This window comes from Synechococcus sp. F70.1, assembly GCF_047502745.1.
GTDB lineage: Bacteria > Cyanobacteriota > Cyanobacteriia > Thermostichales > Thermostichaceae > Thermostichus.
In genome coordinates, this window is sequence record NZ_JANSJL010000006.1 from 27,886 (window position 1) to 68,742 (window position 40,857).

42 protein-coding genes, 1 tRNA gene and 1 other annotated feature are annotated in these 40,857 nt (G+C 59.0%); of the genes, 19 read left to right on the forward strand and 24 right to left on the reverse strand.

The features are described 5' to 3' along the window. Positions 1-226, reverse strand: a 226-nt coding sequence (locus NW860_RS00275) for a hypothetical protein (RefSeq protein ID WP_414511876.1), incomplete at its 3' end; no start/stop codon positions are given. Between the two features lie 520 nt (positions 227-746). Continuing rightward, complete coding sequence (locus NW860_RS00280; protein ID WP_414511877.1) at positions 747-2,549, reverse strand: M61 family metallopeptidase; 1,803 nt, start codon at positions 2,547-2,549, stop codon at positions 747-749. Between the two features lie 174 nt (positions 2,550-2,723). Between NW860_RS00280 and ntcA the strand changes: the two genes are divergently transcribed. Beyond that, positions 2,724-3,395, forward strand: a complete 672-nt coding sequence (gene ntcA, locus NW860_RS00285) for a global nitrogen regulator NtcA (RefSeq protein ID WP_414396526.1) — start codon at positions 2,724-2,726, stop codon at positions 3,393-3,395. A 32-nt stretch (positions 3,396-3,427) separates the two neighbouring features. Here ntcA and leuB read toward each other — a convergent pair whose 3' ends face one another. The 3 genes from leuB to petB all read right to left on the reverse strand — a co-directional run bounded on the left by leuB (position 3,428) and on the right by petB (position 5,916). Next, a complete protein-coding gene (leuB, locus tag NW860_RS00290) occupies positions 3,428-4,543 on the reverse strand; it encodes a 3-isopropylmalate dehydrogenase (RefSeq protein WP_414405859.1) in 1,116 nt (371 codons plus the stop codon). 145 nt (positions 4,544-4,688) lie between these two features. After that, complete coding sequence (gene petD, locus NW860_RS00295) at positions 4,689-5,201, reverse strand: cytochrome b6-f complex subunit IV (protein WP_414396521.1); 513 nt, start codon at positions 5,199-5,201, stop codon at positions 4,689-4,691. Positions 5,202-5,268: 67 nt separating this feature from the next. Beyond that, a complete protein-coding gene (gene petB, locus NW860_RS00300) occupies positions 5,269-5,916 on the reverse strand; it encodes a cytochrome b6 (RefSeq protein WP_414396519.1) in 648 nt (215 codons plus the stop codon). A 220-nt stretch (positions 5,917-6,136) separates the two neighbouring features. On the opposite strand from petB, the gene NW860_RS00305 reads away from it, so the two are divergent. The 5 genes from NW860_RS00305 to NW860_RS00325 all read left to right on the forward strand — a co-directional run bounded on the left by NW860_RS00305 (position 6,137) and on the right by NW860_RS00325 (position 12,057). Beyond that, a complete protein-coding gene (locus NW860_RS00305) occupies positions 6,137-7,411 on the forward strand; it encodes a S41 family peptidase (RefSeq protein ID WP_414411810.1) in 1,275 nt (424 codons plus the stop codon). A gap of 95 nt (positions 7,412-7,506) precedes the next feature. Next, positions 7,507-8,061 (forward strand): phycobiliprotein lyase, encoded by a 555-nt coding sequence (locus NW860_RS00310; protein ID WP_414511878.1) that lies wholly within the window; start codon positions 7,507-7,509, stop codon positions 8,059-8,061. 9 nt (positions 8,062-8,070) lie between these two features. Beyond that, positions 8,071-8,592 carry a hypothetical protein gene (locus NW860_RS00315; RefSeq protein ID WP_414511879.1) on the forward strand — a complete coding sequence of 174 codons (522 nt, stop codon included), beginning with the start codon at positions 8,071-8,073 and terminating at the stop codon, positions 8,590-8,592. 105 nt (positions 8,593-8,697) lie between these two features. After that, a complete protein-coding gene (locus NW860_RS00320; RefSeq protein ID WP_414511880.1) occupies positions 8,698-10,008 on the forward strand; it encodes a hypothetical protein in 1,311 nt (436 codons plus the stop codon). Positions 10,009-10,035: 27 nt separating this feature from the next. After that, positions 10,036-12,057 (forward strand): hydantoinase/oxoprolinase family protein, encoded by a 2,022-nt coding sequence (locus NW860_RS00325; RefSeq protein ID WP_414511881.1) that lies wholly within the window; start codon positions 10,036-10,038, stop codon positions 12,055-12,057. Positions 12,058-12,061: 4 nt separating this feature from the next. Here the strand turns inward: NW860_RS00325 and NW860_RS00330 are convergent. Continuing rightward, positions 12,062-12,134: transfer RNA gene (locus tag NW860_RS00330), tRNA-His, on the reverse strand. A gap of 66 nt (positions 12,135-12,200) precedes the next feature. On the opposite strand from NW860_RS00330, the gene NW860_RS00335 reads away from it, so the two are divergent. Further along, positions 12,201-12,980, forward strand: coding sequence for a photosystem II S4 domain protein (locus tag NW860_RS00335; RefSeq protein WP_414511882.1), 780 nt, complete (start codon positions 12,201-12,203; stop codon positions 12,978-12,980). Here NW860_RS00335 and NW860_RS00340 read toward each other — a convergent pair. The 13 genes from NW860_RS00340 to NW860_RS00400 all read right to left on the reverse strand — a co-directional run bounded on the left by NW860_RS00340 (position 12,977) and on the right by NW860_RS00400 (position 21,031). Continuing rightward, entirely contained in the window at positions 12,977-13,471 is a 495-nt protein-coding gene (locus tag NW860_RS00340; protein WP_414511883.1) for a YceD family protein, read from the reverse strand. The two genes, NW860_RS00335 and NW860_RS00340, sit on opposite strands and share 4 nt — an antisense overlap. 37 nt (positions 13,472-13,508) lie before the next feature. Further along, on the reverse strand, positions 13,509-14,144 hold the full coding sequence (locus tag NW860_RS00345) for a protein jag (protein ID WP_414411804.1): 636 nt from the start codon (positions 14,142-14,144) through the stop codon (positions 13,509-13,511). Positions 14,145-14,220: 76 nt separating this feature from the next. Continuing rightward, complete coding sequence (gene yidC / locus NW860_RS00350; RefSeq protein WP_414511884.1) at positions 14,221-15,387, reverse strand: membrane protein insertase YidC; 1,167 nt, start codon at positions 15,385-15,387, stop codon at positions 14,221-14,223. Positions 15,388-15,615: 228 nt separating this feature from the next. Continuing rightward, positions 15,616-16,029: a 50S ribosomal protein L7/L12 gene (gene rplL / locus NW860_RS00355; protein WP_414511885.1), complete on the reverse strand. Its 414-nt coding sequence runs from the start codon at positions 16,027-16,029 to the stop codon at positions 15,616-15,618. A 71-nt stretch (positions 16,030-16,100) separates the two neighbouring features. Continuing rightward, a complete protein-coding gene (rplJ, locus tag NW860_RS00360; RefSeq protein ID WP_414511886.1) occupies positions 16,101-16,664 on the reverse strand; it encodes a 50S ribosomal protein L10 in 564 nt (187 codons plus the stop codon). A 35-nt stretch (positions 16,665-16,699) separates the two neighbouring features. Further along, positions 16,700-16,844 (reverse strand) — a sequence feature (ribosomal protein L10 leader region). A 70-nt stretch (positions 16,845-16,914) separates the two neighbouring features. Further along, complete coding sequence (rplA, locus tag NW860_RS00365) at positions 16,915-17,625, reverse strand: 50S ribosomal protein L1 (protein WP_414396491.1); 711 nt, start codon at positions 17,623-17,625, stop codon at positions 16,915-16,917. Between the two features lie 70 nt (positions 17,626-17,695). Then, positions 17,696-18,121 (reverse strand): 50S ribosomal protein L11, encoded by a 426-nt coding sequence (gene rplK / locus NW860_RS00370; protein ID WP_414396490.1) that lies wholly within the window; start codon positions 18,119-18,121, stop codon positions 17,696-17,698. 9 nt (positions 18,122-18,130) lie between these two features. Then, positions 18,131-18,802 carry a transcription termination/antitermination protein NusG gene (gene nusG / locus NW860_RS00375; RefSeq protein WP_414405870.1) on the reverse strand — a complete coding sequence of 224 codons (672 nt, stop codon included), beginning with the start codon at positions 18,800-18,802 and terminating at the stop codon, positions 18,131-18,133. Positions 18,803-18,834: 32 nt separating this feature from the next. Further along, on the reverse strand, positions 18,835-19,107 hold the full coding sequence (secE, locus tag NW860_RS00380; RefSeq protein WP_414396486.1) for a preprotein translocase subunit SecE: 273 nt from the start codon (positions 19,105-19,107) through the stop codon (positions 18,835-18,837). Between the two features lie 104 nt (positions 19,108-19,211). Continuing rightward, positions 19,212-19,562, reverse strand: coding sequence for a hypothetical protein (locus NW860_RS00385; RefSeq protein WP_414511887.1), 351 nt, complete (start codon positions 19,560-19,562; stop codon positions 19,212-19,214). Then, positions 19,522-20,310: a tRNA (guanosine(37)-N1)-methyltransferase TrmD gene (gene trmD / locus NW860_RS00390; RefSeq protein ID WP_414511888.1), complete on the reverse strand. Its 789-nt coding sequence runs from the start codon at positions 20,308-20,310 to the stop codon at positions 19,522-19,524. The genes NW860_RS00385 and trmD overlap by 41 nt, the downstream gene beginning before the upstream one ends. Positions 20,311-20,321: 11 nt before the next feature. Beyond that, positions 20,322-20,726 (reverse strand): hypothetical protein, encoded by a 405-nt coding sequence (locus tag NW860_RS00395; RefSeq protein WP_414405873.1) that lies wholly within the window; start codon positions 20,724-20,726, stop codon positions 20,322-20,324. Positions 20,727-20,845: 119 nt separating this feature from the next. Continuing rightward, complete coding sequence (locus NW860_RS00400) at positions 20,846-21,031, reverse strand: hypothetical protein (protein WP_414396475.1); 186 nt, start codon at positions 21,029-21,031, stop codon at positions 20,846-20,848. Positions 21,032-21,122: 91 nt separating this feature from the next. Between NW860_RS00400 and NW860_RS00405 the strand changes: the two genes are divergently transcribed. From NW860_RS00405 to NW860_RS00415, 3 genes are all read left to right on the forward strand, one after another. After that, on the forward strand, positions 21,123-22,262 hold the full coding sequence (locus NW860_RS00405; RefSeq protein ID WP_414511898.1) for a 5-(carboxyamino)imidazole ribonucleotide synthase: 1,140 nt from the start codon (positions 21,123-21,125) through the stop codon (positions 22,260-22,262). A 149-nt stretch (positions 22,263-22,411) separates the two neighbouring features. Then, complete coding sequence (rimI, locus tag NW860_RS00410; protein WP_414423217.1) at positions 22,412-22,909, forward strand: ribosomal protein S18-alanine N-acetyltransferase; 498 nt, start codon at positions 22,412-22,414, stop codon at positions 22,907-22,909. 232 nt (positions 22,910-23,141) lie between these two features. Next, positions 23,142-24,728 carry a mechanosensitive ion channel gene (locus NW860_RS00415; protein ID WP_414511889.1) on the forward strand — a complete coding sequence of 529 codons (1,587 nt, stop codon included), beginning with the start codon at positions 23,142-23,144 and terminating at the stop codon, positions 24,726-24,728. A 79-nt stretch (positions 24,729-24,807) separates the two neighbouring features. Here the strand turns inward: NW860_RS00415 and cydB are convergent, their stop codons facing one another. Together cydB and NW860_RS00425 are read right to left on the reverse strand one after the other, a co-directional pair. Then, the gene (gene cydB, locus NW860_RS00420) at positions 24,808-25,857 is read right to left on the reverse strand and encodes a cytochrome d ubiquinol oxidase subunit II (RefSeq protein ID WP_414405875.1); all 1,050 of its coding nucleotides are present in this window, start codon (positions 25,855-25,857) and stop codon (positions 24,808-24,810) included. Between the two features lie 80 nt (positions 25,858-25,937). After that, positions 25,938-27,371: a cytochrome ubiquinol oxidase subunit I gene (locus NW860_RS00425; protein ID WP_414511890.1), complete on the reverse strand. Its 1,434-nt coding sequence runs from the start codon at positions 27,369-27,371 to the stop codon at positions 25,938-25,940. A 324-nt stretch (positions 27,372-27,695) separates the two neighbouring features. Between NW860_RS00425 and mfd the strand changes: the two genes are divergently transcribed. From mfd to NW860_RS00440, 3 genes are read left to right on the forward strand one after another with little or no spacing between them, the layout of a single operon-like run. Further along, positions 27,696-31,172, forward strand: coding sequence for a transcription-repair coupling factor (mfd, locus tag NW860_RS00430; RefSeq protein ID WP_414511891.1), 3,477 nt, complete (start codon positions 27,696-27,698; stop codon positions 31,170-31,172). A gap of 10 nt (positions 31,173-31,182) precedes the next feature. Then, entirely contained in the window at positions 31,183-32,118 is a 936-nt protein-coding gene (locus NW860_RS00435) for an ABC transporter ATP-binding protein (protein ID WP_414511892.1), read from the forward strand. Then, a complete protein-coding gene (locus tag NW860_RS00440; protein ID WP_414511893.1) occupies positions 32,115-32,897 on the forward strand; it encodes an ABC transporter permease in 783 nt (260 codons plus the stop codon). The genes NW860_RS00435 and NW860_RS00440 overlap by 4 nt, the downstream gene beginning before the upstream one ends. A 7-nt stretch (positions 32,898-32,904) precedes the next feature. On the opposite strand, the gene NW860_RS00445 is transcribed toward NW860_RS00440, so the two are convergent. Next, a complete protein-coding gene (locus NW860_RS00445) occupies positions 32,905-33,432 on the reverse strand; it encodes a TM2 domain-containing protein (protein WP_414396456.1) in 528 nt (175 codons plus the stop codon). Positions 33,433-33,643: 211 nt separating this feature from the next. Between NW860_RS00445 and NW860_RS00450 the strand changes: the two genes are divergently transcribed. Further along, positions 33,644-33,928 (forward strand): hypothetical protein, encoded by a 285-nt coding sequence (locus NW860_RS00450; protein ID WP_414396454.1) that lies wholly within the window; start codon positions 33,644-33,646, stop codon positions 33,926-33,928. 13 nt (positions 33,929-33,941) lie between these two features. Here NW860_RS00450 and NW860_RS00455 read toward each other — a convergent pair whose 3' ends face one another. Then, positions 33,942-34,442 carry a MarR family winged helix-turn-helix transcriptional regulator gene (locus tag NW860_RS00455; RefSeq protein WP_414511894.1) on the reverse strand — a complete coding sequence of 167 codons (501 nt, stop codon included), beginning with the start codon at positions 34,440-34,442 and terminating at the stop codon, positions 33,942-33,944. Positions 34,443-34,789: 347 nt separating this feature from the next. Between NW860_RS00455 and hisD the strand changes: the two genes are divergently transcribed. The 5 genes from hisD (at position 34,790) to NW860_RS00480 (ending at position 39,663) form a co-directional block, all read left to right on the forward strand. Beyond that, the gene (hisD, locus tag NW860_RS00460; protein ID WP_414396451.1) at positions 34,790-36,103 is read left to right on the forward strand and encodes a histidinol dehydrogenase; all 1,314 of its coding nucleotides are present in this window, start codon (positions 34,790-34,792) and stop codon (positions 36,101-36,103) included. A 28-nt stretch (positions 36,104-36,131) separates the two neighbouring features. Next, the gene (locus tag NW860_RS00465) at positions 36,132-36,917 is read left to right on the forward strand and encodes a hypothetical protein (protein ID WP_414511895.1); all 786 of its coding nucleotides are present in this window, start codon (positions 36,132-36,134) and stop codon (positions 36,915-36,917) included. A 17-nt stretch (positions 36,918-36,934) separates the two neighbouring features. Beyond that, a complete protein-coding gene (locus NW860_RS00470) occupies positions 36,935-37,240 on the forward strand; it encodes a hypothetical protein (protein WP_414396446.1) in 306 nt (101 codons plus the stop codon). Between the two features lie 4 nt (positions 37,241-37,244). Further along, positions 37,245-38,378 (forward strand): tetratricopeptide repeat protein, encoded by a 1,134-nt coding sequence (locus tag NW860_RS00475; protein WP_414511896.1) that lies wholly within the window; start codon positions 37,245-37,247, stop codon positions 38,376-38,378. A gap of 478 nt (positions 38,379-38,856) precedes the next feature. Beyond that, on the forward strand, positions 38,857-39,663 hold the full coding sequence (locus tag NW860_RS00480; RefSeq protein WP_414511899.1) for an RNA polymerase sigma factor SigF: 807 nt from the start codon (positions 38,857-38,859) through the stop codon (positions 39,661-39,663). A 210-nt stretch (positions 39,664-39,873) separates the two neighbouring features. Here NW860_RS00480 and NW860_RS00485 read toward each other — a convergent pair whose 3' ends face one another. Then, positions 39,874-40,644 carry a hypothetical protein gene (locus NW860_RS00485; RefSeq protein WP_414511897.1) on the reverse strand — a complete coding sequence of 257 codons (771 nt, stop codon included), beginning with the start codon at positions 40,642-40,644 and terminating at the stop codon, positions 39,874-39,876. Positions 40,645-40,857: the final 213 nt, after the last annotated feature.

Sequence of the window (40,857 nt, forward strand, 5' to 3'; positions counted from 1 at the left end):
TATGTAGAGTGGAAGCAAGTTGGCAGCTATAACTTATCACTTCCGGGGAGTTGCCTTTTAAGCAAAGAGTTAAGGCCTTTTCTTCTCCAATGCCAGATTTAATTTCTTTGTAAAGCTTCTCGATCAGCGAGTACCTCTGACCCATAAGGTTTGATATCCAGTTCAGCTTGTTATCGAGTTCTCCTTCTGCATCGGCTTTTTTACTAGATGGGATCAGGTTCTTCATCCTTATGTTCCTAGACCACAGAAATACCCCTATTTTCACCTGTTCACGGCTAATCGTCCCTGGCGGCAAACTCTTGAGTCGAGCGCCAGCAGTTCGCTCGTTAGTTTCCTTCGTCTTTTGAAGGCTAGAACTTGAGCTTAGATTCTGGGAAATTTTTTCTGTACTTTCTAATAGCCTGCTCAGGATATTCTGCTGGTTACTTATGTTCTTAACTAGCTGACTTCTGTACTCAGCTAAATGCTAAATGCTGAAGGAAGTTTTGGTAACTTTCGGACAGACTTTCTGAGATATGAAGTTTGAAGCCCTCAAGATCAGCTTGTAACTTTCTTAGAATCTCATCCAGTAACTGACTATTAGCTCTTTGAGTGAGCCTACAGGTATAAACGCCCAGGCAGAAACCAATAGCCAATCCAATTAGAAGACCTAAAAGCAGAGTCATCTTCCCTTGATCCTATTTTCTTTAACCTAACTCAGGAGTTGTGAACAGCTAGGAAGATTTTAAAGCATTGCTACCTCCTGCTTACTCTTGAGCCAGAAGGGATCCCAACCAGCTTTGTTGGAGCGCTTTCTGGGCGGGAGTGAGCTCAGGCAAGGCCTCCAGGGTGTACACATCCGGGCGGGGCGGATCCAAGGGGATCCAAAAGTGCTTTAACTGATTGCCTTGGAAGACGCTAAGACAGATGGTTTGGTGGGGCTGATAGGCTGCCAGGCGCTCTGGCAAGGTGGCGGCGCTTACCCGGAAGCCATCCAAGGCCACCAACTCATCGCCAGCCCAGATGCCTGCTTTTTGAGCCGGGGAGCCCATCTCGACGGCGCTGATGCGGTTGCCCTCGCCGTTGAAGTTCAAGCCCAGGTAGGGAGGAGGGTTGGGGCGGCTAAAGTGGGCCTTGAGGGTGAGGCCAAACGGATGGAGGTAGGTGTCGTAGTCCAGTTCTTCCGTGCCTTCCAAGTAGGCGGCAAAAAAGCGCCCAAGGTCGACACCGGCTGCTCGCTCAAAGGCCTCCCGCAAGTCCTGGTAAGTATAGCCTTTCTCAAACCGGCCAAAGCGCTGCCACAAATCCTGCATGGCCGTGTCCAGGGATCCCCGCCCCCCTGAAAGGTGGCGAATGTGCAGATCTAGCAGCCAGCAGACTAAAGCGCCCTTGAGGTAATAGGAAACCTGGCTGTTGAGGCTATTTTCGTGGGGGCGGTAGAGCTTGATCCAAGCATCGAAACTGGCCTCCTGCAGCGATTGTACGACTCGACCTGGCGTGCGCTGTAGCCGGCTAATTTGCTCAGATAGGATCTGCAAAAACTCTTTGGCACTGAGGATCCCTGCTCGCAGCAAGATAACATTTTCGTAGTAGCTGGTTGCCCCTTCGCAGAACCAGAGGCAGTCCACATAGTTTTCTTGGTTGTAGTCAATTTTCTCCAAAGCTAGAGGGCGCAGCCGCTTGACGTTCCAAGCATGGAAAAGCTCATGGGCCAGCAGCGCCAAAAAGCGGCGGTAGGGCTGAGGCTGATGCAGCTCTAGTCCAGAATAGTTGAGGGTGGCACTGTACTTGTGTTCTAGGCCACCAAATCCCCCGGCCGACAAATGCACAATAAACCAGTAGCGGTCGTAGGGCAGCCCGCCAAAAAACGCTGCCGTGGTTCGGACAATTTTCTCGGCATCGGCCACTGCTTGATCCAAATTCAGGGTGCCCGCTCCCCAGACTACGAAGTAGTGCGGGATCCCTTCCACTGCAAACGAGCGCAACTGGTGCAAGCCCACTTCCACTGGGCTGTCTGCCAGCTCGTCGTAGTCTTCAGCAAAGAAAGACTGGCCAGCGCTAGGATCCCCTGGGGAAGGAGAGGCCAGGGGCCGCAGGCTGGTGGCAATGCGCCAGTCGGGGTGGGGAGGGATCACGGTCAGCGTATAGGGCTCCCGCTCGCGGCCAGGCACGTAGAGAAAGAGCGCCGCCCCATTGAAATAGGCGTGGGTGAGATCCAGATGGTTGGTGCGCACCGTCAGCTCATAGGCATAGACCCGATAGCGGACTGTAACCGCCGAACACCCAGGTGGGTCTACCTCCCAGGTGTTTTTATCAACCTTTCGCCAGGCCAAAGGGCTCCCTTGCTCGCTCAGGGCCTGAAACTCCTGTACATGGCGGGCATGCTCCCGCACTAGGTAGGATCCCGGCGTCCACACTGGCAGCCGCAGCCGCAGGGGCACCTCCGGTTCCACTTCGCGAATCTGCAGCTCCACCTCCAAGAGGTGACTGGCTGGCTCTGGCATCCGCACCGTAAAGTGCTGACGGCTAGGGCGAGAAGGAGTAGCAACCTCAGCCGGCGGGATCCCCATACAACCTTCCCTTGTCGCAACAAAGGAACGTAGCTCTGGCTACAAAGATATCCAGGCAGAGTCTCTTAAGTTTAGGGTAGTCTCTGAGTTGTGGGCAGCTCGATTCAGGTGCCCTAAGTTAACCTCAGGGGTTGATCCTAGAGATAAACTGACCTTGAAAGGTTGACAAATCTCGTGGTGGCCGTCGCAGAAAAATCTCTCATTGCAGCTTTTAAGCAGTTAGGAGGATCTCGCCATCCTCCGGTTATCGAGACTTATGAACGCGGCAAGACCATTTTTCTCCCCGGCGATCCGGCGGAGCGGGTTTACTTTTTGGTCAAAGGGGCGGTTAAGCTCTCGCGGGTGTACGAAAGGGGGGAAGAAATTACCGTTGCCCTCCTGCGGGAGAACAGTATTTTTGGTGTGCTCTCCTTCATTACCGGGCAGCGCTCCGACCGCTTCTATCACGCCGTAGCTTTTACTCGCGTCGAGCTGCTTTCTCTGCCCATCGAACAGGTGGAAAAGTCTGTACGGGAGAACGCTGAGCTGGCCATGTTGCTGCTTAAGAGCCTGGCTTCCCGCATCCTGCAGACAGAGATGATGATTGAAACTCTGGCCCACCGCGACATGGCCTCCCGCCTAGTTAGCTTTTTGTTGATCCTCTGCCGCGACTTCGGGGTGCCTGGCCCCAATGGCGTAACCATCGACCTCAAGCTGTCTCACCAGGCTATTGCCGAAGCCATCGGATCAACCCGCGTCACCATTACCCGTCTCTTGGGAGAGTTGCGCAAGAAAAACTACATTTCTATCCACAAGAAGAAGATCACTGTCCACGACCCCATCCAGCTTAGCCATCGCTTTACCTAGGGGGCCAGCTCTCAACGGCTGAGAGACACCTGCTAGGAGGCGGGCAGCTGAGCCAGGGCAGCCAGGATCTTTTCCCCCATTTCCCGGCAGCCGACCAGGGTCATCCCCTCCGAGTAGATGTCGGCGGTGCGGTAGCCCTGGGCCAAAACCGCCTCGACGGCCTGTTCGATGCGGTCAGCAGCTTGGGGCTGATCCAAGGAGTAGCGCAGTAGCATTGCCCCAGAAAGCACCTGGGCAATGGGGTTGGCCTTGTCTTGGCCGGCAATATCCGGAGCTGAGCCATGGACTGGCTCATAGAGGCCTGGGCCGGTAGCTCCCAGAGAGGCAGAAGGCAACATGCCAATGGAGCCAGTTAGCATGGCCGCCTCGTCGGAGAGGATATCCCCAAAGAGGTTTTCTGTCAGGATGACGTCAAACTGCTTTGGCCAGCGCACCAACTGCATGGCCGCGTTGTCGACATAGAGGTGGGAAAGCTCTACGTCAGGGTATTCGGCGGCAATGGCGGTAACCCGCTCCCGCCACAGTTGCGACACCTCCAGCACATTGGCCTTATCCACCGAGCAAAGCTTGCGCCGTCGCTTGCGGGCCAGTTCAAAAGCTACGCGGGCAATACGATCCACCTCGGCCTCGCTGTAGGCCATGGTGTTGACGCCGCGGCGGGACCCCTGGGCATCGACGAAGATCCCACGGGGCTGACCGAAGTAGATGCCGCCGGTGAGCTCGCGTACCACCACCAGGTCGATCCCAGCAACTACCTCCGGCTTTAGGGAAGAGGCCTGCACCAGTTGGGGGAAGATCTTCACGGGGCGCAAGTTGGCAAATAGCCCCAAGCCGGCCCGCAAGCCCAGCAAAGCCTGCTCCGGTCGCTTCTGGCGCGGCAGGGTATCGTACTTAAAGTCGCCAACTGCTGCCAAGTAAACGGCATCGCTTTCCTGGGCCATTTTCAAAGTCTCCGGGGGCAAGGGATCCCCCGTGGCCTCGTAGGCTGCTCCGCCAATTAGGCCCTCCTGCCACTGGAGGGAAAACCCCATCTGAGCGGCAACGGCGTCCAAAACTGCCCGACCCACCTGCATAATCTCAGGGCCGATCCCATCGCCGGCTAGGGCAGTAATCCGATAGGTTTGAGCAGCAGAAGAAGAAACGCTCATGGGCGATCCCCGCAAGAGGAGTGCGTAGCGATATTACCATCCCCTTGCCCAAGGTCTGCCGAAAAGTCCCCCGGGAAAGTTCCCCTAAAAAAAGTGCAGCTTGGCCATCAGCCTGCTGCACCTAGAGTTATCAATATTCGGCTCTCTAGAACAGGCCCAGGGTAACCCACTTGTCCAGCGGCAGAGTGGCGCCAATGCCTAGATACAGGGTTACCAAAGTGCCAATCAAAAACACCGTCGTTGCCACTGGACGGCGCAGCGGGTTCTGGAACTTGTTGACGTTTTCAATGAAAGGCACAAACAAGAGGCCCACGGGAATAGCCAACATCAGGGCAATGCCCAGCAGCTTACTGGGAACAACGCGCAAAATGTGGAACACAGGGTAGAGGTACCACTCGGGAAGAATTTCCAGGGGCGTGGCAAAGGGGTCTGCCGGCTCGCCTACACCCGCGGGATCCATGACCGCCAGACCGACAATCACCCCAATAGTGCCCAGGATGACCACCGGGAACATAAAGAGCAAGTCGTTGGGCCAAGCGGGCTCCCCGTAGGTCATGTGGCCCATGTTCTTCTTCAGCTTGGCCAAAACTTTGGGGTTGTCCAGGTCAACTTTGCGTGTAATAACCTCAGTTGCCAGCGCTTGCTTCGAGAGAGGCATAGCAGTTCTCCTTATCTGGGGCAAAAGAGTTGAGTAAGGGAAAGTAGGGGATCCAACCAGCCCTGGCTCACAAGGGTCCAGAAATGCCCTGGCGGCGGATCATCAAAAAGTGCATGGTCATGAAGACCGCCGTCAGCCAAGGCAGGACAAAGGTGTGCAAGCTGTAGAAACGAGTGAGGGTAGCTTGGCCAACAGCCTCGCCACCGCGGATAAGCTGAACCAGGGCATCACCCACCACTGGGATAGCGCTGGGCACTCCCGAGACGATCTTGACTGCCCAGTAGCCCACCTGATCCCAGGGCAGAGAGTAGCCCGTAACCCCGAAAGAAACCGTCAGCACCGCCAAGATCACGCCAGTTACCCAGGTCAGCTCGCGGGGCTTTTTAAACCCACCGGTCAGGTAAACCCGGAAGGTGTGCAGAATCATCATCAACACCATCATGGAGGCGCTCCAGCGGTGGATGGAGCGCAGCAGCCAGCCGAAGTTGACCTGGGTCATGATGTAGTTGACCGACTCAAAGGCCTCGGCCACCGTCGGACGGTAGTAAAACGTCATGGCAAAGCCGGTGGCAAACTGAATGAGAAAGCACACCAGCGTGATGCCGCCAAGGCAATAGAAGATGTTAACGTGCGGCGGGATGAATTTTCCGGTTGCGTCGTCGACGAAGGGCGTAATCTCTAGCCGCTCGTCTAGCCAATCGTAAACTTTGCCCATGGTACCTTTCTTTCCAATTTCTCGGTATCTCCCCGGCGGGAGAAAGTCACTCCACGGTGGAGGACAGCCCCACCTCAACCAGCACTGTAACACAATTTGTTAACGACTTCCTTAAGTTAGGCTCAGCTCGGGGGCAGGAATCCGCATTCTCGCTGGCAAAACAGGTTTCGATATTGCGTCTTGTTCATATTCCTTAACTTTTCTTAGCGTCTTGCCGTCTATGGTTGCGCCAAAGCCAAAGAAGAAAGAGTGGGGGATCCGCTGGGTTCTCCGCATTCTGCTGCTGGGGTGCCTGCTCTGGGCAAGTTTAGGCACTGATGCCTACCAAGCTCAGGCCAGCCGCTGGGGAGAAGAGCAGCAACTGCTGGCCCAGGCTTGGGCCTATGTGGATCGGGCCTACGTGGATCCGGGGTTTAACGGACAAAACTGGTGGCAGGTGCGGCAGCGTTTTCTGGCGCGGCCCTTGAAGAATCGTCAGGAAACCTATCGGGCCATTGAAGAGATGTTGGCCACCCTGGGGGATCCCTACACCCGCTTTTTGGATCGGGAGCACTACCTCAGTCTGCAGACCTCTACTGCCGGCGAGCTGAGCGGTGTTGGCCTGCAGATTGCCATCGACGAGCAGGGGGCGGTGCGGGTTATTGCTCCCATGGAGGGCACCCCTGCCGAGCGGGCCGGGATCCAGCCCCAGGATGAGATCTTGGCAGTGGATCAGGTGCCAGTGGCGGGGCTGAGCTTGGACGAGGTGGCAGAGCGCATGCGCGGCCCTAGCGGTACAACCGTTAGCCTGCGGCTAAGGCGGCAGGGGCGCATCTGGGAGGTGGAGCTGGTGCGGCAGTCAATCCTCATTAACCCGGTGCGCACGGCTTTCTTTGAGCTGCCCCAGGGATTGGTGGCCTACATCCGCCTCAGCCAGTTCAACGGCAATGCAGCCACTCAAGTGCGCCAGGCTATCCAGGCGGCAGAAGCCCGAGGGGTGCGGGGCTACCTCCTGGATCTGCGCAACAACCCCGGAGGACTACTGCAGGCGGCCATTGAGATTGCCCGCTTTTGGATCCCCAAAGGCAACATCGTGCTGGTGAAGGATCGCCACGGCATTCTAGAGGGCATTCCTGCCACTGGCGAAATTCTCACCCAGGCGCCGCTAGTGGTTTTGGTCAATCAAGGCAGTGCCAGCGCTAGCGAAGTCTTGGCGGGGGCATTGCAGGACAGCGGGCGGGCGCAACTGGTGGGAACGCGCACCTTCGGCAAGGGGCTGATCCAATCCCTGATGGAGCTGGCAGATGGCTCAGGGCTGGCCGTGACGACTGCCAAATACCTCACCCCCAACGGCCGCGACATTCACCGCCAAGGGATCCAGCCCGATGTGGTGGTGGGCGAGGGCCCCGTTCCCCTAACGGCAGAAACCCTGGGCGGCCCTGAGGATCGCCAGTTGCAGCGGGCTCTGGAACTGCTGGGGGCAACTTTGTCCGTGGCCCAGGGGATCCCCACCTGAGGCATCTGCTGCAGGGATTGGGGTGCCTGTTTGTCTTCGATTCGGTTTAGGATCGGGCTTGGTGTCAACTCAGCCCTGCTCTCGAGCCCTTTGGCATGAACGCCCTCCACCAGTTTCACCACTTCTTTAACTGCTGTATTGGCGCCTGGCACACCGAGCGTACCTATCACTACCTGGATCGAGGGGAGGTGGAGCGCTCGCGCACCGAGTTCACCATTCGCACCCTCACTCCTGAGCTCAAGGAGAAGGTCCTGGCCGACAACAACTACCCCAACCACGGCGTCGACGGCTTCCTGGGCTTTCACCTTGCCTTTGAGACTGTCTCCGAAAAGGGGGAGGAGGTCGGGCAAGAGCTAAACATGTTGTTTGTGCCCCGGCGAGAGGGCCCCCGCGGGCTGGAAGGCGACTACCTGCGCGATCGCGCCTATGAGGAAGAGCGGCCCATGGTGGCCGACTTCCGCTTTGATCCGGGATCCCTGCAACTGGTGATGACCACCACCTACACCCACGTTGTTTCCGTAGATACCATCACCCTGCTCAACCCCCGCCTGCGCCTGCGGCAGATCCTCAACTACCGGCGCCCACCTCAAGGCCAGCCGCTGCAGGAGGTACTCCTGGTGGGGTTTGGGGTGGAACAAAAGCTGACCTAGGGAGGCTGCGTGGACTCCGAGTCGATCCCGGCCCCAGACTTGCCCTTGCCCCAATACCTGGCCCGAATTCAAGCCAGCTTTGAGCGGGGACAATACCGGCAAGCTTTGGAGGAGGCCAAACAGGCCCAAGGTCGCTATCCCCAGGCAGGCCAGCTGCGGCTCTGGCAAGCCCTAGCCCAGGAGGCGCTTGGAGAAACCGAGGAGGCCGTCCGCCTAGTGCAGAGCTTGCTATATAGTCCAGATCCCGAGCTTGCCCAACAGGCGCGCTATGTGTTGAGCATCTGGCAGGCTCCCCGTCTACGCCGCCCAGTGGAGTGGTCGATCCAAATCCCCGATCTCAGCCACCTGGAAGAGGCCAAGCCCGAAAGCCGACTTCTAGTCTATGAACGCCCTCGCCCGCGGGGATCTCGGCCCACGTCCCCCCCTCCCCTCCCTTCCCAGGCCGCTCCCTTGGTGAATACCCAACGGCTGAATTGGGTGTTGATTGGAATCCTCTCGGCCTTGCTGGCAACCCTGGCCTGGCTGCCCTAGCTTAGCGGCTGCCAAGAGGGAATCTTCTCGCCGATGCCCAGCACAGGAGAGATACTGGAAACAGGGAGCTGGCGGGTTAACAGCAGGCAGAAGCGGAGGTTGACGGTGGCGGCACAGACTTTGGTTATGGAGGCAGTAGAGCGGCTGGGCCTGCGGGTTACGCTGGGAGACATCGCCTCCACCACAGGCCTGGCCTTAGAGGAGGCCAAGCAAGAGTTGCTGCAGTTGGCCCAAAAGGCAGGGGGGCATCTTCAGGTTTCGCGGCAGGGAGAGATCGCCTACGTTTTCCCGCCCGACTTTCGCAGCATTCTCCAGCGCAAGGAGCAACAGGACCGGCTGGCAGCCCTGCGGCGCCGGCTTTGGGGAGGGTTTCTCTACGGCCTGCGCATTTCCTTTGGCATCCTGCTGGTAGTGTCAATTGTCCTCATTACTCTGGCCCTGATGGCTCTGCAGAGCAGTAGGAGCAGCCGTGAGGAGGATAGCCGCAGCCGCTCGGGAGGGGTGGGGCTCTTCTACGTTCCCGACCTGTGGGTAGGCAACCCCTTCTGGGGTCCCTACGAGAGCTATTCCGGTCAGGCGCAACCCCGACAGGAAAAGTCGGAGATGAACTTTCTCGAGGCGGTCTACAGCTTCCTGTTTGGCGACGGGGATCCCAATGCCAACCTGGAAGAAGAACGCTATGCCCTCATCGGCCAGCTCATCCGTGCCAATGGGGGAGTCATTGCCGCCGAGCAGGTGTTGCCCTACCTGGATGTGGAGCCGGGATCCCCCGCCCTGGAGTACGAAGACTACATGCTGCCCATTTTGCTCAAGTTTGACGGCCAGCCGGAGGTAAGCGAGGAGGGAGATATCGTCTATCGCTTTCCAGAGCTGCAGGTAACGGCCGCCGAAGGCCCACGGCAGCGGTTTCCCGAGGTGTTGCAAGAAAAACCTTGGGTGTTTAGCCGCGCCACCCCTGGGCAGCTGGCCCTAGCCGCCGGCTTGGGTGTGCTCAATTTCTTCTTGGCGGCCATTCTCTATGGGGCGCGGGAGGAGGTGGCCGCTGCCGCTGGGAGCAACGCCTTTTTGGCGTTTATCTACCCGCTGATTGGATTCCTCTTCCTCTACGGCACGCTGTTTTTGGCCGTGCCCACGGTGCGTTGGTTGACCTTGCAATTCCGCAACCAGGGAGTGGAGCGCCGCAATCGCATTCGGCGGTTTTGGCAAGAGCAACTGCAGCGTCCCTCGGAGGTGCTGCGGCGCAAGCTCGACTTTGCCCGCCACTTCCGCCGCCAGGAGGTGGTGCAGGAAGCGGACACCATCTACTCTACTGACCGGGATCTCATCGAGCAGCGGGACTACCGCTTGGACGAGCCGGCCTTCCGTCAGCTTGTGCAGAAGGAGGAACAGCCCCTGGAAGCCGAGTCAAAGAGCTAGGGAGGGGTTAGCCTGCGCCCACGAGTCATGTCCACTGTCGGCAGCCAACGAGGGATCCCGACCCGCCTGGGGATCGATGTGGGAGGCACTTTTACCGATCTGGTGCTGCTGCAGGAGGGCCAGATCCGGACGGCCAAGGTCCTCTCCACCCCTAGCCCGGAAGAGGGGGTCTTCGCTGCCCTGGACAAGCTGGGCCCAGTTGAGGTGGACGTGTTCTGCCATGGCATGACCGTGGCCACCAACGCCCTCCTGGAGCGCAAGGGATCCCCCACTCTCTTTTTGACCACGGCGGGCTTTCGGGATGTGCTGGCCATTGGCCGCCAAAACCGTCCTTCCCTTTACGACCTCACTCAGCCCAAGCCGGAGCCGGTGGTGCCCCGCCACCACTGCCTGGAGGTGAAGGAGCGCTGCAGCGCCAGTGGCGTGGTCGAGCCGCTAACTGAGGAGGAGATCCAGCGCGTAGTCCGGGAAGTGGGGGAGCGGGTACAGCGGGATGGGATCCGCGCCGTGGGGGTGGGGTTTCTGTTTTCTTTCCTCTATCCAGAACACGAGCAGCGCTTGGGGGCGGCTTTGCGACAGGCCTTTCCCAGCTTGCATGTTTCCCTCTCCTGCGAGGTGGCGCCAGAGTTTCGGGAATACGAGCGCTTCAGCACCACAGCCATTGATGCCTACCTCAGCCCAGCGCTGGCGGGCTACCTCCACCGCTTGGCCCAGGGGTGCCGGCAGCGAGGGATCCCCGAACCCCTGATCATGCAATCCTCCGGCGGCGTCACTTCCCTTGCCCAGGCAGCAGCCCACGCCTCGGTGGCGCTGCTTTCGGGGCCGGCGGGCGGCGTTTACGGAGCGGCCTACCTGGGCCAGCTGAGTGGCTGCTCCCATCTGCTTAGCCTGGACATGGGAGGGACCAGCACCGATGTGGCCCTCATTCAAGATGGCATCCCCCAGGTTACCCCGTCAGCGGTAGTGTGCGGCCTGCCGGTGCAGCAGCCCCAGATCGACATCCACACGGTCAGTGCTGGGGGCGGATCCCTGGCCTCCCTGCTACCCGGGGGCGGGCTGCAGGTGGGGCCGGAAAGTGCCGGCTCCAACCCTGGGCCGGCCTGCTACGGTCGGGGGGGAACGGCTCCCACGGTAACCGATGCCAACCTCTGGCTGGGCTACCTGCCGGATGGGGGCTGGCTGGGGGATGCCGTTTGCCTACGGCGAGACTTGGCTGGCCAGGCCCTCAGAACGCTCGCGGAGCCCTTGGGCTTGAGTTTGGAGGAGACGGCCGTTGGCATTCGCACCCTAGCCAATGTGGCCATGGCACGGGCTTTGCGGGTCATCAGCGTGGAGCGAGGCTTGGATCCCGCCCATTTTGCCCTGCTGGCCTTTGGCGGAGCTGGGCCCATGCATGCCTGTGCTCTAGCAGAAGAGCTGGGGATCCGCCGCATCTTGATCCCGGCCTTTGCCGGTGTCCTCTCGGCGCTGGGCATGGCTTTGGCCGATCTGCGGCGGGACTACCGGCGGGCCGTCCTGCAGCCGCTGCGGCAGCTAGAGGGGGAGGGGGGAGGATCCCTTCTGGCTCAGTGGGCTGAGCCCCTCATCCGCCAGGCACAAGCCGACCTGCAAGAGCCGGAGCTCTCCTTGAGTCTGGATCTGCGCTACCGCGGCCAGTCCTTCGAGCTGGAGATCCCAGCCCAGTTATCGGATCCGGTTTCCCTCCTCGAGCAGCGGTTTCACCAAGCCCACCGCCAGCGCTACGGCTGGCAGGATCCTGACCAAGAGGTGGAGGTGATCCAGTTGCGCCTACGGGCGGTGCAGGCCTTGCCTCGTGTCCCTCTGCAGGCCCCCCCACCCTTGCCGGGGGATCCCCTCCAGGGGAAACGAGAGGCCTGGTTTGGGGGCCGGATGCGCCCGGTGCCCGTCTACAATCGGCGGCACATGGGGGTGGGGTTTCAACTGTGTGGGCCGGCGATTGTGGAGATGCCGGAGGCTACCGTGGTGATTGAAGCCGGTTGGACCGGCAGCATCGACGCCGTAGGCACGCTGGTCTTAAGCTGCGAGTAGAGAGGGCGGACGATGGGATTCGAACCCACGAGTGGAGGAACCACAATCCTCTGCCTTAACCACTTGGCTACGCCCGCCAGGACCCTAATCCAGCTTAGCATGTAGCAAGCGGAACAGAACCGCAAGGGTTGAAGCGCCCCACCATGTTGCCCAGAGCCGAACTACTGAAAGGAGCGGAGTATCGAGAAACCTTGGCGCGCATCCTAGACCTAGGAGAGCAGGCCCTGAAAACCTGGCAGGTGGTCTACAGCGATTTTCTCTCGCCGCCGGAGATTGCCGCCGTCCAAAGCCGATTGAACAAGCTAGCCGAACTGCAGGTGGTGGCCTGGGGAGGCTATGCCCAGGCAGAGCGCCAGCGCCTGGCCCTGGCTCGCCCCGAGGTTGGTGTGGAGGCAGCAGGGATCCCGCTAGCGGCTATTGAAATTCAGGGGAACTTTCTCTTCGACCCAGCTACTCACGGCGACTTTTTAGAAGCCCTTTTGGCAACAGGAGTTGCCGGCGAAAAGGTAGGAGACATTCTCGCAGTTGGAGAAGCAGGTGCGCAGGCTATCGTGGTACCTGAACTGGTGGACTATCTCAGCCTCAACCTGAAGCAAGTGCGCAGTGTGCCAGTCAAGGTTAGCTCCATTCCTCTCAGCCAATTAAAGGTGCAGCCGCCGCGGGTAAAGTCCATTACCAGTGTGGAAGCCTCTTTGCGCTTGGACGCAGTGGCTTCCGCAGGATTCGGCATCTCCCGCAGCAAAATGGTGGAAGAGATCCAGCGGGGAGAAGTACGAGTCAACTGGAAGCCAGTTACCCAAGCCAGCTACCTCCTTAGCCCTCAGGATTGGATTGCTATCCGCGGCCGGGGTCGGCTGCAAATTGAAGAGGTGGTTGAGACGAAAAAAGGCCGCTTCCGGATCCAGATGAAGCGGTATTTCTAGGAGATCTCTTTGAGAAGAGCTGCCAGGGGCGCCCAGCGGGGATCCCCTGCCGGCGCAGCCGACTCCACCACAATACCTGGGCAATCGGGGCGACAGGGCAACTGGGTGGGCATCTCCAAATGCAGGTACTGGCGCATCAAGTCCTCCACATCCAGCTCACCGTTGGGGGGCAAGCTTTCCAGCAGATCCTCTTCCTCCTTCAGTTCCAGCTCCAGGGGTGGAGGGCCAGAGTTGGGCTCGCGAATGAGAATGATCTCCTCAACATCTAGCTCCAGCCGGTGGTTAAACTGCTGCAAGCAGCGGTGACACGTGAGAGTCACGATGGTGCGGGCCTGGGCCCTTACCTCAACAAAGTGTCCTCGGTGGCTGACCCGCAGGGATCCCTCCACCGGTGTCAGGCTCTCAAAGCCAGCGAAAAACTGCCGAAACCGTAGCTCCTGGGTTGGGCCAGGCAGCTGCCGCAGCTCGGATAGACGAATTGGCTTCAGCATAGCCCTATTTTCCTCGAGAGATCCCTTAGCTGCGCCCTCACTTACCCCGGCGCGGAGCCCGGCGGATGACCAAGCGGCGATCCGGCTCTTTACCTCGGCTGAAGGTTTCTAGGTCAGCATAGGCAGGGTCTTTGAGGAGCGTGTGGATTTGCCGCCGGTCGGCAGCCGAAAGGTGCTCGGGAAACTCGTACTCCCGACCACTTGCTCTTACTTTCTCCACCGCCGTAGCCACCAAAGCCTTCAACTCCTGCAAGCGGCGCTCTCGATAGCCGTCTAAGTCCAAGATATAGGGTTGTTGCTGGTCTTCTGGCTGGTTGAGGTTGAGAAGGGTGTTGGCCAGATATTGCAAAGCATCCAGCACTACTGGGGTACGCTCTTCGTCAACTTTAGTCTCCTTGGGGACGGGCCCTGGGGGCACTTTAGAAAGCAGGACTTGCTTTTGCGCAGGCGTGAGAGAACTGGCCTCAATTTCAATCACCTCGCCCACTACCCGCACTGCTGCCGGTATCCCCATGGCCGATAGCACCTGCTGCAACCACTCTCTAGCCCGTTCTCGCTGCTCGGCGGGAGAAAGCTTAGCTTGGAAAGGAGCAGCGGTCTCTTCAAACTGCGGGTGGGATTTCTTAGCGGCGGCTCCCCTTGGGGAACCTGTAGAAGACTCAGGGTGGCTCATCCCAACAGCTTCCAACTGCTGAAAGACTATCAACCAGTTAACTGCAAGCCCACCCACCCAGCGGCCAGAGGACTGCTTAGGGCTCAAAGGGCAAAGATTCCCGAGCTCCCCCAGCGGCTTTGGGTTTTACTGCTCGGTCTACCTCCTTACTGACCTGGGCAGCACGGCGACGTTCCTCTTCCACCAACTGCTGCAGGCTCTCTGGCAAAGGCTCTCGCGAGAGCAAGAAGGTCTGCAGCGTCTGGAAAATGCTGGAGACGAGGATATAGAGCAAAACCCCAGCCGGCAAGGGGAAAAATAGAAACATCGCCGAAAACAGCACCGGGGTAATGCGGGCCATCGAGCTCTGGCTGGGATCCTCCTGGCCGGTATTGGTCAGGGCCTGGTTGAGGTAGATGGAAAGGCCAAAGAGGGCGACCATGGCGATGATATCCCAGTGGACGGTTCCATCGGGGTCAAAAGCGCCAACGCGGCCCAGCTTATCAATAAACAGAAAGCCAGTATCTGAGGCCAAGCCTGGAATCGAGACCTGCAGCGCTACCTCCCCCGGCTGCAGGGCCAGCAAGGTGCCATCGGGCTGGAGCTGGACCCGATCCTCTCCCTTGACGATCTTCCAAGTTGGCTGCAACAGCTTGGGGTCTCCCCCCGCTTCTGTTACCAGTTGCTCGAAGGGTTTGCCCCCTGGCCCTTGCAGCATCCACTGCACCTGCTCCCCTACGGCAACCTTGGTACCCTTAGGCACCACCAGCACCACCGGCTTGTGGACTGAGTCGGCGACGAAGATGTTCTTGCTGGGGCTGACGTAGGGAGTGGGTACCACCTCAGCCGCCACCTCTGCTGGCAAGATCTGCAGGTTGACGTCGTAGGTTACCGCCGCAAACGGGGATCCCCGCAGCGTGGCAAAGAGCGCAAACAGCACTGGCATTTGAATAAGCAGCGGCAGGCACCCCCCAAGCGGGTTAACCCCTAGTTCGCTGTAGAGTTTGGCCTGGGCCTCGCGCAGCTTTTGCGGGTCGTCGCGGTACCTCTCCTGGATCTCTCGCATCCGCCGCTGCATCACCGGGCTAATGACTTTCATGCGCCGCATGTTGCGGATAGACCCGGCATTGAGGGGGTAGAGGGCAAAGCGGATCACCAATGTCAGAAAGATGATGGCCAGACCATAGCTGGGCACGATCCCGTAGAAAAAATCCAGGATCGGCAGCATGACATTGTTGGAGAGAAATCCGACTCCGAAGTCCATGGGGGGTGGTGGCAAACGTCCGTAACCCATTGTAATGGTTTCCGACCTCCTGACGAGGGCTCTTTCCCCATCCGGCGATGAGCGCTGGTCGAAGTTGCAGCCCCCGCGAGCCCCCCGGCAACCCGTTTTGAGGGGTAGAAACCAGCAAAAAAGAGGGGCAAACCGCCCCTCCCCTCTTTTGCAGCTTCGGCAGAGAGCAGGGAAAAAACGCCTCTTCCCCACCTCCGACTACTTGATCTTAACCGTGGCGCCGGCCTCTTCCAGCTTTTTCTTGATCTCGTTGGCCTCCTCCTTGGAGACTCCCTCCTTAACTGCTTTGGGAGCAGCTTCCACGAGATCCTTGGCATCCTTTAGGCCTAAGCCGGTTAGCTCGCGCACCACCTTAAGAACGGCAATCTTCTTGTCGGCAGGAACAGCCTCGAGAATGACATCAAAAGCCGTTTGCTCCTCTACCGGCTCAGCCGGCGCTGCTGGTGCCGGTGCCGCTGCTGCCGCCACGGGAGCAGCCATGACCATGCCGCCTACCGGTGCAGCTGCACTGACGCCAAAGGTCTCTTCAATGGCTTTCACCAGCTCGGCAGCTTCCAACAAAGTCAAGGTCTTCAGCTCTTCCAGGATGCCTTGAACACGCTCTGAAGCCATGGTTGTGTCTCCTTAGGTAACAAGAAGTAGCAGGGTGCAATTGAGCCGTTGGCCCATCGAAGCGGCTACCTTCAGGCCGCCTCCTTGTCGGCAATGGCTCGCACAGCCCGCGCCAGTGAGGCCGGGATCTCGTGGATACCGCGGGCCACCTGGCTAGGCACAGCATTGAGCCCAACCGCCAGTCGGGTGGCTACTAGCTTAAGGCTGCCTGCCACTTGGGCCAGGAGCACCTCCTTAGGCGGCAGGTCAGCAATGGCCTTGGCCTGATCCAAGGTCAGAGACAGCCCCTCAGCGGCAGCACCGCGAAACTCAGTCTTCTTGGTTTGCCGGGCAAAGTCTTGATACGCCTTCAGGGCCGCCGCGATATTGCCCCGGATCAGGATAAAAGCCGTTGGCCCGGACAAGAAAGGCAGGATCCCTGCCCAAGCCTTAAGGTCAGCAACGGCCCGCCGCATCAGGGTATTTTTAACCACCATACAAACGGCGTCTGCTTTGCGCAGCTCCGCCCGCAGCTGGTTCATCTCAGCAACGGTTAGACCTTTGTAGTCGATGACCAGCACCATTTGGCTAGCTTGCAACAGGGATCGAACCTCATCGACTACCTTTGCTTTCTTTGCTAAGGATTGCTTGCCCACGCGCTCACCTCCTCGATTGTCTGTAATGTGGTTGCCACTGCAAAAGGAATGCGCCCCAGCCTCCGCCGAGACGCATTTGGGCAAGCATAAGCTTCGGGAATTTTTTCCACTCTACCCAAGCCTCGGCAGGAGATTAAGCCACTTGGCGCCTGCTGTCTTCGGCTCTCTATTTCAACTGTGGAAAGGTTTCCCGTTTGGCTCCCTCCCTGGCCAAAATTTGCCCTAGTCAACTTACCTTATTACGCCAGACCTAGGCAACCAACTTTAACTCCCGCAGGGCATTAACGTCAACTTCAATAGAGGGGCCCATCGTAGCACAAATATGCATAGTTCGCCAGTACTTGCCCTTTGCCCCAGGGGGACGGTTGCGGTCAATCGACTCCTGCACCGCCTTTAGGTTTTCCAGCAGCGCCTCAACCGGAAACTGACACTTGCCGAAGATTAAATGGACAATGCCAGTTTTGTCCGCCCGGTACTCCAGCTTGCCAGCCTTGAACTCCTTAATGGCCTGGGCCAGATCCATGGTAACTGTTCCCCCCTTAGGAGAAGGCATCAGGCCGCGCGGCCCCAACAGGCGCCCCAGCTTGGCCACCTGGGGCATCACATCGGGAGTGGCAATCAGCAGGTCGAAATCGATCACGCCCTTGCTAATTTCCTCGATGAGATCCTCAAACCCCACTCGGTCAGCCCCAGCATTCTGGGCTTCCACCACCTTTTCGCCGCGGGCAATTACCGCTACTCGAATTTCTTGCCCGGTGCCGCGCGGCAAAACCACCGTAGAGCGCAGCTGCTGGTCAGCATATTTGGGATCGATCCCCAGGCGAATGTGAACCTCAGCCGCCTCGTCAAATTTAGCAGTGGCTGTCTCCTTCATGAGGGCAATGGCTTCAGCGGGGGGATAGGGGATGGGCTTGATCTTCTCCCGCAAAGCCTGCATGCGTTTGGACAGTTTTCGAGCCATAACTTCTCCTCGGGGTTCTGGCGAGAACTTCTCTCCCCCAAAACGACAAACAAGCTGGGCTAGCGGAGCCCTAGTCAACTATCGTTACTCCCATGCTCCGGGCAGTGCCGGCAATGATTCTCATCGCCGCCTCCACATCGTTGGTATTCAAATCTGGCAGCTTCTGCTCGGCAATCTGGCGGAGTTGGGCGCGGGTCAGGGATCCCACCTTGACTTTGTGGGGCTCGCTGGAGCCTGACTCAATGCCAAGGGCTTTCTTGATCAGCACCGAGGCTGGCGGCGTCTTAAGGACAAAGGTGAAGCTGCGATCGTCGTAGATGGAGATCTCGACCGGCACCACCATGCCCGCCTGATCCGCCGTTCTGGCATTGTACTCCTTGCAAAAGGCCATGATGTTGACCCCGTGCTGACCCAAGGCGGGGCCAATGGGGGGGGCGGGGGTGGCTTTGCCCGCCTGGATGGCCAGCTTGACTACTGCCACCAGTTTCTTAGCCATGCGACGCAGTTACACCTCTTTTCGCACTTGACCAAGCTCTAATTCTACTGGAGTATCCCGCCCAAAAATTGAGATCAAAGCCTTGAGCTTGCCCCGTTCTGGGCTGACATCCACCACCTCGCCGTAGAACCCCTGGAAGGGGCCAGACAGCACCTCAATGCGATCCCCAGGGGCCAGGTTAATCTTGAGGGGCACCGCCTCCACCTCAGCGGTGCTGAAGATGCGCTGAACTTCGCTGGGACTGAGGGGCCGCGGTGTCACATGCCCCCGACCGCGACCATAGGGCCGTCTCTGTTCCGTGCCAACGAAGTTGATGACATTGGGAGTGGTTTTCACCACCCGCCAGGTGTCGTCGTTGAGATCCATGCGCACCAGCACATAGCCGGGGAAAATCTTTTCCTCTTGCTCCTGGCGCTTGCCGGATCGATCCAGCTTGAAGCCCACCCGCTTTGGGATCACCACTTCGACGATTTGATCGGCCACATCCAGGGCTGCTGCCCGCTGCAGGAGAGTGCTTTTAACCTTGTTTTCGCAGCCAGCAGCTACCTGAACGGCGTACCAGCGCAAGTTGCGCTGGCTTTGACCTTCCCCTTCTTCCGCAGTCGTTTCTGTTTCCGCAGCTTCTAGGGGCTCAACGTAGTCTCTGCGGCGTCTCCGCCGCTGCTCTAACCCTGGGCTCATACTTCACCTCCTCTCCCCTCCCCTGCCTAAAGCTACGAGAACAGTTGAGTGGCTACCCAGCCAAACAGCTGGTCAACCAGGTAAATAAATGAGGCGAAGGCCAGCACTATTAGCAAAACGCCAATGGATTCGCTAACCAATTGTCGACGGCTTGGCCAGGCAATTTTGGCCAGTTCGGCCCGCGTCTCTTGGAGGAAGCCCGAGATCCCCTTGGACTCGGTGGAACTGTCCTTGGAGTGACCCCGCCTAGCGGGATCCAGGTGCTGCTCCCTATCGGTTTTGCTGGAGGGGGTACTCTTAACCACGGCAGTATCTCCTAGGGGATCCCGAAAACCTGGCGCTATTGCTTAGCGCCCACAAGAATAGCCTTGCGATCCTAACACAGGTTAGGTTGAGGAGGGGAGCTAAGTTAGCGAGCAAGAGAGGTTTTGGATCTCCCTGCTCCCGGCGAAAACAGCAAGGGGCGACGGCGGGATTGGTTAAACTGCTCCACTGCGGCATCGATGGCTGCCCGGCTGTCCCAGCGGGAGATAGCTCTCTGCCGGGAAAGGAGTTCAGCAGCCCGGAAGAGATCGCTCATATCAAGGCTGGAGCCGTTGAACAGCGGGGTTCTGCCGTCGCGATAAATGGCCTCGTTGCCACTTCCAGTTTGGGCTAGAGCAAGCCCAGAACTGGTCAGGATCCCTACCAGCAGCAGCCCCAGAATCCTAGCCCCATGGTCAGCAAGGCTGAGAAGGGAGTTGAGACAGTTCACTCTCATCTTGTTTCTCCACCTCGGTGTTCTGCTCGGCCAGGCCTTCAGCCAACAACTGTTGTTCTTCGGGGGTGAGGGGACGTTTGGCCAGCAGATCCGGCCGTCGTTGCCAGGTGCGTACTAACTGCTGCTGCAGACGCCATCGGGCAATGGCCTCGTGGTTACCTGAAAGGAGCACCTGGGGCACCTTGTACCCCAGAAACTCGGCTGGGCGGGTGTACTGAGGATAGTCGAGCAGACCCTCCTCAAAGCTCTCCTTCTTCAAAGAGTCTACCTTACCAACCGTGCCAGGCAAGAGACGGATCACGCCGTAGATCAAGGCCAGTGCCGGGATCTCCCCCCCTGTTAACACAAAATCCCCTAGCGACACCTCGCGAGTGGCTAGATACTGGCAGATCCGCTCGTCAAAACCTTCGTACTGGCCGCAGAGCAGGATGAGCTGGGCCTTTTGGGCCAGCTCCCGCAGCAGGGCTTGGTTTAGGGGTTGTCCCTGGGGCGTGAGCAAGATGATCTCGCGGGGATCCAGGCAAGGCAGGGAGGCGACAGCAGCAAAAAAGGGCTCTGGCTTGAGCACCATGCCTACCCCGCCCCCATAGGGCTCATCGTCGACCCGGCGGTGCTTATCGGCGGCAAAGTCGCGCGGGTTGGTGAGATGAACCTCGGCAATCCCTTGCCGCAGGGCTTTGCCCACTAAGCCAATGCGCAAGGGCGATTCAAAAAACTCTGGGAAAAGGGTAACAACGTCAAACCGCACGGGCGTTGGGATCAAGCAGAAAGGCCAGCATCCGAGCAGGGTTCCGTGCGCAACCGCTCTAGCTCCAGGCGCAAGGACTCAATCTGGTGGATCAGCTCCATCAGTTCGCCCATTTCTTCTTTGGAGATGGTGGCGGTTGGGGAGCCGCTCTGGGGGGCCGGTGTTTGGCTCTCTACGGCTGGGCCAGGAGCCTTGGTGGCTTCATGGCGGAGGCTTTTAAGGTAGCGAACAGCCTCTTGCTCAATCTGCTCTCCTTTTTGCTCCAGCTCTGCAGCCAGCGCCGCCCAGTCGCCAGAAAGACGGCCGAAACTTTCGGCGCGCTTCTGGGGATCCTCCAGGAGCTCCACCAGGGCAGTGGCTGTGCCGTAAAAGAAGTGACGTGCCCGCGTAAACCAGTCTGAGGAGCGAGAACTCATGGCGGCAGCATGCTAGATAGAGCCAGGGGATCTCCAGTCTATCCCAGCCCTTTGGAGCTGCGCTGACAACTGCTTGCTTCCAAGCTGCCACTTACTTTTGGGCAAGACTAGAAAAGGAATCAATCCACGGCGCGAATCTCGCCGCTGTTGAGGCGCTCCACAATCATGTCCAGCAGTTCGTGTTCTTCCGGTGAGACCTGGGAATCGGCGGTAACTGCCTGGAGGATTTCTTGTTGCTCGGCGCGGGTGAGGATCTTGTCCTGCAAAGCCCGGTCGATGAGTTCTTTTAGCTTGGATGACTCCACAGTGCTTCTCCTTGCCCTAGAGGTAGGGGCCAAGGGCGGTAGACTAGACGGTGCTTCTCCTCTCAGTATAGAAGTGAAGTCCCAAACCCAGATGCAGCCCGTAGGGGTAATCGGCGGGGGGCAGTTGGCGCAGATGTTGGCTTTGGCGGCCCGCTCCCTGGGGATTCCGCTGATTGTGCAGGCGGCTGCCCCCACCGATCCGGCAGTGGCGGTGGCCGATGGGGTAGTTTGGGGCGCTGTAACCGACACCCAGGCTACAGCCCAGCTATTGCAGCGCTGCCCGGTGGTAACTTTTGAAAACGAGTTCATCCTGCTGCCGGAGCTAAAAAGGCTGGATCCGGAAGAATCCCGCTTTTGCCCTCGCCTTAGCACCCTGGAGCCATTGCTAGACAAGTTGCGCCAGCGGCAGTTTCTAGCAGAGCTGGGGTTGCCGGTGCCGTCTTTTTGGCCGGCAGAGACGGCAGATCTATCTAGCCTGAGCTTTCCCTTGGTGCTCAAGCGGCGGCGGCAGGGCTACGACGGCCAGGGCACCCGCATCTTGCCCGACCGCGCGGCTTGGCAACAGACCCTTGCCGAGTACAGCGGGATCCCGCTGCTTGTGGAAGAGTGGATCCCCTTTGAGCGGGAGCTGGCGGTGATGGTGGCGCGGGGGCTGACGGGGGAGATCCGGGTCTACCCCGTCGTGGAGACTGTTCAGGTTAACCAAATCTGTCGCCACGTCCTCGTGCCTGCCCGCATCCCCCCAACGGTCGAGGCCGAGATCCGGGACTTGGCAGTTAAGGTGATGGAAAAGCTAGAAGCGGTAGGGGTGTTCGGCATCGAGTTGTTCTGGGTGCCGCCGCCTCATCCCAAGGCTGGGATCTGGATCAACGAGATCTCGCCGCGGGTTCACAACTCCGGCCACTACACCCTGGAAGCCTGCTACACCTCGCAATTTGAGCAACATCTGCGGGCCATCCTTGGCCTTCCCTTGGGGGATCCCTCCCTCAAGTGTGGGGGGGCGGTGATGGTCAACCTCTTGGGCTACGAGCACTCCACCAGCGACTATGCCGAGAAGCGGCAGCGCCTGGCGGAGATCCCCAATGCCACCGTGCATTGGTACCACAAGACCCCCGCCCGCCCCGGGCGCAAGCTGGGCCATGTTACCGTCTGTTTGCCAACTGCCCCTTCGCCGCAGCAGGCAGCGGCCCTTGTCCACACCCTCGAATCCCTCTGGTATCCGCAGTCATGAGCCAAGCGCCCACCTTTTCTCCAGCCCTCCAAGCCCTGAGGCGGCCATGCAGCGGTAGCCCAGTATCTTGACCCCCAGGAGCGCTCCGCGGTGTTGAGAGGGATCGACTGCAAGATCCAGCTCTTTGGGCAGTTGTGGCTGGCTGAGTTCTGCAAAGGGCGAGACTAAGCTCCATGGGCTACCGGCTGCAGGTGCTTGACATTGCCGCCCTGCCCCAGTTGCTAGAGCTGGATCGCCGCTGTTATGGCGGGCACTGGGGAGAACAGGGCTACCGGGCCGAGCTGGAACGACCCACCAGCCTGGTGATTGGGGCTGTGGCAGAACCTGAAGGCGCTTGCGGATCCCTGCTTTCCTCGCCAGGGACGCTGGTGGGCTTTGGCATCCTCTGGCGCATCGAAGAAGAGGCCCACATCATCTCGTTGGCGGTGGATCCTGCCCATCGGCGGCGTGGTTTGGGTCGAAGGATCCTGGAGGAGCTGTTGAGCCAAGCCAGGGCAGCAGGCTGTCGCTGGGCCACGTTGGAGGTGAGGGCTTCTAACCAGGCCGCCATCCGCCTCTATGAATCGGCAGGGTTTCAATTGCTGGGACGCCGCAAGGGCTATTACAACGGAGAGGATGGGCTGGTGTATTGGAAAAAACCAATTTAAGTGAGGAGAAGCAAAGGGTTCTAAAGCAAAAGTTTTCCTCTATACACCTGAACCTTGAACTTTTGCCCTGGAGCTTTGGTTAGCCATCGGCATCCTGAGAATGGATGTAAAGCTTTGTTGCAAGACTCAGCGTTTCTGCTTGACGCTTGAGGCTTTCTCCCAGGCCAGCTTGCCCAAAGAAGGGCTTCAGGCTAACCTACTCTTTTGAACATCTCATGCTGTGAGGGTAATCATGGAAACCCCTGCAAACGACCTTCGCAATGAAGCCGTCTCTTTTGTTGTCAATCTTCGGGCTAGAGTCATTGATTTCATGCCCAATCTACTGGCGGCGATTGTCATTCTAGTTCTGGGTTGGATCGTAGCTACGGTGGTGGCTTTCGGCGTTCGGGGGCTGCTCAAACGGACGCAGCTTGGTAACCGCTTGGCCACCTGGATTATGGGCCAGAGGCCCGGCGAGAGGCCGCCGCAAACTGAGCGCTGGGTAGCTGCTGCTGTTTACTGGATTATCCTCGCTTTTGTGTTGGTAGCGGTGCTGAATGCTCTCCAGCTTCAGGCTGTCTCCGATCCGCTCAACAAGTTTTTGGGAGAGATTTTCGCCTATCTGCCGCGGCTGGGCGGGGCGCTGGTGCTGCTAGGGGTGGGCTGGGCGGTAGCCACCGTTGCCCGGCTGGCAGTTATCCAAGGGCTGCGGCGCTTTAACTTGGATGAGCGGCTGGCTCAACCCCTCCAACCGGAGGCGGCTGCGGAAGGAACTGCTGCCAAGCCGGAGGGAGGCGCTGAGGTCGCTCCCTTTCTCTTGAATGAAGCTCTGGGCGACGCCCTCTACTGGTTGATCTTCTTGTTCTTTCTACCGCTCATCCTGGACACGCTGAACCTGCGGGGGCCGCTGCAGCCAGTGCAAAACCTGCTGGATCAAATCCTGTCGATGGTACCCCGCATTTTGGGAGCGCTCATCATCGGTGTGGGGGGCTGGTTTCTAGCTCGCATCGTGCGTGGGATCGTTTCCAATTTGTTGGAGGCAGCGGGAGCTAACCGCTTGGGGGCACGCTTTGGCATTCCCCAGCTGGCCCAAACGGTGGGCACAGTGGCCTACGTCTTGGTGTTGATCCCGGCAGTGATTGCCGCCCTCAAGGCCCTGGAAATCCGGGCCATCTCCGATCCAGCGGTGGCGATGCTGGAGCAGGTGTTGCGGGCCATTCCCCGGATTGCAGGATCTGCTCTCATCCTGGCCGTGTTCTACTGGCTGGGGCAGTTTTTGGCTGGCTTGGTGACCCAGTTGCTGCAGGCAATCGGTTTCGACCGCTTGGCTGCCGGCCTTGGTTTGCCCTCGGCCCCTGCTCCTGAAGCTCCCGCCGCCGAAGGGGATCCCTCAACCTTGGTGAAGCGGCGCACTCCCTCGGAGATTGCTGGCTTGGTGGTCTGGGTGGGCGTGGTCTTGCTCGGGGCAGTGCCAGCCGTGGAGCTGCTGCAGTTTGCTGCTTTGACCGACATCGTGGAGGGCCTGTTGGTCATTTCCGGGCGGGTGCTCATCGGCGCCTTAGTGTTTGGGATCGGTCTTTACCTATCCAATTTGGCCCATTCCATGGTTAAGAGTCTCGGCAACCCCTCCTCAGGAGTGCTGGCGCAGGCGGCGCGGGTAGCCATTTTGGTTCTGGTTGGCGCCATGGCCTTGCAGCAGATGGGCGTAGCCACCGATATTGTGGTGCTGGCCTTTGGCCTGGTGCTGGGCGCCATTGCCGTGGCTGTGGCTTTGGCTTTTGGCTTGGGAGGTCGCGATGTGGCTGCCGAGCAGATCCGGCAGTGGCTCAAGCGGGAGTGAGAGCCTCGCTGGGTGAGCCTCTAATAAAATTGCCCCGCCTGGCATATGGGCGGGGTTATTCCTTCGACTCTGGGCCAACCTAAACTGGCTCTGGAACTTTGGCCTCCTCTGCCGCTGTTTCTTGCACTACAATCTTGCCCCGGAACACAACATAGTTGTAGATGTTGTAGGACAAGATCACTGGGATCAAAAAGCCAATAAAGGTGAGCATAAACACCAGCGAACTGGGAGAGGCTGCCGCCTCGTAGATGGTGACGCTGGGAGGAATGATGTTGGGGAAAATCATGAACCCCAAGCCGATAAAAGAAAGGGCAAAAATGAGGAAGGTGTAAACCAAAGGGCTATTTTCTTCTCGGCGGCGCAAGCTGCGCAGCAACAGAGCCACCAACAAAAGCCCCAAAAGGGGGATTGCAGCAAAGACATAGAAAAGAGGCGGCGAGAAAAGCTGGGAGCGCGCCTGCTCCGACATAATGGGGGTGCTGATGGTAATAAACACTGCCCCCAGCAAAGTTGTCCACGTGGCGATGGTGGCCGTCCTGTAATAGGTTTTCTGGATTTCCCCCGTGGTTTTCACAATCAAGTAAGCAGAGCCGATCAAAACATACCCCTGGATCAGGGTAAGAGCCACCAACACCGTGCGCCAGGTCAGCCAGTCCCAGGGGCTGCCGGCAAAGTGGCCGGCTTCGTCCACCCGGATCCCTTCGAAGACGCTGCCCAGGGCAAACCCCTGGCCCAGCGCCGCCAAAAAGCTACCCACCCCAAAGGCGAGGTTCCAGACCAGCTTGTTGTTGGCGTTCTCCCGAAACTCGAAAGAGACAGCCCGCAAGATCAGGCCCACCACCATGATCACCAGCGGAATGTAGAGGGCATTGAGGATGGTGGCGTAGGCGAGGGGAAAGGCTCCAAATAGGGATCCCCCCATGAGTACCAGCCACGTCTCGTTGGCATCCCAAACATTGCCCAAGCTGGTCATGAGAATGCTGCGGCGCGTCTCGCTGGAAGCCGTCAGGGAAAGGATGCCAACCCCCAGGTCAAATCCATCGAGCAGAACATAGAGAAAGAGGAATAGACCGAGGATAAAAAACCAGACTTGAGGCAGAAACTGCTGTAAAGGCTCGAAAGATTCCATGGTCCTTCCCTCCGCTTTAGGTATTTCTAGCCAGGCCAGTTCGAGACAGTTCCAACTGCGATGTCGCCTGGGCAGCGGCGCTACCGAGCTTCCGCCGGACGGCGATCCGGCTCGTGGCGAGCAGGCTCGATCACGATCACCGGCTGGGTTGCTGGAACGGGGGCAGCCAGCTCCAGGTTAGGCCCTTTGCGGATGATGCGGCTGCCGAAGTAAAGAGCGGCCACGAAAAACACGGTGTACAAAGCAGTTAGGCCGACTAGAGAAAACAGCACCTCTCCGGGGGGCAGCGGTGAAGCCGCTTCTGCGGTGCGCAGTTGCCCGTACACAATCCAGGGCTGCCGGCCAACACAGCGGACAATCCAACCAGCCTCGACGGCAATGTAGCCCAAGGGGCCGGCAAAGACCCAAGCCCACATCAGCCACTTTTGCTGAGGAAGGGCCTCTGCCGACAGTTTGCCCCTCAACCACTGGATCAAGGTAGCCCCCACGAGCCCGGCCATAAAGAAGCCAATGGCCACCATCGTCCTAAAGGAGTAGTAGATGAGGCCAATCATGTGAGGGCGATTTTGGGGATCCCAAGCTTTCAGGCCCTGCACCGGTCGATCCAGCCTGGGCTTGAACTCGAGCAGGTAGCCCAGTGCGCCGGGGATCTTCACCTCCCACTCGTTGCGCTCCTCACGCTCATTGGGCAAGGCAAACAGGCTCCAATCCGCCCTCTCGCCGGCGGGGAGCGTCTCCCACTGGGCCTCCATAGCCGCCAGCTTGGCCGGTTGATAGCGATACACTTGCTCCGCGCTCAAGTGGCCAATAAACACCTGCAGAGGGGCCACCACCAGCGCCATCACCAGGACCACTTTGAGGGAGCGGGAAAAAAACTCACTGTGCCGCCGCTTGAGAATGTACCAGGCGCTGATGCCACCGATGACAAACAAAGAGGTTTCCAAAGTGGCAAAAAACATGTGCAGAAAGCTATTGACCATGAAGGGATTGAAAATGGCCTGCAGGTAGTCACGTACCACGAACTTCCCATCGACAAATACCCCCCCTGCCGGCGTCTGCAGCCAGGAGTTGGCCGTCAGGATCCAAAAGGTGGAGAGGTTGGCACCGAAGGCCACTAAGATTGTCGAGATCCAGTGAATTACTGGCGGCACCCGCTCCCAGCCAAACAGCATGATCCCTAGGAAGCTGGCCTCCAGCATAAAGGCCATCGTGCCCTCAAATCCTAGGATGGTTCCAAAGAAGTCGCCCACCGCCTCAGAAAAAGGGGCCCAGTTCATGCCAAACTGAAAGGCCATCGGCAACCCCGAGGCCACGCCAAGGCCAAAGTTTAACACATAGATCTTTGACCAGAAGCGAGCGTGGCGATAGTAATCTAGATTGCGAGTTTTCAGCCAAAGTCCCTCAATTACAACAAGATAGATGGACATTCCTGTTGTTAAAACCGGCCATAGCATATGAAACATGGCCGTGAGGGCAAACTGTAGCCGGGAAAGGGTGACGGTGTCTAGAAACATAATTGTCCCTAAGCTTGGAGGGTTGTAATGAGTACAGCTTTACAACTTTAGGAGATCTATTTTCCGCTGCTCCTAGGGTTACATCTTGGGCAAGACAACGCGCAGGCTGTCCGAGTCTAAAGGTTAACTTTAGAATCCTGGGAGTGCCAGCTTTTTCCTGTAACATGGGATACAAAAAATCTCAGCCCTGGAGCATCGGCCTGGCAGCCTCAAGGCTGGTAGCCAACTAACTTTCCCACTCCGGAAAGGGCTCGTTGAGGTTCCCAGCGGCTACAAATGCCAGAATTGGGATCCCGGCTTGAGTTTGCAGTTTGCGGTGGAAAGATGTCGTTTATCCCACTGGTGCACTTTCTTGCCCAATCGGGCTTGGTGCAAGAGTTGGCCGTCCGGCTGAGATCCCAGCGACGGGCTGCTTTGCAGGGAGGGGGGCGGATTGCCAAGGGGTTGATCGCCTCGGCTTTGGCCCAGCAGGAAGGGAGATCCCTATTGGTGGTTACCGCCACGCTGGAAGAGGCAGGCCGCTGGACGGCCCAACTGGAGGGCATGGGCTGGGAGAGCGTGCAGCTTTATCCCACCTCCGAGGCTTCCCCCTATGAGCTGTTTGACCTGGAGCCGGAGTTGGTGTGGGGACAATTTCAGGTGCTGGCCGACTGTCTCCAGGGCAGAAAGGGCATGGCCATTGTGGCTACGGAGCGGGCCTTACAACCCCACCTTCCCCCACCAGAGGTGTTTCAGTCTTTCTGCCTCAAGCTGGAGCCCGGCGCGGAGCTGTCGCCGCAGCAGTTGGGGCAGCAGTTGAGTCGTCTAGGTTATCAGCGGGTAAGCCTGGTGGAAAGCGAGGGACAGTGGAGCCAGAGGGGCGATATTCTCGACGTTTTTCCGGTGGCCTGCGAATGGCCGGTGCGCCTGGAGTGGTTTGGCAATGAACTGGAGCGGCTGCGGGAGTTTGACCCGGTGAGCCAGCGCTCTCAAGACGGGATCCCCCATGTCTGGCTAACTCCCACCGGCTACGGGCCTATCCTCTGGCCGGCTCTGCAGGAAAAAGCCGATCAGCTTTCCCAGGGTCTGCGGCAGCAGTTGGAGCAGTCGTCCCCTCCCCCAGAGGGCTTGCGCCGCTTTCTTGGCCTACTTTACGATCCGCCGGCCAGCCTGCTGAGCTATTTGGATCCCAATACCTTGATCCTGATCGACGAGCCAGAGCAGTGCCAGGCCCACAGCCGGCAGTGGCTAGACCACGCCCAGGAGCAGTGGCAGTTGGCCCAAGCTGCTGAGCCAGCTCTAGTGCCCTTCCACCGTCCCTTTGATCTTGCGGCTCCCGACTGGGATCCCTTCCCCCGCCTGTTGGCCCGGGCTTTTGCCCCTGCCGGCGAGGTTGAAGCGGCCCTTGACCTCAAAAGCCGGCCTGTCCCTGCCGCTCCCCACCAGTTTGGATCCCTGGCCAAAACCCTGCGCGAGTACCGCAAGCAGCAGTTGCGGGTGTGGATCCTCTCCGCCCAGCCCTCCCGCACGGTGGCCTTGCTGCAAGAACACGACTGCCCGGCCCAGTACGTGCCCAACCCCAAAGATTTTCCAGCCATTGAACGCCAGCTCCAGTCCTACACGCCGGTGGCCCTGAAGTACTCCGGCTTGGCTGAGCTGGAGGGGTTCCTGCTGCCCACGCTGGGGTGGGTAGTGCTCACCGACCGGGAGTTTTTCGGCCAGCACAGCCTCGCCACTCCCACCTATGTGCGCAAGCGCCGCCAGGCCAGCTCTCGCCAGGTGGATCCCAACCTGCTCAAGCCGGGGGATTTTGTCGTTCACAGGGCCCATGGCATTGGCCAGTTCCTGCGCTTGGAAAGCCTCACCATCGGCGGCGAAACCCGGGAGTACCTCGTTATTCAATACAGCGACGGCCTGCTGCGGGTGGCTGCCGACCAAGTCAACTCCCTCTCGCGCTACCGGGCTAGCAGCGATGGGCCACCTGCCCTGCACAAAATGTCCGGCAGCACCTGGGAAAAGACCAAACAAAAAGTCAAAAAGAGTCTGAAAAAAGTGGCCTTTGATCTCCTGCAGCTCTACGCCAAACGGGCTGAACAGGAGGGCTACGCCTTTCCCCCGGATTCCCCTTGGCAGCAGGAGTTTGAGGAGTCTTTTCCCTACCCCCTGACGCCGGACCAAATTCGCGCTGTCCAGGAGATCAAGCGGGATATGGAGTCCCCTCGCCCCATGGATAGACTGCTGTGTGGCGATGTGGGCTTTGGCAAAACGGAGGTGGCCATCCGCGCCATCTTTAAGGCCGTAACCGCCGGCAAGCAGGTAGCTCTTCTAGCGCCAACCACTATTCTCACCCAGCAGCACTACCACACTCTCAAAGAGCGCTTTGCCCCCTACCCCATTCAAGTGGGGTTGCTCAACCGCTTCCGCACTCCCGAGGAGAAAAAAGAGATCCTGGCCCGGCTTAAAAGCGGCGAGCTGGACGTAATTGTAGGCACCCACCAACTTTTGGGCAAAGACGTGCAATTTCGCGATTTGGGCCTCTTGGTGATTGACGAGGAGCATCGCTTTGGCGTCAACCAAAAAGAGAAGATTAAGCTCCTCAAAACCCAGGTGGATGTGCTCACCCTTACGGCTACCCCTATTCCCCGCACGCTGTATATGGCCCTGTCAGGGTTGAGGGAAATGAGCTTGATCCAAACTCCGCCTCCGTCGCGGCGCCCGATTAAAACTCACCTTTCTCCCTACAACCCTGAGGTCATTCGCACAGCCATCCGCCAGGAGTTAGATCGCGGCGGGCAAGTCTTTTACGTCGTCAACCGCATTGAAAGGATCGAAGAAACCACTGCCAAATTGCGGGAATGGGTGCCCGGCACTCGCATTGCCATTGCTCATGGGCAGATGCCGGAAGGGGAGCTGGAAGCGACCATGCTGGCTTTTAACAATGGCGAAATCGATATCCTGGTCTGCACCACCATTATTGAATCCGGCTTGGACATTCCTCGTGTCAACACCATTTTGATCGAAAATGCCCAGGAGTTTGGGTTGGCCCAGCTCTACCAATTGCGAGGGCGGGTGGGCCGGGCTGGGATCCAAGCCCATGCTTGGCTGTTCTACCGAGAGGATGGGATCCTCACCGAGGAGGCCCGCAAACGCCTACAGGCCATTCAAGAATTTACCCAACTGGGCTCTGGCTACCAGTTGGCTCTGCGGGATATGGAAATTCGCGGCATTGGCAATTTGCTGGGAACGGAGCAATCGGGACAAGTCAATGCGGTGGGCCTTGATCTCTATCTAGAAATGCTGCAGGAGGTCATCCAAGAAATTCGTGGCCAGAAGATCCCGCAGGTGGAGGACACCCAGATCGACCTCAACGTTACGGCTATGATTCCCCAGAGCTATATCCCTGACGAGGAGCAGAAAATGCAGGCTTATCGCCAAGTGGCGGCTGCCGGATCGCGCCTGGAGCTTTCCCAAATAGCGCAGGAATGGCAAGACCGCTTTGGCCCCCTGCCCAAGCCTGCCCAGGAACTGCTGCGGGTGATGGAGCTGAAGATTTTGGCCCGCACCCTGGGCTTTTCCCGCATCAGGCCCGCCAAAGAGCATGTTATTTTGGAAACCTCCATGGAGGAGCCGGCCTGGAACCGTCTTAAGGAAGCCCTGCCAGCTCATGTGCAGTCTCGCTTTGTTTACCAGCCGGGCAAGGTTACGGTGCGGGGGCTGGGAATGCTGGCGCCAGCGCAGCAACTGGAAAACCTTTTGCAGTGGCTAGACAAGATGAGCCTGGCCTTGACCCAGACGGAAGCCGGGCTCCCAACGCCTCCCTAGACCCTGTCTCATGAAGGTTCTCGAAGTGTATCACCTCCAGAAGACCTACCGGCAGGGAGGCAAGCAAGTGCAGGCGGTGGTGGATGTCTCCCTAACGCTAGCAGCAGGGGAGATCCTGGCTTTTCTGGGGCCCAACGGGGCAGGCAAGACCACCACCATCAAGATCATCGCTGGTCTGATCCGGCCTGATGCCGGCAGCGTGCGCATCCTAGGGCGGGATCCCCACACTGAGCCTGGAGCGCTGGCCCAGGTGGGGGCGGTGCTGGAAGGCAACCGCAACCTCTACTGGCGGCTGACCCCCTTGCAAAACTTGGAGTACTTTGGCGTGCTGCGGGGGCTGTCCCCTAAAACTGCTCGGCAACGGGGGCTAGAGCTGTTGGAGACCTTGGGCCTAGGGGAGAAAGGGGAGGTTGCTGTGCAAACCCTTTCCCGCGGCATGCAGCAGAAGGTGGCCATTGCCGTTGCCCTCCTGCACCAGCCGGCTCTGCTGTTGTTGGATGAGCCCACCTTGGGGTTGGACGTGGAGGCGGCGCAAGCGGTGAAATCCCTCATCCGCCAAATTGCTGCTTCGGGTCGGGCCATTCTCCTCACCACCCACCAACTGGACGTAGCTGAGGCGCTCTCGGATCAAGTGGCTGTAATCGAGCGAGGAACGATTCTCGTCCAGGCCCCCACGCAGGAGTTGATCCGGCAGTTTGCTGGCGCAGCCGGTACTTATCGGATTGAGTTGGAACAGGAGCTGGATCCCAGCCGGGCGGAACGCCTAGCCCAGCAAGGGGTGGAGATTCTCAGCTCTCATCAGTTGCGGTTTAGGGGCTTCTCGGAGGCTTTGTATCAAGTGCTAGAGATCCTCAAGCCCTTGCCCCTGCTCAGCGTCAAGCGAGAGGAAGCCGATCTCACCCACATTTTTCTCAAGCTGCTGAAAAGGGAAAAGAAGCAGGGATGAGGCCACTGCTGTACCTGTTTTGGGCGGAGCTAAAGCGCACCTGGACCCAGTACATCCGCTATCCGGCAGAAGCCCTGGGCGGGATCCTCATCACCACCTTTTTCTTCTATGCCCTTTTTGCCGGCGCTCAGTATGTGGCAGGGCCAGCCTCCCAGTTTGGCGAACGGCTGGATGCGGTGGTGATTGGCTATGTGCTCTGGACGCTGGTCATTTTTGTGGTGAACGACATTGCTCTCAACCTGCAGGTGGAAGCCCAAACGGGGACGCTAGAGCAGGTGTTGCTCTCGCCGTTTTCCGCAGCCACGCTTTTTTTGGCCCGGGCTTGTGCCAGCTTGGTGTTGCGCCTTGCCATCGTTGTCGTCATTTTGGGGATCATTTTGTTGCTCACGGGCAGCCGGCTGCGCTTTCCCCCCAGCTTGGTGCTGCCGCTTTTGAGCGTGGTGCTGGGGGCCTATGGCTTCTCGTTTTTACTGGGATCCGCCGCCTTAATCTGGAAGCGCATTCAACAACTGCTAATCCTGAGCCAGTTTGGCCTCCTCTTTCTCCTGGCTACCCCCACGGAGGAGTGGTCGGGATCCCTGAAGTGGCTGGGACAGATGCTGCCCATGACGGCAGGGGCCGGCCTGCTGCGAGACGTGATGGTGCGGGATGCAGGTCTGGATCCCCTGCGGCTGCTTGTAGCTCTGGCCAGCGGCATTTTCTACTTTAGCCTGGGGTTGCTAGCCTTTCGCCGGGCGATGCGGCTGGCCAAACAGCGCGGCCTCCTGGGATCCCAGTAGGGCGTGGTCAAAGGGAGCGGGGTTCGCCAGGGGAGCGCAACAGGTGAGGGAAGTGGTACTCCACTGCGCCGGTGGCTAGGTTGTTCTCGGGGGAGGCGATGCCCCGTCGGCTCAGCTCTCGCAGCGCCTTTTCAATCTCGTCAAAGTCGGCAGGCAGTTCGATGGCAATCTCCGAGAGGGTGAGGATCCCCTGGCGACGCTGGGCTAGCCGTAGGATTTCCCGCATCAAAGCCTGACCTTTGAGGGGCTGCGGGGGTGCTGAGACAGTTTTTGCCGGAGACGAGGAAGGCCGGGATCCCTGCAGGACGGCTAGCTTAAGGTTGTAGTTGTCCACCATGCCCGGGATCAAAAACAGGTCAATCAACTGGCCAATTCCCAACAGGCCAAAGGTGAAAAGCCAGAGAATGCCTGTGCCCATCTTGCCCAGGTAAAGGCGATGGACACCACAGATGCCGAAGATGCCCAATGCCCAGAGAAGATAGGCGGTGCCGACAGATTTGGACTCAGCGGGGGGTAGCAGGTAGCGAGAACTCATGAGGATTGACACAGGGTAGCTTTGAGCAGGTACTCCCAGTTTAAAGGGGCAGAAGAGAGCTAGCAAAGCCGACCCTTAGGAGCCGTCGGGAGCTCCTCTCTAGGCTGCTGCCTGAGGAAGGTAGCCTCAAGGGGGATCAATTCCCTCACTCCAAAAAACTCCGTCCCCTTAACACAAGCAGCAGGTACACCCCCACAAATAAAGAAGTGTAATGCTTGCAATGCTTGAGCCCATCTTAATTGGGTTAAGTGCTGCGCTCTGGGGTCTCCTCTGGGGCTACGCCACGCTGCTAGTTGTGCTGGTGAACTTCAAAGAGCAGGGATCCGTTTACGCCTACCCCATGCAGGCGGTGCTGGATCGCTTCGTGGAGTCCCTGGGGTTGAGTTGGCTCAAGGAGCTGCATGCTATGCAACTGCAGCCGCTGCGCCGGATTAGCTACACCCTCTTTGCCGCCGTTACTCTAGGTGTCGTCTTTGTGCTCTGGGTTTTAGGGTAGGCAGAAGGCCTTCTCAACAACTCTCGGTCTGCCCCTGAGGGAGATTGAAAATAGACTGCAGCTTTTTTAGGCAGGCCTGGATCTGGGCTATCTCTTCCGGATCCAACTTCTGAAAGCGCTCCCTTAGGTAAGCCACGTGGGCTGGGAAGACTTGCGCAAACAGTTTTTCCCCCGCTTCGGTGAGCACAATCCTGAAGCAGCGGCGGTTTTCCGGCGGCACCTCGCGGCGCACCAGCCCCTTTTGTTCCAGGCGATCCACGATCCCGGTCAGCGTCCCTTTGGTAACTAGCGTTTTCTCAGCCAGGACGTTCATCGTCAGGCCAGGGGTGTTGCCGAGGGTTACCAGGACCTCAAATTGGGGAGGAGTTAGCCCCGTCTGGCGGATGTGAGCGGCGGCGTAGTTCTCAAAAGCTTGGTAGGCCCGCGCCAGATCCTGCAGCAGCCCCAAGAAGGGCTCCTGGGCCACCGAAGGCTGGAGGGCTTGCTCTTCGGGAAGCTGAGTAGATGTGGGCATGGTTAGCAATCGCTGCAGGCGACTGACTTGTCCACAACTGTTTTAGCTTTGCCATAGCTCACTGTGATATAGTCCTAACACAAATTAATACTCCCTGGAACAGTTCCCAGCTTTGGAGGTTCTGGCTGCTAATGGGAGATGCCTCATTTCTCTGAATAGGGCTGGAGCAGGAGCGGGGTTCTTTGGAGCGGAAGATCCAGGCTAAGCTATGACCATAGCCCCTGTGGAGCGCCCTAGGCGCAGACGGGATCCCTCTCTGGGAGCCCGGGAGGCCAGGGCAGGAAAAGCCCCCTCTGCCGCCGGCTCTCTCGCTCTCTGCCTACGGTACGCCAGGCAAAGGAGTTGCCATGCTGAGAATTGTTACCCAGCTAGCCGAGGCCGAAGCCGAGCTCAGACGGATCTCGGAGCGCACCCAGGCAGACCAAAACCTGCATCGCGAGGCAACTGTGCGGGAGATCCTGCAGACAGTACGCCGCCAAGGGGATCGGGCCTTGCTGGCCTACACGGCAGAGTTTGACCAGGTGGAGCTGAGCGTTGCCGACCTAAGGGTCTCGGGGGCGGAGCTGGAGGCGGCCTACCAGGCGGTATCGCCGCAACTGCTCTCGGCCCTGCGCCTAGCCAAACAGCGCATCGAAGCCTTCCACCGGCAGCGGGTGCCCAGCAGTTGGGTAAGCTTTCCTGGCCCCGAGATTGTTTTGGGCAAGCAGTACCGCCCGGTGGATCGCGCTGGCCTCTACATTCCGGGGGGTCGCGCCGCCTATCCCAGTACGGTGTTGATGAACGCCATTCCTGCCAAGGTGGCAGGGGTGCCGGAAATTGTCATGGTGACCCCGCCGGGATCGGACGGCTCGGGCGGCAAGGGAATTAACCCAGCCATTCTGGTCGCTGCCCAAGAAGTGGGCATCCACACCATCTATCGCGTCGGCGGGGCCCAGGCTATCGCAGCGCTGGCCTACGGAACCGAGACCATCCCCAAGGTGGACGTGATCACCGGCCCCGGCAACATCTACGTAACCCTGGCCAAAAAGCTGGTGTATGGCACGGTAGGCATCGACTCCCTGGCCGGGCCCTCGGAGGTGTTGATCATTGCCGATGAGAGCGCCAACCCCCTCTACGTTGCCGCCGATCTCCTGGCCCAGGCCGAGCATGATCCCCTAGCGGCGGCTATCCTGCTCACTCCCGACCTCCGGCTGGCCCAACAGGTGCAGCAGGCGGTGGTCAGGCAGCTCGAGGAGCATCCCCATCGCCTCCTGGTGGAAAAGGCAGTGGCCAACTATGGGCTGATTGGGGTGGTGCCCGATCTGGCCACGGCGGTCAACTTGTCCAACCAGTTTGCGCCGGAGCACCTGGAGCTTCAGGTGGCGGATCCCTGGGCCCTGTTGGACGCAATTCGCCATGCGGGGGCCATCTTCTTGGGACATTTCACCCCAGAGGCGGTGGGGGATTACCTAGCTGGGCCCAGCCACACCTTGCCCACGGCAGGGGCAGCCCGCTACGCCTCGGCGCTGGGGGTAGAAACCTTCCTGAAACACTCCAGCCTAATCCAGTACGGCTCAGCAGCCCTGCAAGAGGTGGCCGGCGCCATTCAAGCCCTGGCGCAAGCTGAGGGGTTACCCGCCCACAGCCGGTCGATCCAGGTGCGGCTGTCAGCGAAGTCCTAGCCAGCAGCTAAGGCGGAGGGTTGGGCAAATGGGGGGCCGGCTCAGGGGAAACTGGCTGGGGCAACTGGGGAGGGCCCTGGCGGCGGTTTGGATCGGCTGGGCAGGGGGGAGCGCTGTCATAGCGACGGCTGCCCCAGAGAGCTCCTCCCCTTCGCCTTTACCCATCCCGTGGGAGTGGGTGTACGACTTGCAGGAAAAGGCACAGGAGCGGCAGTGTACGCTGGTGGGCCTGCTGCGCAGCCAGCCTCTCGTGGCTCCGGATTCCCACTGGCAGGTGTACACGCGGCTAAATTGGGTTGTCACCCCCTCCGGAGGCCAGCTGACCAGCCTGTTGTTTGCCGAAAACACCCGTAGCCGCTCTCTGCAGGTTCTCTACCAAACCTCGGTAGCTGGGGGTACTCCTGAGGATCCGCTGGATTTTGCTGTGCTCCTGCCCATGGCTTGGCAGGAGAAGACTTTGCTAGTGAAGGAGTCCTCGGGCTGGCTCCAGACAGACTTAAGCTGGGATCGGGCGGTGATCTGGCCTTTGCCGGCAGACTCAACCGAGATCCCGCCAGTGCAAATCTGGGATCCGCCACCGGCCTTGGCCTATGCGGAGCTGCTAGGCTGGGATCCCGAGGCAAGAGGGCGGGTGCTGTTTGCCGTCGCTGACAGCCTTGGAGAAATGCCCCGCTTGGTTAGTGTAGGTTCAGACAGCCAGGTGTTGCTGCGAGCACCTGCTGTTCCTCTTCCCCAAACCGCCTCTTCTCTGGAGGGGTGGCAGCCGGTGATGGCGGAACCCCTGTGTCATCAAAGCCGTTTTGGGGTGAAGTAGACCGTGGGAGCAACACTATGCCTAGACCCATCGTGCGGCGTGGTTGGCCGCGGGAGGCCTTTGTGGGAGATATCATCGTCTGTACCCTGGAGGGATCTCATCTGGATCAGGTAACCGAGATCCGGGTCAGCCCGGCGGGCAAGGGGATCCGGGTTAGCTTTGGGGATCCCTTGGGGCGCTCCCAAGAGCCGGTGCAAGCTAGTGCCGAGGCGCTGACGGTTACCTTTGAGATCGATCCCAGCACCTACCCCGGCGAAAAGCGCATTGAGCTGATCTCGCCAGCAGGACCTAGCGATCCCCTGCCCTTTCTGGTGATGATGTAGGGTCATGCCGCTTGCAACCGCCTCAACTGACCTGGGCGCGCTGGTACTGGGGGTGGGTCTGCTGCTCCTAGTGGGAGGCTGGGCCTGGGGGCTGCGGCGGCAGCAGCGAGCTGCTCCCCCAGAGGCTGTTTTGCCGGCAACGGCGGTTGACCTCTCTGCCCTTACGGCGGAGCAGGCAGCCCAACTGCAGCCCTTCGAGCAGGCAGTGGCAGACCGACCACGGGATCCCATTGCCTGGTACAACCGCGCCACCGCCCTCGACCAACTGGGGCAGGCGCAAGCCGCCCTGGCCAGCTACGACCGCGCCCTAGAGCTGAAGCCGGACTTTCCCGAAGCTTGGAACAACCGAGGTTCTCTTCTGGACGATCTTGGCCGTCATCAGGAAGCGCTGGCCAGCTACGAGCGGGCTTTGCACCTAAAGCCGGATTTTTTTGAGGCCCGCTTTAACCAGGCCAACACGCTGCGGCAACTGGGCCGTTACCAAGAGGCGCTGCGCGCCTACGAGCAGGCTCTCACCCTCCGCCCCGACAGCGCGGAAGCGTGGCATCTGCGCGGGCTGACCTTGGCCTCTCTAGAGCGATGGCAGGAAGCAGTGAACAGCTACGACAAGGCCCTGGCCCTCAACCCCAAGGATCCCCGGGTTTGGCAAAGTCGCGGGCTGGCTCTGGTGCATCTGGAGCGCTACGCCGAGGCTCTGGCCAGCTACGAGCAAGCCCTGCAACTGGGATTGGAGTCGGCCTCTCTCTGGGCCGGCCACGCCTTTGCCCATCACCGCCTGGGCAACTGCATGGAAGCTCTCAACAGCTACGACCGCGCTCTCGCCCAGGATCCCCAGCGCTCCCAGCTCTGGCTGCAGCGCGGCTTGGTGCTGATGGACTTGAACCTCTACAGGCTCGCCCTCCAGAGCTTTGACCGGGCCGTGGAGCTGGATCCTGACAATGCAGAGGCCCACTATGCTAAAGCCTGCTGCTGCGCCTGGGAAGGCCAAGTGCCCCAGGCCCTCCAAGCCCTAGAGCAAGCTCTGCGGCTGCAGCCGGAACGCTACCACCCGCTGCTTGTCTCTGAACCCTATTTCGATCCCATTCGCGGTGAACCGAGTTTTGCAGCCTTCCTGAGAGCGCACCCCTGTCGCGAATGAGGACTAGAGGAAAGCCCAACGCCCCTGACGCGAACAGCTCCACCGTCTGCTTCCTGAGTTCCAGAGTACCCCAGAGGACACACCGGCAATAGCAATCCGACCTTCCACCGAAGACGGAGGGTTTCCGGGAGAAGGGTGTTGACTGCCGCGGAAAAGCTGGTCAAACTGAGGGCACTTCAGTATCCTAGCACATCTCAAAATTGTGTTCCTGCTAACACCTGGTAGCATTCTTATGGCTACAACTTAACTCGACCTGCTTGTAGATCGCAGTTGAGCCCAACGGCAGAAAATCGGTATCGCCTTGCACCCCCTGCTTTTGAGCTGCTTGGCCGCCGATCCAGCCTTGAGGGGCTCTAGCTCAATTGGTCAAAGAAAAGCAGCTTCTATGGTAATGGCTCCGCAGCAGACTCCTCTCAAGGATCCTGACTTCCCAAGACCACCGACGAGCCCAGCCTCTCCCTCTTCGGCCAAATCCAGCATGGGCAGTTCTGGATCCCCGACTGGGCGCGCGCCTAGGGCATCTAGACCTGGAGATGTTAAAACCCAAACCTTCGAGCTGTTGCGGCTGTACCAGCAAACTCGGGATCCGGCCCTGCGCAATCGACTGGTGGAGCTAAACCTAGGATTGGTGCGCAAAGAGGCCCACTACTGGCGGGACCAATGCAATGAGGGATACGACGACCTAGTACAAGTCGGCTGCCTGGGCCTAATTCAGGCCATCGAGCGCTTCGACGTCAGCCGCGGCCTGGCCTTCAGCTCCTTTGCCATGCCCTACATTCGCGGAGAAATTCAGCACTACCTGCGAGACAAAAGCCCGGCAGTGCGGCTCCCTCGCCGCTGGACCACCCTGCAGCGACAGGCCAAGAAGGTAATTGCGCGCCTGAGACAAGAGTTGGGCCGTCCTCCCTCTGAGGCGGAGGTGAGGGAAGCCCTCAACCTAACAGCGCAGGAATGGCGAGAGCTGCAGCTGGCCCAACAAAACAGCCTTTTGCTCAGCCTAGATGCTCCCGTACAGGTTGAAGAAGACAGCGTTGCTCTAGGGGATACCATTCCCGATCAGCGCTACCGCAGTTTTCAACTGGCCGAAGAAGATCGCATCCGCCTGCAAAATGCCTTGGCCAAGCTGGAGGAGCGCACCCGACAGATTTTGGAATTTGTTTTCTTCTACGACCTCACCCAAAAAGAAACAGCAGAGCGGCTGGGGATCAGTGCCGTTACCGTTTCCCGACAGGTCAAAAAGGGCCTGGAGCGCTTGGCTAAGCTGCTGAGTCAGGACATTTTTTAGGGCGTTGCCGAGAAGGAAGATCCCTGGGCTTCGCGACAGTCTCCAGCGCTTTTCCAGGCAGATCTGAACCCTCTCCCAAAGTGGAGATCAAGGCGACAGAGAGCCTCACAACGGCTTTCCCGTAGTCCAAGGCTTTGGTTACTTCAATATCAGTGCAGTATCCTGGTCGAAATAGCTGTAACTTGTGTCTTCGCTTTAATCTTTTTTGTCTTAATCTTTTTTGTCTCGAGCTTTGTCTGAAGCTTGATCTTTGTCTTGGAAACAATTTGCTCCCCGGTTCTGCAGTTGGCTTAGTTGGGAGCGCACCTGCAAGGCAATTTGCAAAGCAGCATCCAAAAGCTGCGACTGTTCGCTGGCCTGTTCTCTTAGCTGGAGCGCAGTCAGAGCTGCCAGCTCGTCGCCGAAGAACTCCCTTTGCTGCTCAATAAAGTCTTTGTTCTGCCGCAAGATCCGTTCAGTTTTCAAGGCGCGGATTAGGTCGCTGCGAGTCAGCTTCAGAGTCTCGATGATCTGATCCCGCTGGGGCAGCTTGGCCTCAGGATTGCCCGCCTCTACCAATTCATCGTTGATGTGAATGGCTTGAATGAGCCGATTGTAGCGATCTACTTCTTCTAGCAAGTTCAGCAAGAGCGGCATGCGGCGGCTGCGGAAAATCCAATAGGCTTGGCCCAAAGCGGCAATGGCTGCCAGGATTCCCCATTCCACCAGCCAACTTTCCCAACTGCTGCGCAGGCCAGGGATCAAAATTCGCCCCACCAAGGTCAGCAGGGATCCCCCTGACCAAAAGGTCAAGAAACGGCAGAACAAATCCAGCACCAACAGCAGGCCCAGCAGATTCCAAAAGGCGGAGAACTGGCGCAGCCAGTCTTTCCAGCGACGGATAGGCCGAGGTCGGTACAGCCAGGCTATGGGTACCCCAGAAAGGTTTTCCACCAGAAAAGGGGAAATGACCAGCTCTTGTAAATCCCGCCGCATGGCCATGGACTCTGCCAAGGGCTAAGTTTTCCACCCAATTCTACTGCCGGCATCTTAAGATCCTGCTGAGATCCCTTCTCAGGGGTAAAAGCTGGCCAAAGAGGAGACAAGCAGGGTGAGTAGCCCACTACGCCAACTGAAGGCACCTCTGGTTGAAGCGGAAAACTTTGCGGTCAAGTCGCGATTTTTGTGGGTTTCTCTTCCGCGGCCCAAAGCGGG

Bases quoted from the DNA above. Each gene is read 5' to 3' on its own strand.
- rplK (WP_414396490.1), bottom strand. From the start codon at position 18,121: ATGGCTAAGAAACTGGTGGCAGTAGTCAAGCTGGCCATCCAGGCGGGC.
- NW860_RS00325 (WP_414511881.1), top strand. From the start codon at position 10,036: ATGTCCACTGTCGGCAGCCAACGAGGGATCCCGACCCGCCTGGGGATC.
- cydB (WP_414405875.1), bottom strand. From the start codon at position 25,857: ATGGAATCTTTCGAGCCTTTACAGCAGTTTCTGCCTCAAGTCTGGTTT.
- NW860_RS00465 (WP_414511895.1), top strand. From the start codon at position 36,132: ATGGGGGGCCGGCTCAGGGGAAACTGGCTGGGGCAACTGGGGAGGGCC.
- nusG (WP_414405870.1), bottom strand. From the start codon at position 18,802: ATGAGCCCAGGGTTAGAGCAGCGGCGGAGACGCCGCAGAGACTACGTT.
- rplA (WP_414396491.1), bottom strand. From the start codon at position 17,625: ATGGCTCGAAAACTGTCCAAACGCATGCAGGCTTTGCGGGAGAAGATC.
- NW860_RS00335 (WP_414511882.1), top strand. From the start codon at position 12,201: ATGTTGCCCAGAGCCGAACTACTGAAAGGAGCGGAGTATCGAGAAACC.
- NW860_RS00310 (WP_414511878.1), top strand. From the start codon at position 7,507: ATGAACGCCCTCCACCAGTTTCACCACTTCTTTAACTGCTGTATTGGC.
- NW860_RS00305 (WP_414411810.1), top strand. From the start codon at position 6,137: ATGGTTGCGCCAAAGCCAAAGAAGAAAGAGTGGGGGATCCGCTGGGTT.
- hisD (WP_414396451.1), top strand. From the start codon at position 34,790: ATGCTGAGAATTGTTACCCAGCTAGCCGAGGCCGAAGCCGAGCTCAGA.
- NW860_RS00480 (WP_414511899.1), top strand. From the start codon at position 38,857: ATGGGCAGTTCTGGATCCCCGACTGGGCGCGCGCCTAGGGCATCTAGA.
- NW860_RS00395 (WP_414405873.1), bottom strand. From the start codon at position 20,726: ATGAGTTCTCGCTCCTCAGACTGGTTTACGCGGGCACGTCACTTCTTT.
- yidC (WP_414511884.1), bottom strand. From the start codon at position 15,387: ATGGACTTCGGAGTCGGATTTCTCTCCAACAATGTCATGCTGCCGATC.
- NW860_RS00405 (WP_414511898.1), top strand. From the start codon at position 21,123: ATGCAGCCCGTAGGGGTAATCGGCGGGGGGCAGTTGGCGCAGATGTTG.
- NW860_RS00470 (WP_414396446.1), top strand. From the start codon at position 36,935: ATGCCTAGACCCATCGTGCGGCGTGGTTGGCCGCGGGAGGCCTTTGTG.
- leuB (WP_414405859.1), bottom strand. From the start codon at position 4,543: ATGAGCGTTTCTTCTTCTGCTGCTCAAACCTATCGGATTACTGCCCTA.
- rplL (WP_414511885.1), bottom strand. From the start codon at position 16,029: ATGGCTTCAGAGCGTGTTCAAGGCATCCTGGAAGAGCTGAAGACCTTG.
- NW860_RS00485 (WP_414511897.1), bottom strand. From the start codon at position 40,644: ATGGCCATGCGGCGGGATTTACAAGAGCTGGTCATTTCCCCTTTTCTG.
- NW860_RS00440 (WP_414511893.1), top strand. From the start codon at position 32,115: ATGAGGCCACTGCTGTACCTGTTTTGGGCGGAGCTAAAGCGCACCTGG.
- NW860_RS00475 (WP_414511896.1), top strand. From the start codon at position 37,245: ATGCCGCTTGCAACCGCCTCAACTGACCTGGGCGCGCTGGTACTGGGG.
- NW860_RS00425 (WP_414511890.1), bottom strand. From the start codon at position 27,371: ATGTTTCTAGACACCGTCACCCTTTCCCGGCTACAGTTTGCCCTCACG.
- NW860_RS00385 (WP_414511887.1), bottom strand. From the start codon at position 19,562: ATGAGAGTGAACTGTCTCAACTCCCTTCTCAGCCTTGCTGACCATGGG.
- NW860_RS00280 (WP_414511877.1), bottom strand. From the start codon at position 2,549: ATGGGGATCCCGCCGGCTGAGGTTGCTACTCCTTCTCGCCCTAGCCGT.
- mfd (WP_414511891.1), top strand. From the start codon at position 27,696: ATGTCGTTTATCCCACTGGTGCACTTTCTTGCCCAATCGGGCTTGGTG.
- NW860_RS00345 (WP_414411804.1), bottom strand. From the start codon at position 14,144: ATGAGCCACCCTGAGTCTTCTACAGGTTCCCCAAGGGGAGCCGCCGCT.
- NW860_RS00445 (WP_414396456.1), bottom strand. From the start codon at position 33,432: ATGAGTTCTCGCTACCTGCTACCCCCCGCTGAGTCCAAATCTGTCGGC.
- NW860_RS00340 (WP_414511883.1), bottom strand. From the start codon at position 13,471: ATGCTGAAGCCAATTCGTCTATCCGAGCTGCGGCAGCTGCCTGGCCCA.
- petB (WP_414396519.1), bottom strand. From the start codon at position 5,916: ATGGGCAAAGTTTACGATTGGCTAGACGAGCGGCTAGAGATTACGCCC.
- NW860_RS00415 (WP_414511889.1), top strand. From the start codon at position 23,142: ATGGAAACCCCTGCAAACGACCTTCGCAATGAAGCCGTCTCTTTTGTT.
- NW860_RS00450 (WP_414396454.1), top strand. From the start codon at position 33,644: ATGCTTGCAATGCTTGAGCCCATCTTAATTGGGTTAAGTGCTGCGCTC.
- NW860_RS00435 (WP_414511892.1), top strand. From the start codon at position 31,183: ATGAAGGTTCTCGAAGTGTATCACCTCCAGAAGACCTACCGGCAGGGA.
- NW860_RS00455 (WP_414511894.1), bottom strand. From the start codon at position 34,442: ATGCCCACATCTACTCAGCTTCCCGAAGAGCAAGCCCTCCAGCCTTCG.
- petD (WP_414396521.1), bottom strand. From the start codon at position 5,201: ATGCCTCTCTCGAAGCAAGCGCTGGCAACTGAGGTTATTACACGCAAA.